Annotated in this window: 53 protein-coding genes, 1 tRNA gene and 2 pseudogenes (1 of these 56 running past the window's edge); 27 read left to right on the top strand and 29 right to left on the bottom strand. The window is 68.7% G+C overall.

Going from position 1 to position 57671, the window contains the following annotated elements; translation table 11 throughout:
• The 3 genes in view from gcvH to secA2 are tightly spaced (at most 20 nt apart) and all read right to left on the bottom strand, a layout consistent with a single transcriptional unit that may run on beyond the window.
• A protein-coding gene (gene gcvH, locus ACFUEJ_RS14070; RefSeq protein ID WP_055475392.1) for a glycine cleavage system protein GcvH crosses the window boundary here: on the bottom strand, positions 1–404 show its 5' portion. It extends 1 nt beyond the left edge of the window; 404 of the gene's 405 nt are visible here — the first part of the coding sequence; its start codon is at positions 402–404; the stop codon is cut by the window's left edge — 2 of its three bases fall inside, at positions 1–2.
• A 20-nt stretch (positions 405–424) separates the two neighbouring features.
• Positions 425–1054: a CDP-alcohol phosphatidyltransferase family protein gene (locus ACFUEJ_RS14065; protein WP_055475391.1), complete on the bottom strand. Its 630-nt coding sequence runs from the start codon at positions 1052–1054 to the stop codon at positions 425–427.
• Complete coding sequence (gene secA2, locus ACFUEJ_RS14060; RefSeq protein WP_159370940.1) at positions 1051–3447, bottom strand: accessory Sec system translocase SecA2; 2397 nt, start codon at positions 3445–3447, stop codon at positions 1051–1053. Before secA2 ends, ACFUEJ_RS14065 begins: the two co-directional genes overlap by 4 nt.
• A gap of 152 nt (positions 3448–3599) precedes the next feature.
• On the opposite strand from secA2, the gene ACFUEJ_RS14055 reads away from it, so the two are divergent.
• Positions 3600–5144 carry a hypothetical protein gene (locus tag ACFUEJ_RS14055; protein ID WP_159370941.1) on the top strand — a complete coding sequence of 515 codons (1545 nt, stop codon included), beginning with the start codon at positions 3600–3602 and terminating at the stop codon, positions 5142–5144.
• 20 nt (positions 5145–5164) lie between these two features.
• On the opposite strand, the gene ACFUEJ_RS14050 is transcribed toward ACFUEJ_RS14055, so the two are convergent.
• On the bottom strand, positions 5165–6379 hold the full coding sequence (locus tag ACFUEJ_RS14050; protein ID WP_159370942.1) for a hypothetical protein: 1215 nt from the start codon (positions 6377–6379) through the stop codon (positions 5165–5167).
• Between the two features lie 88 nt (positions 6380–6467).
• Here ACFUEJ_RS14050 and ACFUEJ_RS14045 point away from each other — a divergent pair, with 88 nt between their 5' ends.
• Genes ACFUEJ_RS14045 through ACFUEJ_RS14030 form a run of 4 tightly spaced genes read left to right on the top strand, consistent with a single transcriptional unit; the run spans position 6468 to position 8999 of the window.
• Positions 6468–6884, top strand: coding sequence for an META domain-containing protein (locus ACFUEJ_RS14045; RefSeq protein WP_159371926.1), 417 nt, complete (start codon positions 6468–6470; stop codon positions 6882–6884).
• Positions 6881–7861, top strand: coding sequence for a malate dehydrogenase (locus tag ACFUEJ_RS14040; protein ID WP_388030038.1), 981 nt, complete (start codon positions 6881–6883; stop codon positions 7859–7861). The genes ACFUEJ_RS14045 and ACFUEJ_RS14040 overlap by 4 nt, the downstream gene beginning before the upstream one ends.
• A gap of 11 nt (positions 7862–7872) precedes the next feature.
• Positions 7873–8703, top strand: coding sequence for a polyphosphate kinase 2 (ppk2, locus tag ACFUEJ_RS14035; RefSeq protein ID WP_288815237.1), 831 nt, complete (start codon positions 7873–7875; stop codon positions 8701–8703).
• Positions 8703–8999: a DUF503 domain-containing protein gene (locus ACFUEJ_RS14030; protein ID WP_388030035.1), complete on the top strand. Its 297-nt coding sequence runs from the start codon at positions 8703–8705 to the stop codon at positions 8997–8999. Before ppk2 ends, ACFUEJ_RS14030 begins: the two co-directional genes overlap by 1 nt.
• Here the strand turns inward: ACFUEJ_RS14030 and ACFUEJ_RS14025 are convergent.
• Both ACFUEJ_RS14025 and ACFUEJ_RS14020 read right to left on the bottom strand, forming a co-directional pair.
• On the bottom strand, positions 8980–9567 hold the full coding sequence (locus ACFUEJ_RS14025; protein ID WP_388030032.1) for a mismatch-specific DNA-glycosylase: 588 nt from the start codon (positions 9565–9567) through the stop codon (positions 8980–8982). The genes ACFUEJ_RS14030 and ACFUEJ_RS14025 overlap by 20 nt on opposite strands.
• A gap of 40 nt (positions 9568–9607) precedes the next feature.
• Positions 9608–9976, bottom strand: coding sequence for a VOC family protein (locus ACFUEJ_RS14020; protein ID WP_068972447.1), 369 nt, complete (start codon positions 9974–9976; stop codon positions 9608–9610).
• Positions 9977–10088: 112 nt separating this feature from the next.
• On the opposite strand from ACFUEJ_RS14020, the gene ACFUEJ_RS14015 reads away from it, so the two are divergent.
• The 10 genes from ACFUEJ_RS14015 (at position 10089) to ACFUEJ_RS13970 (ending at position 22705) form a co-directional block, all read left to right on the top strand.
• Positions 10089–13289 carry a BTAD domain-containing putative transcriptional regulator gene (locus ACFUEJ_RS14015; RefSeq protein ID WP_388030028.1) on the top strand — a complete coding sequence of 1067 codons (3201 nt, stop codon included), beginning with the start codon at positions 10089–10091 and terminating at the stop codon, positions 13287–13289.
• 121 nt (positions 13290–13410) lie between these two features.
• Positions 13411–14838, top strand: coding sequence for an FAD-binding oxidoreductase (locus tag ACFUEJ_RS14010; protein WP_388030025.1), 1428 nt, complete (start codon positions 13411–13413; stop codon positions 14836–14838).
• Between the two features lie 57 nt (positions 14839–14895).
• Positions 14896–15309 (top strand): hypothetical protein, encoded by a 414-nt coding sequence (locus tag ACFUEJ_RS14005; protein ID WP_226513445.1) that lies wholly within the window; start codon positions 14896–14898, stop codon positions 15307–15309.
• A gap of 117 nt (positions 15310–15426) precedes the next feature.
• A complete protein-coding gene (locus ACFUEJ_RS14000; protein ID WP_388030022.1) occupies positions 15427–17055 on the top strand; it encodes an FAD-dependent monooxygenase in 1629 nt (542 codons plus the stop codon).
• A gap of 89 nt (positions 17056–17144) precedes the next feature.
• On the top strand, positions 17145–18452 hold the full coding sequence (locus ACFUEJ_RS13995; RefSeq protein ID WP_388030020.1) for a polysaccharide pyruvyl transferase family protein: 1308 nt from the start codon (positions 17145–17147) through the stop codon (positions 18450–18452).
• A 153-nt stretch (positions 18453–18605) separates the two neighbouring features.
• Positions 18606–19724 (top strand): serine hydrolase domain-containing protein, encoded by a 1119-nt coding sequence (locus ACFUEJ_RS13990; RefSeq protein WP_388030018.1) that lies wholly within the window; start codon positions 18606–18608, stop codon positions 19722–19724.
• Between the two features lie 28 nt (positions 19725–19752).
• Entirely contained in the window at positions 19753–20238 is a 486-nt protein-coding gene (locus ACFUEJ_RS13985; RefSeq protein ID WP_388030015.1) for a PPOX class F420-dependent oxidoreductase, read from the top strand.
• A gap of 31 nt (positions 20239–20269) precedes the next feature.
• Positions 20270–21265 carry an ATP-binding cassette domain-containing protein gene (locus ACFUEJ_RS13980; RefSeq protein ID WP_388030012.1) on the top strand — a complete coding sequence of 332 codons (996 nt, stop codon included), beginning with the start codon at positions 20270–20272 and terminating at the stop codon, positions 21263–21265.
• The gene (locus ACFUEJ_RS13975; RefSeq protein ID WP_388030009.1) at positions 21262–22065 is read left to right on the top strand and encodes an ABC transporter permease; all 804 of its coding nucleotides are present in this window, start codon (positions 21262–21264) and stop codon (positions 22063–22065) included. The genes ACFUEJ_RS13980 and ACFUEJ_RS13975 overlap by 4 nt, the downstream gene beginning before the upstream one ends.
• 10 nt (positions 22066–22075) lie before the next feature.
• Positions 22076–22705, top strand: coding sequence for a GyrI-like domain-containing protein (locus tag ACFUEJ_RS13970; RefSeq protein ID WP_388030007.1), 630 nt, complete (start codon positions 22076–22078; stop codon positions 22703–22705).
• A 29-nt stretch (positions 22706–22734) separates the two neighbouring features.
• Here the strand turns inward: ACFUEJ_RS13970 and ACFUEJ_RS13965 are convergent, their stop codons facing one another.
• Positions 22735–23766: an LLM class flavin-dependent oxidoreductase gene (locus ACFUEJ_RS13965; protein ID WP_388030004.1), complete on the bottom strand. Its 1032-nt coding sequence runs from the start codon at positions 23764–23766 to the stop codon at positions 22735–22737.
• 132 nt (positions 23767–23898) lie between these two features.
• Between ACFUEJ_RS13965 and poxB the strand changes: the two genes are divergently transcribed.
• Entirely contained in the window at positions 23899–25635 is a 1737-nt protein-coding gene (poxB, locus tag ACFUEJ_RS13960; RefSeq protein ID WP_388030001.1) for a ubiquinone-dependent pyruvate dehydrogenase, read from the top strand.
• Here the strand turns inward: poxB and ACFUEJ_RS13955 are convergent.
• Positions 25632–26282, bottom strand: coding sequence for an MBL fold metallo-hydrolase (locus ACFUEJ_RS13955; protein WP_068972188.1), 651 nt, complete (start codon positions 26280–26282; stop codon positions 25632–25634). The genes poxB and ACFUEJ_RS13955 overlap by 4 nt on opposite strands.
• A 140-nt stretch (positions 26283–26422) precedes the next feature.
• Between ACFUEJ_RS13955 and ACFUEJ_RS13950 the strand changes: the two are divergent.
• A pseudogene (locus ACFUEJ_RS13950) lies at positions 26423–27681 on the top strand (oxygenase MpaB family protein).
• A gap of 63 nt (positions 27682–27744) precedes the next feature.
• Complete coding sequence (locus ACFUEJ_RS13945) at positions 27745–28797, top strand: fused (3R)-hydroxyacyl-ACP dehydratase subunits HadA/HadB (RefSeq protein ID WP_068972187.1); 1053 nt, start codon at positions 27745–27747, stop codon at positions 28795–28797.
• 9 nt (positions 28798–28806) lie between these two features.
• On the opposite strand, the pseudogene ACFUEJ_RS13940 reads toward ACFUEJ_RS13945, so the two are convergent.
• Positions 28807–29282 (bottom strand): annotated as a pseudogene (locus tag ACFUEJ_RS13940) (phage tail protein).
• Between the two features lie 80 nt (positions 29283–29362).
• Positions 29363–29788, bottom strand: a complete 426-nt coding sequence (locus tag ACFUEJ_RS13935) for a nitroreductase family deazaflavin-dependent oxidoreductase (RefSeq protein WP_086536526.1) — start codon at positions 29786–29788, stop codon at positions 29363–29365.
• 108 nt (positions 29789–29896) lie between these two features.
• Between ACFUEJ_RS13935 and ACFUEJ_RS13930 the strand changes: the two genes are divergently transcribed.
• On the top strand, positions 29897–30400 hold the full coding sequence (locus ACFUEJ_RS13930) for a methylated-DNA--[protein]-cysteine S-methyltransferase (protein ID WP_338855335.1): 504 nt from the start codon (positions 29897–29899) through the stop codon (positions 30398–30400).
• Positions 30401–30546: 146 nt separating this feature from the next.
• Here ACFUEJ_RS13930 and ACFUEJ_RS13925 read toward each other — a convergent pair whose 3' ends face one another.
• Positions 30547–31461: an alpha/beta fold hydrolase gene (locus ACFUEJ_RS13925; RefSeq protein ID WP_159370957.1), complete on the bottom strand. Its 915-nt coding sequence runs from the start codon at positions 31459–31461 to the stop codon at positions 30547–30549.
• 270 nt (positions 31462–31731) lie between these two features.
• Between ACFUEJ_RS13925 and ACFUEJ_RS13920 the strand changes: the two genes are divergently transcribed.
• The 8 genes from ACFUEJ_RS13920 (at position 31732) to ACFUEJ_RS13885 (ending at position 38892) form a co-directional block, all read left to right on the top strand.
• The gene (locus tag ACFUEJ_RS13920; protein ID WP_065629821.1) at positions 31732–32304 is read left to right on the top strand and encodes a recombinase family protein; all 573 of its coding nucleotides are present in this window, start codon (positions 31732–31734) and stop codon (positions 32302–32304) included.
• Entirely contained in the window at positions 32301–32603 is a 303-nt protein-coding gene (locus ACFUEJ_RS13915; RefSeq protein ID WP_065629820.1) for a hypothetical protein, read from the top strand. The genes ACFUEJ_RS13920 and ACFUEJ_RS13915 overlap by 4 nt, the downstream gene beginning before the upstream one ends.
• A gap of 289 nt (positions 32604–32892) precedes the next feature.
• The gene (locus ACFUEJ_RS13910) at positions 32893–33291 is read left to right on the top strand and encodes a chorismate mutase family protein (protein WP_065629819.1); all 399 of its coding nucleotides are present in this window, start codon (positions 32893–32895) and stop codon (positions 33289–33291) included.
• A gap of 1 nt (position 33292) precedes the next feature.
• Positions 33293–35434, top strand: coding sequence for an aminodeoxychorismate synthase component I (pabB, locus tag ACFUEJ_RS13905; protein WP_159370959.1), 2142 nt, complete (start codon positions 33293–33295; stop codon positions 35432–35434).
• Positions 35431–36312: a prephenate dehydrogenase dimerization domain-containing protein gene (locus ACFUEJ_RS13900; protein ID WP_137810035.1), complete on the top strand. Its 882-nt coding sequence runs from the start codon at positions 35431–35433 to the stop codon at positions 36310–36312. Before pabB ends, ACFUEJ_RS13900 begins: the two co-directional genes overlap by 4 nt.
• A complete protein-coding gene (locus tag ACFUEJ_RS13895) occupies positions 36309–37250 on the top strand; it encodes a diiron oxygenase (protein ID WP_068972169.1) in 942 nt (313 codons plus the stop codon). The genes ACFUEJ_RS13900 and ACFUEJ_RS13895 overlap by 4 nt, the downstream gene beginning before the upstream one ends.
• A 42-nt stretch (positions 37251–37292) precedes the next feature.
• Positions 37293–37766: a GNAT family N-acetyltransferase gene (locus ACFUEJ_RS13890; RefSeq protein WP_083229477.1), complete on the top strand. Its 474-nt coding sequence runs from the start codon at positions 37293–37295 to the stop codon at positions 37764–37766.
• 37 nt (positions 37767–37803) lie between these two features.
• On the top strand, positions 37804–38892 hold the full coding sequence (locus ACFUEJ_RS13885; protein ID WP_068972167.1) for an ATP-binding protein: 1089 nt from the start codon (positions 37804–37806) through the stop codon (positions 38890–38892).
• 57 nt (positions 38893–38949) lie between these two features.
• Here the strand turns inward: ACFUEJ_RS13885 and ACFUEJ_RS13880 are convergent.
• From ACFUEJ_RS13880 to ACFUEJ_RS13795, 18 genes are all read right to left on the bottom strand, one after another.
• Positions 38950–39023, bottom strand: a tRNA-Pro gene (locus tag ACFUEJ_RS13880).
• A 150-nt stretch (positions 39024–39173) separates the two neighbouring features.
• Positions 39174–39437, bottom strand: coding sequence for a GlsB/YeaQ/YmgE family stress response membrane protein (locus ACFUEJ_RS13875; RefSeq protein ID WP_065629874.1), 264 nt, complete (start codon positions 39435–39437; stop codon positions 39174–39176).
• Positions 39438–39563: 126 nt separating this feature from the next.
• Positions 39564–41003 carry a ribosome biogenesis GTPase Der gene (gene der, locus ACFUEJ_RS13870; RefSeq protein WP_058253160.1) on the bottom strand — a complete coding sequence of 480 codons (1440 nt, stop codon included), beginning with the start codon at positions 41001–41003 and terminating at the stop codon, positions 39564–39566.
• Positions 41000–41713: a (d)CMP kinase gene (gene cmk, locus ACFUEJ_RS13865; protein ID WP_058253159.1), complete on the bottom strand. Its 714-nt coding sequence runs from the start codon at positions 41711–41713 to the stop codon at positions 41000–41002. Before cmk ends, der begins: the two co-directional genes overlap by 4 nt.
• Positions 41710–42642: a pseudouridine synthase gene (locus tag ACFUEJ_RS13860; protein WP_280359745.1), complete on the bottom strand. Its 933-nt coding sequence runs from the start codon at positions 42640–42642 to the stop codon at positions 41710–41712. The genes cmk and ACFUEJ_RS13860 overlap by 4 nt, the downstream gene beginning before the upstream one ends.
• 6 nt (positions 42643–42648) lie before the next feature.
• Complete coding sequence (scpB, locus tag ACFUEJ_RS13855) at positions 42649–43407, bottom strand: SMC-Scp complex subunit ScpB (protein WP_388029991.1); 759 nt, start codon at positions 43405–43407, stop codon at positions 42649–42651.
• On the bottom strand, positions 43404–44330 hold the full coding sequence (locus ACFUEJ_RS13850) for a ScpA family protein (RefSeq protein ID WP_083207271.1): 927 nt from the start codon (positions 44328–44330) through the stop codon (positions 43404–43406). The genes scpB and ACFUEJ_RS13850 overlap by 4 nt, the downstream gene beginning before the upstream one ends.
• Positions 44327–45295 (bottom strand): ParA family protein, encoded by a 969-nt coding sequence (locus ACFUEJ_RS13845; protein ID WP_388029988.1) that lies wholly within the window; start codon positions 45293–45295, stop codon positions 44327–44329. Before ACFUEJ_RS13845 ends, ACFUEJ_RS13850 begins: the two co-directional genes overlap by 4 nt.
• Before the next feature lie 133 nt (positions 45296–45428).
• Complete coding sequence (xerD, locus tag ACFUEJ_RS13840) at positions 45429–46349, bottom strand: site-specific tyrosine recombinase XerD (RefSeq protein WP_068972164.1); 921 nt, start codon at positions 46347–46349, stop codon at positions 45429–45431.
• Positions 46346–46981, bottom strand: coding sequence for an NUDIX hydrolase (locus ACFUEJ_RS13835; RefSeq protein ID WP_058253154.1), 636 nt, complete (start codon positions 46979–46981; stop codon positions 46346–46348). Before ACFUEJ_RS13835 ends, xerD begins: the two co-directional genes overlap by 4 nt.
• Positions 46982–46986: 5 nt before the next feature.
• Positions 46987–48786, bottom strand: coding sequence for a CTP synthase (locus ACFUEJ_RS13830; protein WP_083229474.1), 1800 nt, complete (start codon positions 48784–48786; stop codon positions 46987–46989).
• Positions 48787–48928: 142 nt separating this feature from the next.
• Positions 48929–49864, bottom strand: coding sequence for a copper transporter (locus ACFUEJ_RS13825; RefSeq protein WP_065629797.1), 936 nt, complete (start codon positions 49862–49864; stop codon positions 48929–48931).
• Positions 49865–49867: 3 nt separating this feature from the next.
• Positions 49868–51055: a putative cytokinetic ring protein SteA gene (steA, locus tag ACFUEJ_RS13820; protein WP_058253215.1), complete on the bottom strand. Its 1188-nt coding sequence runs from the start codon at positions 51053–51055 to the stop codon at positions 49868–49870.
• Between the two features lie 102 nt (positions 51056–51157).
• Entirely contained in the window at positions 51158–52912 is a 1755-nt protein-coding gene (gene recN, locus ACFUEJ_RS13815) for a DNA repair protein RecN (RefSeq protein WP_068972161.1), read from the bottom strand.
• Positions 52913–52914: 2 nt separating this feature from the next.
• On the bottom strand, positions 52915–53934 hold the full coding sequence (locus ACFUEJ_RS13810; protein ID WP_137810048.1) for an NAD kinase: 1020 nt from the start codon (positions 53932–53934) through the stop codon (positions 52915–52917).
• A 71-nt stretch (positions 53935–54005) separates the two neighbouring features.
• Positions 54006–54893, bottom strand: a complete 888-nt coding sequence (locus tag ACFUEJ_RS13805; protein ID WP_068972182.1) for a TlyA family RNA methyltransferase — start codon at positions 54891–54893, stop codon at positions 54006–54008.
• A gap of 52 nt (positions 54894–54945) precedes the next feature.
• Positions 54946–55236 (bottom strand): hypothetical protein, encoded by a 291-nt coding sequence (locus ACFUEJ_RS13800; RefSeq protein ID WP_068972159.1) that lies wholly within the window; start codon positions 55234–55236, stop codon positions 54946–54948.
• An 11-nt stretch (positions 55237–55247) separates the two neighbouring features.
• Complete coding sequence (locus ACFUEJ_RS13795) at positions 55248–57464, bottom strand: HAD-IIA family hydrolase (protein ID WP_277244338.1); 2217 nt, start codon at positions 57462–57464, stop codon at positions 55248–55250.
• Positions 57465–57671: the final 207 nt, after the last annotated feature.

Here is a 57671-nt window from a genome sequence, read left to right as displayed (position 1 = left end):
CACCCCTCGATGACGGCGCGGTACCCCGCGGCGTCGAGTACCTCACCCAGGTGTTCGTCGAGGGTCGCCTCGTCTGCCGCCTCGATCTCGACCAGCCACCCCTCGCCGTACGGGTCCGAATTGACCAGTTCCGGCGAGGCGTCGAGGGCGTCGTTCACCGCCGACACCGTGCCTGCGAGCGGCCCGAAGATGTCCGAGACGCTCTTCGTCGACTCGACCTCGGCGAACGACTCGCCGACGGTCACCTCCGCACCGCTCTCGGGTAGCTGGACGAACACCACGTCGCCGAGAGCGTCCTGGGCGTAGTCGGTGATCCCGACGCGCACCGTCGTCGGCCCGAGTCGCTCGATCCACTCGTGCTCCGCGGTGTAGCGCAAGGTCTCTGGCACTTTGCTGTCGGTCACGCGAACCCCTTTCGTCCTCGTCAGACTCTACTGTCTGCCGAGTCGCCTGCCGGGTGACGCGGCGGCATGAGCCGCATCACCAGGATCGTCTGATACCAGTACAGGACGAAGGACCACAGATACAGTCCGACGCCCCAGATCATGAAAGCCCAACCGATCGGGTACGCGATGGTCCCCACGATCGAATCGAGCTGTCCGGCAAGAAGCCACGGGAATGCGCTCATCAGCGCGAAGGTCCCCGCCTTGCCGATGTAGAGCACCGGGAGCGCCAGCACGCCCCGCGATCGCAACAGTGGAGCGGACGCGAACAGCAGGACGTCGCGCGCGATGATCACACCGATCAGCCACCACGGCAGGAACTCCCGGATGCCGAACGCGATCGGGATGATCACGATGTAGAGCCGGTCGGCGGCCGGGTCGAGCAGCGCACCGATCTTCGACGACTGGTCGAGGAGTCGCGCGATCTTGCCGTCGGCCCAATCGGAGAAGCCCGAGAACATGAGGACGGCGAAGGCCCAGCCGTCCGCCTTCTCGACGAGAAGCAGCCACACGAACACCGGGATGAGTGCGAGCCGAAGCACGCTCAGCGCGTTCGGGACCGTGACGATCCGGTCCGGAGCCGGCGTGGTCGCCGCCTCCGGCTCGGTCACCGGAAGATCCCGATGATGCCCTGCAAGGTTTTCGCTCCGCCCGAGGAGAACAGGTTGTCGTGGACCATGTAGGTCCAGGTGGTCGTCGACCGGTGCAGATCCGCCGACCCGAGGTCGACGCCGTCGGGGGTGATGTCGGCCTCCCGGAACGTCTCGCGCGCCTTCGCGAGTGCCGTACCGGGCAGATCGGCGAACTCGGCGAGGATCAGCCGGTGGAACTCGTCCAGCGGGCTCTCCTTGCCCAGCGACCGGAGGTGGATGCTGGCGCGGACGTCGGAGACGAAGGCGAGATGGTCGGCCCAGGCGCGGTCGAGATGGTAGAGCACGATCTCGCGCGCGGCCTGTGACAACACCTCGCGAGGCACGGGCACGACGGCGGGGGTGGCCTCGTGATCGGTCGCGGCATTCTCGGTGTCGGCCTTCTCGGCGTCGGCCTCGTCGGTGGTGGTCTCCACCGTCGTCGTGCTCCCGGTCAACTGCGCGTAGCGGTCCGGTTCCAGATCCGCCAGCTCTTCGAGCGCGGCGTCGGTGGTCAGGATCTGCATACGACGTTCGACGATGATGTCCCGCTGCTGATTGACCAGCTTGTTGTAACGCCAGGTATTCGCGTGCAGTTCGAGCATCACGCCCTCAGCGATCCGCTGGGCCTGCTCGATGAGGTCGACGCCCTTGCTGCCCATCGAACCGTCTTCGTTGGGCGACACGGGATCTCGCTTGAACGCGAGGTTCTTGGTGACGACCGGGTCCTCGAGGCTGGAGAAGAACACCGACGTACCGGGATCGCCCTGACGGCCCGCGCGTCCACGCAGCTGACTGTCGAGGCGTTCGGTGTCGTGGCGGCCCGTTCCGACGACGCACAACCCGCCGAGTTCGATGACCTCGTCGTGGGCGTCCGTGTCGTCCTTCGAACCGCCCAGGCGGATGTCGGTCCCCCGTCCGGCCATCTGGGTGGACACGGTGACGGCGCCCCGGGCGCCGGCCTCGGCGATGATCTTCGCCTCTTCGGCGTCGTTCTTCGCGTTGAGCACGACCGACGACACCCCGGCCTTGTCGAGGAAGTACGCGAGCTCCTCGGACTCGGCCACGTCGTGGGTACCGATGAGGACGGGTTGTCCGGTCTCGTGGATCTCCTTGACGTAGGCGACGATCGCCTCGACCTTGTTTGCCTTGGTGTCGTAGACCCGGTCGGGCAGGTCGGTCCGGACGTTGGGGGTGTTCGGCGGGATCTGCGAGACGCGCAGTTCGTAGAACTGGCGGAACTGCTCGCCGGCGGCGAGCGCGGTGCCGGTCATGCCGCAGACCTTCGGGTAGCGGCCGATCAGGGCCTGCACCGTGATGGTGTCGATGACCTCACCCGAATCGGTCTGGGTCAGCCCTTCCTTGAGCTCGACCGCGGCCTGGACCCCGTCGGGCCAGCGCTGGAGCTGCGCGACGCGGCCGCGCGAGGCGTTGATGAGGTGCACGCCGCCGTCGCGGACGATGTAGTGGATGTCGCGTTCGAGGAGATAGTGGGCGTGCATGGCGATGCTGACGTGTACGAGCGTCGTGCCGACGTGTTCCTCGCTGTAGAGGTCGATGCCGCCGAGTTCTTCCTCGACGAACACCGCACCCTCGTCGGTCAGGGTGACGTTGCGGCCCTCCGCGTCGACCTCGTAGTGCTTGTTCTTCATCCGCGACACGACGTCGTGGATCGCCGCGTCCGGCACCTCGGTCTCGGTCGAACCGGCGAGCACCAGCGGCACGAGCGCCTCGTCGACGAGCACCGAATCCGCCTCGTCGATGATGGCCACGTCGGGTGTCGGTGAGACGAGGTCCGCTTCGGACAGGGCGAGCTGATCGCGCAGGACGTCGAAGCCGATCTCGTTGACCGAACCGTAGGTGACGTCACCGGTGTAGGCGCGTCGCCGTTCCTCGCGGCTCGAGTTCTCCGAGACCGCGTGGACGGTGATGCCGAAGGCGTCGAACAGCGGCTTCATCCACTCCGCGTCGCGGGTCGCCAGATAGTCGTTGACCGAGATCACGTGCACCTGATGTCCCTGCAGCACATGGCCGATCGCGGCGATGGCGCCGGCGAGCGTCTTGCCCTCACCGGTGGCCATCTCGACGATGTCGCCCTCCAGGAGTCGGAGGGCGCCCTGCAACTGGACGTCGAACGGCCGCAGGTCGATGGTGCGGTCGGCGGCTTCCCGGACCAGGGCGAGGAACTTCGCGCGGTCCGCGGGCTTCTCGGCGATGTCGAGTTTCTCGGCCTCCGCGCCGAACGCGTCGTCGGCGAGTTCGGCGGCCCAGTCGGTGTGGGCTTCGGCATCCTTGATCACACCCAACGACTTCGACTGGTTGCGAGTCGACTGGGCGCCCAGAAGGCGCCACATGCTGTTGCTCAGCTTTCCCACCGAAACATTTCTCCTGATCGTTCCCGGTTCCGTCGCGACCCACCCCCTCCGGGCGGTCAGGTCAGCAACAACGGTACGCGGCCGCTGGTCGACCGAGGACGCCGACATTATGATCAGTCCACCCGATTCGGCTCGAGGACTAAGGACGGCCCATGACCAGGACTCGCCGGACCAGGGTTCGACTCCGCCTCCTGCGCGCGACGATCGCCGGGTCGCTCATCGCGGTCGGGGTCGGCCTCGGCGCATTCAACGACTGGTGGGTCGCGCTGTTCTTCGGGATCCCCCTGGTCTTCGCCGGCATCGCGGTCAGTCCCCGCGCTTCCCGGGTGTCGGAACTGCCGGAGTTCCGGCGCGCCACGTCGCCGGACGCACCGCAGGTCGAGGTGGAGGCACTCACCCGCAGCAGCCTCACCGCCGACGACTCGCAACCGACCATGGTCACCGCGACGATCAACCCACCGAACGACACCGCGTACCGGGCGCGCTGGATCACCTCGATGACCAAGGGGAATTTCCAGTCGCTGACCGACACCCCGTTCACGACACTGCCGCCGGACGCTCTCCCGCCCCGCGACCAGCCCAAGACCCCCGAATTCGACGACCAGCCCGGCCGCTGGGCGCTCGTCTATCCCGCGGTGACCCTGCTCGTGGTCGGCGCCTTGCTGTTCGGTGTCGCCGGCGGGTGGCACGTCGAGGGGCCGTCGCTCTCCGGGTTCGATTCCGCGATCGATTCCGACGACGGCCCGGACGGCGACGACGACGGTCCGACTCTCGCCGACCGACATCGCCGGATGATGGACGCGATCGTCGAATACCAGGGTGCGCAGGGCTTGCGGAACATCCTGCGTCTCACCTACAGCCTGGACTCCGATTCCGATCAGGCGATCGTCGTCGACCCCTCGACCGGCCGTTCCACGAGCATCAACGTGAGCGACGACTACTCAAGCGAGTCGACGGTGCCCGATTTCAAGCGCAACCTCGAATTCGACGCCGCGACCATCGACGCGGAGGTGCTGGGCTCCACGGTCGGGCCGATGGAGTCCTCGGTGCGTACGTATGCACCCGAGGCCGAGGTCGAGACCGTGACGATCGAGCGCCCGGATCCCGGTGAGCCGGTGCTGATCACCGGGAAGATCGATGGCGGCGACGACATCACGCGCGACTTCGAGGTCCAGGCACGTCCGGACGGCACCGTCGCCGAGTTCTTCGACCCGGCCGATTTCCAGAAATCCTTTCAACTGGCGCGCGACCTGCTGATCGCGGCGCGCGTTCCGCTGAACGCGCCCGTCATCGAGGAAGTGATCATCCAGGGAATCGCGGACGGGGTTCATCCGATCAGCGCGAGCGAGATCCAGAATTCGGGCGGGGTCCTGGTCAGATACCGCATCGGCGACCGCGGCGGCGAGGTCTCCGTGGCGCCAGGGCATTTCCCCCTCGCGAGCATCTCGTCCGGCCGGTATCAATCCGACGGGTTCCGCTTCGACAGCATCTCCGCCGAGGTGTTCGATCGGGTTCGCACCGACCTGATGGAGCGCGCGTCTGTCCCGGAGTACGACCGGGACGCCGTGGCCGCCGAAGTCGAACGCAACTACATCGACGAGGCTCGGCAGTTCGTCATCCGGATGGACATCGCGCACACGGATGACGCCGAGGGTCTGTACACACTGGACGGACGCTTCATCCGACTGGGCGCCTGACGATCGCGGCGCCCAGTCGGTCACACCTTCGGCGTCCCCGCCTCCAGCGCCCTCCGCGTGACGGCCTGCAGTTCGGCCACCGCCGCTTCGGGCGGGTGCAGCACCCCGCGATCGGTCATCGTGGTGACGATGTCGCGGACGCGGCCGTAGTACGTCGCCTGTTCGGCCGGCGTGCTGCTGGCGGCGGCGTGGTTGTAGAGCTTGAGCGCGCGATCGAGGTCGTCCTGATCGGTCTGCTCCAGGTAGCTCGCACCCACCCGCCGGCCGTTCTTCTCGCAGGCGATCCAGGCCCGCCGCAGTCTGGCGACGGACTGCTGGTAGGCGTCGGCGCGCGAGCGGTTGCCCGGGTAGTCGTCGGTCCGCAGAGCCATCGCCTCGTCGAGCGCGAGATGGAAGGTCTGCGTCTGTTCGACCGTCACGTCGGTCACGGCCGGATACCTCAGCAGCATGGCGGGATCGAGTTCGTAGGTTCCGTAGGCGCCGAGGACCTCGTCGTGGCGACGCGCCGCTTCCTCCCACAACCGTTGCGCCGCTTCGTCAGAGCCCGCGTCGGCGATCCGGGGCCCGCCGGATGCGGGTCGGGTCAGGTCGACCGGTTCGTCCGGCGGGGCGCTCGCCGCTGCCGCCCGTGACCCGGCCGGCGTCGGGGCGCCCTTCTTCTTCGTGGCGATGCGTTCGGGCGCGTGCCGGCGGAGTCGGGCCAGGATCTCCGCGACCGCCGGGTCTCCTTCGACGACGGCGACCCGCCAGAACTCCGTCTCGGGCGTGTCGTCGGACTCGTCCGGGGAGCTGGGTGGTGTCCGGTCGGCGGGAACGGGCTCACCGTCCCGGCTCGCGAAGGTGAGTTTCAGATATTTCTGTCCGACGACCGTCAGGTGACGCGCACGCTCGCCGGCCATCTCCGAAGTCGCGTCCGCCGGCCCGCCCACGGCCACCGTGACGAGCGAGTCGAGCGGGTAGCTGACGAGTGTGCGGTCCTCGTTCCCGAAGTAGACCGTGTCGTCGTCGACGGTCAGCAGGACCGCGCCTCGTTCACCGAGCCGGCCGAAGGCCGCCCCGAGCAACGACGCCGCGATCGCGCCACCGACCACCGCCGCCGTGATGAGACCGTCGACCCCGGCGATGTTGAGCGCGACGAGTGCGACCATCCCGGCGACCATGAGGACCCAGGCGGCGGTGGCCGAACGATGGTGGCGGCCGGTCAGGTACTCGGTCCGACACGTCACCGGGACCATGGATCCCCCACATTCGTCATATCCATCCCCGGTCCGGTCGGCTACCGTTGTGCACGTGAGTTCCGGCGAACACCGCATCAGCTTACGCATGACCCTGCTGCTTAGCGCACTGATCGTGGCGCTCGGCACGACGATCGTCGGTGTCGGGTCCGCTGCGGCCGCGCCACCGGCTCCCGCCTTCGTGGGCAAGACCTACACCTCGACCGCGGTGACCGGTGAACAGATCCCCGGCGGTGGACCGCTGGAGGTCAGTTTCCCGGCCGCCAATCGGATCGCGCTGTCGGCCGGTTGCAACCGGCACATCGGGGATCTCCGCGTCGACGACTCACTGTTGCGTCTCGGCTCCCTCGCCTCGACGATGATGGCCTGCCCCGGTCCGCACGCCGGCGCCGACGCCTGGGTGACCGCGTTCACCAAGGAACCGTTGACCTGGTATTCGGTGGGCCACGCGCTCGTCCTCGTCGGCCCCGCGGCGCAGGTCCTGCTCACCGAGAAGCCCTCGTGAACCGCCGACCGGTCACCGTGACCGTGACGGGTGCCGCCGGCAGCATCGGATACGCCAGCGTCTTCCGCATCGCCGCCGGCGCGATGCTCGGTCACGACCAACCGGTTGCTCTCCGACTCCTCGAACTCCCGCAGGCGATCTCCGGCGCAGTCGGCACCGCGATGGAACTCGACGACGGCGCGTTCCCGCTGCTCACGTCGGTCGATGTGCTCGACGACCCCCGTAAGGCGTTCGACGGCGCGAGCTTCGGTCTGCTCATCGGGGCCCGTCCGCGCACCAAGGGCATGGAGCGCGCCGACCTGCTGGCCGCCAACTCCGACATCTTCGCCGCCCAGGGCTCGGTCATCAACGACGTTGCCGCCGATGACATCCGGGTGATCGTCGTCGGCAACCCCGCCAACACCAACGCCGCGGTCGCCGCCGCCAACGCTCCCGAGGTCCCGGCCGACCGGTTCACCGCCCTGACCCGCCTCGACCACAATCGCGCCATCGCCCAGTTGGCCCGACGCACCGGCGCGGGCGTCGACGAGATCAGCCGGGTCACCGTGTGGGGCAATCACTCCGCCACCCAGTACCCCGACATCTTCCATGCCCGGGTCGGCAGCCGTAGTGGGTCGGACATCGCCGCGGACCGCGAGTGGCTCGTCGACGACTTCATCCCGACCGTCGCCCGACGCGGCACCGCGATCATCGAGGCCCGCGGACAGTCGTCGGCGGCCTCGGCCGCGAACGCCACCATCGACCACGTCCATGACTGGGTTCTCGGTACACCGCCGGACGACTGGACGTCGGTGGCGCTGCCGTCGCCGGGTGTCTACGGCGTGCCCGAGGGACTGGTCTGCTCGTTCCCGGTCCGCTCGGTCGACGGCCGATGGCAGATCGTGGAAGGACTCGACATCAACGACTTCTCCCGTGCGCGGATCGACGCGTCGGTCGCCGAACTGCAATCCGAGCGCGAGGCCGTCGGCACCCCGTAGTCTTTCTGTCCATGTCGAAGAAGGACAAGCCGAAAAAGGCCAAGATCGCCAACGAGGTCTATGAAGCGGAGCTGTTCCGGTTGCAGACCGAACTCGTGAAGCTCCAGGAGTGGGTCCGCGAGAGCGGCGTTCGCGTGGTGGTCATCTTCGAAGGACGCGACGCCGCCGGCAAGGGCGGGACGATCAAACGCATCACCGAGTACCTCAGCCCGCGGATCGCGCGGGTCGCCGCGCTTCCGGCGCCGACGGATCGCGAACGCGGACAGTGGTATTACCAGCGTTACGTCGCGCATCTGCCCGCGCCCGGCGAGATCGTCCTGTTCGACCGGTCCTGGTACAACCGCGCCGGCGTGGAGAAGGTCATGGGTTTCTGCACCCCCGAGGAGCACTCGCGGTTCCTGCGGCAGACCCCGATCTTCGAGCAGATGCTCATCGACGACGGCATCCTGCTGCGCAAGTACTGGTTCTCGGTGTCCGACGACGAACAGCTCAAGCGGTTCCGGTCACGCATGAACGACCCTGTGCGGCAATGGAAGCTGAGCCCGATGGATCTCGAGTCGGTGTACCGGTGGGAGGACTACTCGCGCGCCAAGGACGAGATGATGGTCCACACCGACACCGCGCTGAGTCCCTGGTACGTCGTCGAATCCGACGTGAAGAAGCATGCTCGCCTGAACATGATCTCGCATCTGCTGTCGACCATCGAGTACGCCGAGGTCCCCCGCCCCCGCGTGTCCCTGCCCAAGCATCCGATCGAGTCGGGCAACTATCACCGCCCGCCGCGCTCGCTGTCCAAGTACGTACCCGACCACGTGGCGACGCTGATCCGCACCGACCACTGATGTGGATCGGGTTCTGCGAGTTCGACTATCTGCTCGGTGACGTGCACTCGCTGAAACAGAAGCGGTCCGCGGTGCGACCGATCGTCGCCGACCTGCGCAAGCGGTACACGGTCTCGGCTGCCGAGGTCGGACACCTCGACGTCCATCGGCGAACCGTCATCGGGGTCAGTGCGGTGGCCGCCGACCGCGGACATGTCGTCGACGTGCTCGACGCCGTCGAACGTTCTGCGGCAGCCCATCCCGAAGTCGAGTTGCTATCCGTGCGACGCCGGGTCGTCAGCTCTGAGGACTTCTGAGGTCGTCGACGACCCCGGCGGCAACCGCGGCCCGGCGGTAGGCGGCTGCGAGGGACTCGACCGTCTCGTGCGCGTTCAGTCCGCTCGGGTTGGGGACCACCCAGAGTTCGGCCCCGTCCCACGTCTCGTCCTGCCGCCCCGGCACGGCATCGCGGCGCCCGAACGCGCTGCGATACGCGGTGATCCCGGCGACCGCGACAACCCGTGGGCGGATCTCACGAACCCGTTCGCGCAGGCGGCGTCCCCCCTCGCGGAACTCGTCGACGGTCAGTTCGGCGGCGGTCGCGGTGGCGCGTGGCACGACGTTGGTGATCCCCACGCCGCGGTCGAGCAGCATCGTCCGGTCGGCGTCGGACATGCCCTTCGATGCGTCGATCACGTGGTCGACGATGCCGGCCCGGGCGAGCGCCGGGTAGAACCGATTGCCGGGCCGGGCGAAATGCGCACCGGTGGCCGCGGTCCACAGGCCGGGGTTGATGCCGACGAACAGCAGCTTGCAGCCCTCGCCCACGAGGTCGTCGACGGTGCGGTCTCGGTAGGCGAGCAGGTCGGCCCGGGTGAATCCCATCAGGCACACCGGGTATCCGGCCGGGCGATGCGGGAACGCGTCAGGATGCCGTCTCCGCACCGTGTCGGGCCGACACGCAGAACTGGTTGCCGTCGGGGTCGGCGAGCGTCACCCACACGAAGCCGGGCATCTCACGATCGGCGATCCGGCTCGCGCCCGCCGCCACGAGTCGATCCACCTCCGTCTCGAGATCGTCGGTGGTCAGGTCCAGATGGATGCGGTTCTTGCCGGGTGTGGGGTCCTCGACCTGCTGGAACGCGAACAGCGGCCCGCCCTCCCCGACCGCGACGACGACGAAGTAACCGTCGTTGTCCTCGACGATGCGGCCGCCGAGCTGCTCGGCCCACCACGTCGCCAGGGGCGCGGGCGCGAGTGCGTCGACGGTGATCATGCCCAGTGCGAGACTCATGCCTGCCAAGCTACTCCCGGCCACCGACATCCCCGGGCGGTCGCGGGCAGATCGTCGGCACGTTCGCCGCTAGCCGCCCGGAAGGACCCGATCACCACTTACACTCACGCTGATGCTCGAAATCTCCTACACGGTCTTGGGCGGCCTCGGGGCTCAGATCGGTTCCGACCCCGTCGAACTCGGCACGCGCAAGCAGCGGGCGACACTCGCCCAGCTGATTCTCGCCGAGGGTGTTCCGGTGCGCGCCGACAATCTGATCGAGGGCATCTGGGGCGATTCGCCTCCGGAGCGCGCCGAGGTGTCGCTCCAGTCCTACATCTCGGGCCTGCGCAAAGTCCTCGAGCCGCATCGAAAGCCTCGGACTCCCTCCACGGTCCTGCTCACCCACGGGACGGGGTACAGCCTCCCGACGGCCGCCGACAACGTCGATGTGCGCCGGCTGACCGCCCGGGTCGGCGATGCTCGTGCATTGATGCAACAGGGCGACGCGGCGGGTGCCGCGCCGCTGCTGCACCAGGTGCTCGCCGACTATCGTCCCCTGCTCCCCGAGTTCGAGGGCCTCGCCTTCCGGGACGAGGCCGCCGATCACCTCGACCGCATGCTGCAGGCGGCGCGGGAGATGTCCTTCGAGGCCCGCATGGCCGACGGCGACCACCGCCTGCTCGTCACCGAACTGGAGACCGAGGTCGAACGCGCGCCGCTCGACGAGGGCTTGTGGGTGCTGTTCGCCACCGCCCTCTACCGACTCGGCCGTCAGTCCGACGCACTCGGGGCGATCGCCACCGCCCGCCGGACCCTCGCCGAGGAGATCGGCGTCGACCCGGGACCCCGTCTCCGCACCCTCGAACGCGACATCCTCGACCACGCTCCGCATCTCGACGCCCCGGCCGCCACCGCCGCGGGCAAGGTGACGCTTGCGCCGGACGTCCCGGCACCGGGCCCGCGGACGTCGGCGCAGGCGACAACGGACGAATCGGTCGACGACGCCGACCTCGACGACGCCCCGTCGGTGGTCGGCCGGACCGACGAACTCGCCGCATTGCATCGGGCGGTGCTCGCCTCGATGACAGGACACGGCGGCGTGGTCGTGGTCGAGGGCGAGCCGGGCGCGGGCAAGACCGCGCTCATCGACGAAGCCGGCCGTCGGGCCGCGGGCGCCGCCGATCTCCGGGTGCTGTGGGGGCGCTGCGTCGACGACCCGGCCGCACCCTCGATGTGGCCGTGGGTGCAGATCCTCGGTGCGGTCCTCCCCCGGCTCGATCCCGCTGATCGGGAACGACTCCTCGACAGTTCACTCGGCCGGATGGTGACCGAGGGCGTCAACGTGATCCCGCCGCCCCGGCAGATGCCGGACGCGGCCGCTCGATTCCAGTTCTACGACCAGGCCGCCGATCTCCTCGAGGGGGTGGCCGCGACGTCGAAGCTGATCATCGTGCTCGACGATCTGCAGTGGGCCGACGGTGCGTCGCTGGAGTTGTTCGCGCACATGGCCGCACGACGCACCGCCGGGGTCACGTTCTTCGCCTCGTTGCGTTCGCCGTCGAACCGGCCCGTCGTCGCCACCACCCTGGCGACGCTGGCCCGGTTGCCGGAGCATCGCCGAATCCATGTCGGCCCGCTCGGCGGCGACGACATCTCCGAGCTCATCCGGCGCGAGACCCGGCAGTGGCCGGAGGTCGCCACCGTGTCGTCGATCCAGCGACGCACCGGAGGCAACGCCTTCTTCGTGCGCGAGCTCGCCCGCATCCTGGCCGACCGCGGGTCCATCGCGGGCAGCGCCGTCCCGTCCGGCATCCGTGATGTGGTGCGCCAGCGACTGGTCGGCATGTCCGCGGCGACGACCGAACTGCTCGAACTCGCGTCCCTCATCGGGACCCGCGTGGACCTGGTCTTGCTGGCGACCGCCGCGAAGCGCCCGGTGGACGAGGCGCTCGACCTCCTCGAACCCGCGGGCGAGGCGGGTGTCATCGATCTCGGACCGGACGACCCGTTCGGATTCGGCTTCAGTCACGACATCATCCGGGAGGCGATCGCGGACGGCATCTCGGCCATGCGGGCCCGGCGACTGCATCTCGCGGTCGCCGACGCCCTCGCCGGCAACTCCTCGCCGCATGCCGTGGCGAGAGTCGCGCGGCATCTGTGGTCCGCCGGGCCGCTGGCCGACCGCGAGCGCACCACGACCGCCCTCCTCGCGGCGGGGAACATCGCCCTGCGCACCTACGATTTCGACGGGGCCCGCCGGCATCTCGGGGATGCGGCGACACTCGCCCGCGCGACCGGCGACCAGCAGGCGGAGCTCGTCGCGATCACCACCCAACTGGCCGGAGACGTCGCGGCGCACGGGTACTTCGCCGCCGATCCCGAGCTGCAGGACCGCGCCCGTGTACTCGCCTCCGCCCTCGGCGACGCCCGGCTCCTCGCCACCCTCGACTACGCCCGCTGTGCGGCCCACATCCAGATCGCGGATACACACACCGGGCACCGCCTCGCGGAGGATCTGCGTCGGCGCGCCGAGAGATCCGACGACCCGGTCGTCACCCATCTGGGCATGCACGCCGCCGGCATCGACGAGTTCACACGCGGCAATTTCGGTGCGGCGCATCGCATCTTGGAGGACTATGCGCCGATCGACGTCGTCGTCGACGGTCTCCGCGACGATCAGCTCGCGATGGCCCGCGGCTTCCGGGCCTGGGCGGCGACCGTGCATCGCGGTGTCGACGCCGGCCGGGACCTCTTCGCCGCGATGGCCGATGCCCATCCCGATCCACGGTCCCGGCTCGCCATGGCCATCTTCGCCGTCGGCGCGGCGTCGATGCTCGGCGACACGAGGTGGGTTCTGGACGCGGGCCCGGCCATCACGTCCGACGGCGTCGGACCCCTCGCCTACCTCCGTCGCGGCGGAGAACGCATGTACTGGTGGGCGCGCGCCCTCACCGGCGACCTCGACGACGCCCTGGAGCACATCGACCGACTGGGTGCCGACGAGGTCGGTATGGAGGATCACCCGCGGACGGGTGAGGGCTACTGGCTGGGTCTGCACGCCGAGGTCCTCGTCGTCGCCGGCAAGCTCACCGACGCCGCCACACTGCTCGACCGGGCCGACGACTTCGCCGACCGCACCGGTGAACGTTATGCCGACGCCCACCGCCTCCTCGTCCGCGCACGTTACGAGTACGCCAACGGGCGTCCGGCGTCCGTGGTCGGCGCCACGCTGGCGACCGCGCGCGACACCGCCCGCGCGCAGGAGGCGGACGGGTTGATCCGACGGATCGACTCACTGGCCACGACCTGGGGTCTGACGTCCCCGACCTGAGTCGCCAAGTCCGCCTCAAGTCGCCTTCAAGCGCCGTCGGCGACCCTGGTCAGGACTCCGGCGTCGTCCGGAGCCCGACGAATTCCGCCGGATCGTACCGGCCGCGACCGAGGACCTGCCGATGCCCGCAACACCCGCCTCCTCCCTGCCCGAGCACGCCGAGCGCCTCACCGTCCGGACCCGTACCTCGGTCCTCGCGCAACTACGCGACCGGATCGCAGGCGACGTCTTCGGCCCCGGCGATGCCGGCTACCTCGACGCGCGATCCGGCTTCAACCGGCTCGACGTGCACCGCCCGGCCGTGATCGCCGCGCCCGACAATCATTTCGACGTGGTCGAGGCGGTCCGCTTCGCCGTCGAGGAAGATCTACGCGTCGCCGTCCAGGCGACCGGTCACGGCACGGGGAGACCGGCCGACGGCGGACTGCTGATCAACACCTCCCGGCTCTCGTCGGTGAGCGTCGACCCCGTCACCCGGACCGCCCGGGTCGGCGCCGGCGCCCCATGGCGAACGGTCGTCGACGCGGCGGCGCCGTACGGTCTCGCGCCACTGATGGGCTCGGCCGGCGGGGTCGGGGCGGTCGGTTACACGCTCGGGGGCGGTTTCGGCTGGCTCGGTCGACGCCACGGCCTCTCGTCGGACCGCGTGCTCTCGTTCGACCTGGTGACTCCGGACGGGACACCGATCCGGGTCACCGATACCAGTTTCCCGCACCTCTTCTGGGCGTTGCGCGGCGCCGGCGCCGGCGGTCTCGGTGTCGTGACGTCCATGGAGATCGCGCTCGTCGAGGTGTCGACCGTGTACGCCGGCAATCTCTTCTATCCGGCCGCCGACGCCGAGGAGATCATCCGCCGGTTCCGCGACTGGGCGCCCGCCCAGTCCGAGGAGCTGACGTCGGCCGTCGCGATTCTCAACCTCCCGCCCACGGACGACGTCCCGGCGCCGCTCCGCGGCCGGAGCTTCGCCGTCGTGCGCGGCTGCTGGTCCGGGGATCTCGACGCCGGTCGCGCGGTCGTCGACGAATGGCGCGAGTGGCGGACGCCGGTCGTCGACATGTGGGGTGCGCTGCCGTTCGCGGCGATCGACGCCGTCAGCATGGACCCGACCGAGCCGATGCCGGTGATGGTCACCACCGAATGGTTCGACGATCTCCCCGACGAGGCCGTCGACATCGTCGCCGCGCGGGTCCGGCCGGCCCCGGCGTCGGCGCCGCTCATCGTGTGCGGCGAGATCCGCCACGCCGGTGGAGCGATCGCTCGCAGCGCGGACAACGCGCCCAACGATCGGGCGCGACAGGGCCGGTTCCTACTCGAACTCGTTGCGGCGGTGGCTGATCCGCACGTCGCATTGGCCGTCGAGTCGACGTTGCGGGTGACCCGCGCCGAGCTCGAGCCCTACGTGACCGGCGCCGCCTACCTCAACTTCACCTCGGGCTCCGAACGCGTCGCCCGGGCCGCGGACGCGTTCAGCGCGGACAACCGTCGCCGGCTCGACGAGATCAAGGCCGCCCTCGACCCGGCGAATCGCTTCTGTCACGGCGACCTGTGATCGGCCGATCGGACAGCGCACTTGCCCCGGGTGGCCGGATGTGGACTGATGGTCGGCATGTCTGAACCGTCCGGACCCCGGCACGATCGCACCCCAAACGACCGGCCCCTGCTCGTCGTGGACGCCGCCAACGTCGTGGGTTCGGTGCCCGACGGGTGGTGGCGCGATCGCCGCGGAGCCACCGAACGGTTGCGGACGCGTCTCGAGTCCGTCGCCGTCGGCGGACTCGAAGGACTGCCGGGGCCACTCGAGGTGGTGCTGGTCGTCGAGGGTCGGGCCCGCGGTGTCGTGGCGAGCGAACAGGTCCGAATCGTCGACGCGCCGGGTTCGGGGGACGACACGATCGTCGGCGTCGTCGCGGATTCGGATCCTCGTCGCGAGCGCATCGTGGTCACCGCCGACCGTGAATTGCGGGCCAGAGTCGCGCAACTCGGCGCCCAGACGATCGGCCCCGCCGCCATCCCGAGATGACCGGGGCCGGAATCGAGCGTCGTCTTGACGTCCGATTTCTCCGTTCTGGTGGCGGTGGGATGGCACCCGCCCGATAATCCTCAGAGTGTCGGCGACTGCCGACAACGGGAGGATTCCATGACCGAAGTCGATGTCCTGATCGCCGGCGCCGGCCCCATCGGCTTGACCGCCGCCATCGAGCTGCGCAGGCGCGGAGTTCGCGTGCGGATCGTCGATCCGCTCCTCGAACCCCCGCAGTACGCCAAGGCGGTCGGCATCCAACCGCGGACGCTCGAGGTCTTCGAGAGCATGGGCGTCGTGGGACAGGTGCTCGACGCCGGGCTCGAGATGCGCGGACAACTCGTCTACGTCAACGGAAGTCAGGTCTCGCGGGTCGATCTGTCGACGCCACCCGACGTGCCTTACCGATTCCACCTGCTCCCCCAGTACGCGACCGAGCGCATCCTCCGTGAGCGCCTGACCGATCTGGGTACCGAGATCGACCGGGGCACCGCCGTGTCCGCGTTCGACCAGGACGCGGACGGGGTGACCGTGACCCTGACGGGTCCGGACGGGGACACCACCATCCGTGCGGGCTATCTGCTCGGCGCGGACGGCGCCCACAGCGTGGTGCGCAAGGGACTCGGACTGTCCTTCGAAGGGGCCGCCTTCACCGAGCAGTACATGCTCGGCGACGTCGTGGCGGACTGGTCGATGCCCCAGGGGTACGCGATCCGCTCGATGCACCAGACCGCGGACGGCACGACCGACGACCAACTGGTGTGCATCCCCCTTCCCGGCCGCGGCCGCTACCGGATGTCGATGCTCGTCCCCGACGAACTCGCGGTCGCACCGACCACCGGCGGAGACGGTGTGGCGCACGGTTTCGAGGGAACCCGGGCGCCGGAACTGTCCCACATCCAGGCCGTGGTCGACCGCCTCGCACCGGAACCCGCGACGGTGTCGAACCTGCGCTGGTCCTCGGTGTTCCGGATCAGTCACCGCATCGTCGATTCCTACGGTCGTGGACGCGTGTTCGTCGCCGGCGACGCCGCCCACATCCACCCGCCCACGGGTGCGCAGGGGATGAACACCGGCGTGCAGGATGCACACAACCTCGCCTGGAAGCTCGCCCTCGCCGTCGCGGGTGTCGGCTCCGACGGGCTGCTCGACAGCTACGACCTCGAACGTCGGCCCGTCGGCGAGGAGGTCGTGGGACGCACGGTCCGGGACGCCCGCGAAGGCATCGGCACCGATTCCAACGACTTGGACTTCATCATGCGGCGCGAGGGCCAATTGCTGATCTCCTACGCCGACAGTCCGCTCGTCGCCGGGTCGGCGGTACCCACGGCGCCGGCCGCGCCACGTGCCGGTGAACGCGCACCGGATGCCGCCGGCCTAAGCCGCGATTCCGTCAATTTCCCGCTGCGACTGTTCGACGTGATCGGCGGCGTCGACCATTCGCTCGTCCTGTACGCCGACCCCACCGCCGGCGCCGACGAGGTCGCGGTGCTCGAATCACTCGCCGACGAGATGTCGGCGAAAGCGCACGGCCACATCGACATTCATGTGATCGCCGCGCCGACCGCGCAGGTCGGCAGCACCGAACTACCGCTGCTCCGGGACACCGACGGCCGCTTCGCCGACGGCTACCGCCCCGACGGTTCGACGGTGTTCGTCATCCGGCCCGACGGGTATGTCGGGTACCGCGGGCCGACCACCGACGGCAAGGCCGCGCTGCGTCATCTCGAGGGCACCTTCGGGTAGCGGCGGCACCTCGAACCGGCGCGCGGCCATGTCTCTCGATCTCTGTCCGACCGGGGCCACCGGCCGCGCACGCCGTAACCTTGGGGATCGTGACCAGCAGACCGGCACCCAACCGCCCCCTGTTCCGGGCCGCGGGCGTGCTCGCCGACCGCATCGGCACCTCGGTCCGGCAGCGCTCCGCCGAGTCGCGCCTCGGCCGCGCGATGGGTGCCGGCGAGGTGATCTACCTGGTGGCGCCGGCCGGCCACCCGAACTACGGCGACGAACTGATCGCGAGAACCTGGTTGCGGCACCTGACCCGGGTGCGTCCGAATGCCACGATCGTGCTGGACTGCCACAGCCCGGGCACGGCGACGACGCTGCTGCGCGATGCCCACCCGAACATGCTCGTCGTCGACACCCTGTGGCAACTGACCACTTACGCCGCGGAGGTCGAAGAACCGGCGCCCTGGGAGTGGGTCGGCGCCGCCGCCCTCGACTCCGGTCTGGCGCCGCGACTGACCGCCGGGATCGACCTCCTGGAGTCGGCGACCACCATCCACCTCCTGGGCGGCGGCTACCTCAATACCGTGTGGCCACACCATGTCTCGTTGTTCGTCGCAGCTGCTGCGGTGGCCCGGCGCTCCGGGGCGCGCCTCGCCGCGACGGGTCAGGGACTCGTTCCCGCGCTGCAGGGCGCCGCGTGGGCGGCGTTGACCGAGGCGTTCGCCGCATTCGACGTCGTGGACGTGCGCGACACCGCGTCGTACGACGTGCTCGACGGCGTCGTCGGCGCACGGCATTCCGGCGACGACGCGTGGCTGGCCCTGCACCGACCGCGACCTCCGCTGTACCGCGAGATGGATGCACCGGTCGAGAACGGCGTCGTCCTGTGCCTGCAGTCCGATCTCACCGAGCGGTTCACCGGACCGCGGGCGACCGGCGTCGAAGCCCTGGCCGACTTCGTGCGGGCGACGCTCGACGCCTGGGACGTGCCCGGTTCGGCGGTCACCGTCGTCGAGGGAATTCCGGGGCACGACAACGAGGTTCCCTACCGGCTCGGCGCGCGTCTGGCCGGAGCCACCGTGCTCACCTTCCGCGACGTCTGGAACGACGGGCTGCCCGCCGGACACGGCAGCACCTGGATCAGCACCCGGTTCCACCCGCATCTGATGGCCGCGGCCGCCGGCGATCCCGGGATCGCGGTGGTGGCGATGCCGGGTTACTACACCACCAAACATCGATCACTGGTCGAGGCCGGCTCGGACTGGACCGTGGTGGATTCCGGTACGTCCGTCCCGGAGCGGCCGCACGGGCGGGGTTTCGACCCGGCGGCGCGGGAGCGGGCCGTCGCCGCGAAGCTCGCCACGGCCGTCGACATCTACCCGGTCTCGCCGGCGCTGGCGCACCGCATCTGACACACCCGCCCCGGACGTTGTCCCATTTGCGCCAATTCGCCTCGGTGCGCCGACCTGCCGTTAGAGTGACCACATGAGCCGAAACCCCGTGCGCGCCACGGCCCTCCTCCGCATGGTGACGATCGGTGCAGCGGCCGTACTCGGCCTCGCCGCATGCTCACCCTCGGAGACGGCATCCGGTGCGGGATCGTCGAGTGCAGCGCCCGGCTCGGGTCAGACGACCTCGGTGCCGGCCGACACGCGGCGGCGTTCCAGAAGGCGATCGACGACACCCGGGCCGCCGGGAATCTCCCCGGCGTCATCGCCCGGGTCATCTCACCGGCCGGAACCTGGACGGGGACATCCGGGGTCCGGGCGGCCGGCGGGGACGATCCCATCCAGACGGCCGATCACACCCGCATCGGCTCGCTCACCAAGACGATGACCGCCACCCTGCTGCTGCAGCTTGTCCAAGAGGGCCGCGTCTCGCTCGACGACCGCATCGACAGGTTCGTCCCGGACGCCCCCAACGGCAGCGCGACGCTGCGCCAGGTCGCCGACATGACCAGCGGCATCCCGTCGTACACCGCGTCCGAGTCCTTCGACCGGAAGTTCTTCGCCGACCCCGAATCCGTCTGGACGCCCACCGAACTGGTGGACACCGCGAAGGCGCTGCCACCGAGCTTTCCGCCGGGGCAGGGCTGGGAGTACTCCAACACGAATTACGTCCTGCTGGGCCTGGTCATCGAGAAGGTGCTGGCGAAACCCATCGGCGAGGTGTTCGCCGACCGGATCTTCACCCCCTTGGGCATGGACGAGTCCTCGTGGCCCGGCGGGTCGGTCGAGATCCCCGATCCACATCTCGACGGCCTCACCGATCAGGGTCAGCCCGACGGGCAGACGGTCGACTCGACGCGCTGGAATCCGTCCTTCGCGTCCACCGCCGGTGCCGTCATCTCGACCGTCGACGACCTCCAGACCTGGGGTGAGGCCCTGTTCACCGGGCAGGGCGTCCTGAATCCGCCGACCCAGCAACTGCGCCGGGATTCGATTCTCACCTCGCCGCCGCCGAACACCGCCACCTCCGGATACGGCATCGGTATCGGCAACCGCGACGGATGGTGGGGTCACGACGGTGACTTCCCCGGCTACAACACCTCGTTGTTCCACAACTACGATTCGGACACGACGATCATCATCGTGATCAACACCGACGACGCGATGACGGTCGACGGCAAGTCGACGACCCCCGTCAGCGCCGTCCAGGCCGGCCTCATCGCCGCGCTGCCCTGAGACCCCGGTCCCGGCGTAAGGTCGGCGCATGGCCAGAACAGTCGCGAAAGCCGATGGTGTCGACCGTGCCGAACTGCTGGAGTTCATCCGGCCGCGCCACCACATGATCCTCAATACCGTCCGTTCCAACGGCAGCCCGCAGATGTCGCCGGTCACCGGTGGGGTCGACGAGCAGGGCCGCATCGTCATCTCGACCTATCCCGGCCGGGCGAAGGCGGCGAACCTCCGGCACACGCCGGTGGCCAGTGTCGTGGTGCTCTCCGACGACTTCAACGGCGCCTGGGTCCAGGTCGACGGTGATGCCGAGGACCTCGACATGCCCGAGGCCGAGGACGCGCTCGTCGACTACTTCCGCAGCATCTCCGGTGAGCACCCCGATTGGGACGAGTACCGAGCAGCGATGCGAACACAGGGCAAGTCGCTGATCCGCATCACGCCGACGAGGTGGGGTCCGGTGGCCACCGGCGGATTCCCCGCCGAGGTCGCGGCCCGGCTCGACGCGCAGGACCGATGAGCGCACCGGCCCGCCGGACGGACCCGATCGGTTGACCACCGGCGCCGACATCGAGATCCGCGGGTTGACGAAAAGCTATGGCGGACATCGCGTTCTCGACGGCATCGATCTCGAGATACCCGCCGGCAGCGTGACCGCGCTGCTGGGGCCGAACGGTTCCGGGAAGACCACGACCGTCGGCATCGCGTCGACCCTGTTCCCCGCCGACTCGGGGACGGTGACGATCGGCGGATACGACACGGTCGCGCAGACGCGTGCGGTGCGCGCGATGATCGGTGTCACCGGCCAGTCGGTCGCGGTCGACGAGTTGTTCAGCGGGCGGGACAATCTGGTGCTCATGGCCGACCTACGACGCCTGGGCCGACGCAACGGACAGGCCCGCGCCCAGGAGTTGATCGAGCAGTTCGATCTGGTCGCGGCCGCCGACCGCGCGGTGTCGACCTACTCCGGCGGCATGCGTCGGCGCCTCGATCTCGCCATGACTCTGGTGTCCATTCCGCGAGTGATCTTCCTCGACGAACCGACCACGGGTCTCGACCCCAGGAGTCGACGGATGCTGTGGGAGACCATCTCCCGGCTCGCCGCCGAAGGCGTCACGATCTTCCTCACCACGCAGTACCTCGAGGAGGCCGACCAGCTCGCCGACCGCATCGCCGTCCTGGACCACGGCCACATCGTGGCCGAGGGCACCGCCGCCGAATTGAAGAGCCGGGTGCACGACTCCGAGGTGCGCCTGACCTTCGCCCACCGCGACTCCTTCGACAAGGCGGCCTCGCTTCTGCCGGATGCGCGTCCGGTTCCCGAAGCACGACGCCTCGACATCGCGACCGACGACACCGTCACCACTGTCCGGACCACCTTGAACCATCTGGAGGCCGCCGGCGTCACGGTCACCGACGTCGGTGTCCATGCCCCGACCCTCGACGATGTGTTCTTCGCGCTCACCGGCAATCCCGCTTCCGCCGCCGATGCCGAGATCGCCGAACCCGCCGCCAGCGACCCCGATCCGTCCGGAGCAGCCTCATGACGACCCTGGCACACACGGTGTCGGATTCGCGGGTCATGGTCCGCCGCAACGTTCGGCGGCTCATCAAGTTCCCCGTGCTCACCGTGATGCTGGTCGGCATCCCGGTGGTCTTCCTGCTGCTGTTCGTCTTCGTGTTCGGGGGTCAGCTCGGCGCCGGGATGACCACGCAGTCCGGCGACAGCGGGCGCGCCGCCTACCTCGACTATGTGGTGCCCGGAATCGTGCTGGTCACCGTAGCGTCGGCGGTCCAGGGCACCGCCATCGTCGTTGCCATGGACATGACCTCGGGGATCATCAACCGCTTCCGCACCATGGACATCGCCCGCTCCGCAGTGCTCACCGGCCACGTGCTCGCCAGCCTCCTGCAGGCGCTGTTCAGCATCGTCGTGGTGCTGGCCGTCGCCGTCGCGATCGGATTCCGGCCGTCGGCCGGTCCGCTCAACTGGCTGGGCGCGCTCGGCGTGACTTTCGTGTTCTCCGTCGCGCTGATCTGGCTGTCGGTCTACCTCGGGCTGGCGGCCAAGAGCGTCGAGACCGCCAGCAACACACCGATGTTCCTCACGATCCTGCCGTTCCTCAGCACGGGTTTCGTACCGGCCGAATCCCTACCTACCGGGTTGAGGCAGTTCGCCGAGTATCAGCCCTTCACCCCCGTCATCGAGGTCCTGCGCGGAACCCTCACCGACGCCCCGGTCCCCACCGCGAGCGTTGTCGCGTCGCTCGCCTGGAGTCTCGCCATCGGCGGGGCCGCATACTTTCTCGCGCTCCGAACCTATGAGCGGCGACGCGTTCCCGGATAGTGTCGACGGCGTGCCCGAGAAGGTGGACTTCAAGAAGACGCTGGACTCGTACAAGGCGCGGCGCGGCCAGTTCCGCATTCTCGACGTTCCGGCCATGCGCTACCTGATGATCGACGGATCGGGCGATCCCAACTCGACACCACAGTTCGCGGCGTCGATCGAGACGCTGTATCCGGTTGCGTACAAGCTGAAGTTCGCGAGCAGCCGAGAACTCGGCCGTGACTACGTCGTCCCGCCACTCGAGGGGCTCTGGTGGGCCGACGACATGAGCACCTTCACCGGCGCCCGCGACAAGGGCCGTTGGAGTTGGACGCTCATGCTGATGATCCCCGACTGGATCGACGCCGCCCTGCTCGACGCCGCTGTTCTCGAGGCCGGCGCGAAGAAGCCGCCGCCGCGTCTCGCCGATCTACGCACGGAGTCGTTGGACGAGGGGTCGTGTGTTCAGACGCTGCACCACGGGCCCTTCGACGACGAGGGTCCGGTGCTGGCCGAGATGCACGATCGGTTCATACCCGACAACGGCTTACGCATGTCGGGCCGTCACCATGAGATCTACTTCAGCGACTTCCGCCGAGTAGCTCCCGAGAAACTTCGGACCCTGCTGCGTCAACCGGTCGAGTCCACCATCGTCCCGTAGCGAAAGATGGCTAGAAGCAGGGTTTCTCGCTACGGAGTCCCGGTGGCCGGCGTCCATCCGAGTACCGGTCCGAGCTGCCCGGCGAGATCACCCACGATCTGCAGGTAGTCCGGCTCGTCGAAGGAAAACGGCAACGCGAAGGCCACCTCGGTGGCGCGTTGGAATCCCGCGTGCTCATACAGTCTCTCGGCGAGTTCATCGGACGGTCCGACGAGATCCGGCGAGAACAGGAGGCCCCGCGGGCCCTGCGGGGTGAGCGTGCGCTCGAACCGACTGTCGGCATACGCCCGGTACTTGCGGATCTGGTCCGCGGTCGCGGAATCCGTGGGGATCACCACGAGCCCTTGGGACACGCGCGCACGGTCGGGATCGACGTGATGGGCACGGTAGGCGTCGATGTGTTCGGCCTGGATGGTCGCGAAGTCGCGCGACTCCGTGCCCTCGGTGGTGACCACCGAGGAGGTCAGATAGTTGATGCCCTGTCGGCCCGCCCAGATCGCCGAGCTCGATCCACCTCCGTACCAGACCCGATCGGCGAGACCCGGCGAATGCGGTTGCACCCGTCGGGAGAACGTCTCTATCCCGACGGTCCCCTCGAAGTCGCTGACCGGTTCGCCCCGCAGGTTGTCCAGGAGCCTCACCACCCGGTCCTTCGAGAAGTTCTCGAGCGCATGGGTTTCGGGGTACAGCGCGGTCTTGAAGTCGTCGTAGCGCATCGGCACACCGACGGAGACCCCCGGGTTGAGCCGTCCCCCGCTGAGGATGTCGACCGTCGCCAGGTCTTCGGCCAGCCGCAGCGGATTCTCCAGACCGAGCGGGATCACCGCGGTACCGAGCTCGATCCGGCTGGTGCGCACCGCTGCGGCCGCCAGCAGGGCCACCGGCGAGGAGATGCCGTACTGCAGGTGCCGGTTGCGCACCCACACGCTGTCGAAGCCGAGTTGCTCGGCCAGCTCGATCATCCGGAGCGTCTCGAGGTGACCGGGGCGCGGGTCGTCACCGTCGAAGCGTCCGATCGTCAGAAATCCGAGCTTCTGGAGGGGTTCACCGCGTCGTGGCATGCGATCGATTCTCACACCGTCTGGCAGCGGAGACATGTCGACGAATCAGGGTGGGTCGAATTCTCCGGAGGTCACACCGGCGCGCGCCGCGTCTATAGTCGGGGCACACCGCCGCCGACCGAACGGATCGCCATGCCGCCCACTGTCGCGGAGAGGATCGTCGAGCAACTCGAGCGCGCCGGAGTCCGGCACGTCCACGGGTTGCCCGGTGATTCACTCAACGGTTTCACCGATGCCCTGCGGAGAAACGACACCATCTCATGGCGACATGTGCGACACGAGGAGTCGGCGGCGTTCGCCGCGTCCGCCGAAGCCGCGCTCACCGGTGAACTCGCGGTGTGCGTGGGAAGTTGCGGGCCCGGCAACCTGCACCTGATCAACGGACTGTTCGACGCACACCGCAGTCGTGTCCCGGTCCTCGCGATCGCCGCGCACATCCCGGCGACGGAGATCGGCACCGGCTACTTCCAGGAGACCCACCCCGAGCAGCTGTTCCGGGAATGCAGCGCCTTCTGCGAGATGGTCGGCACGCCCGACCAGATGCCGCGCCTGCTCGACATCGCCCTGCGCACCGCGGTCGAGAAACAGGACGTCGCGGTCCTCGTCATCCCGGGTGAGACCTTCCTGGCGCCGTGCCCGAAACGGCGCGCCGGCGCCCCCATCCGCCGTATCCCCCGCGTCACCCGGCCCACCGATGCCGAGATCGACCGCGCCGCAGACACTCTCAACGCCTCCGAGCGCGTGACGATTCTCGCCGGGGCGGGGGTGCAGGGGTCTCACGACGAGGTCGTCGAGCTCGCCCGTGCCCTGCAGGCCCCCGTCGTGCACGCGTTGCGGGGCAAGGAATTCATCGAGTACGACAACCCCTACGACGTGGGAATGACCGGGCTGCTCGGCTTCTCGTCCGGATACCGGGCGATCGAGAAGTGCGACACACTGCTCATGCTGGGCACCGACTTCCCCTATGAACAGTTCTATCCGTCGAAGGCGACCATCATCCAGGTCGACATCCGTGGCGAGCAGATCGGTCGACGCTGCCCCGTCGACCTGCCACTCGTCGGCGATGTCGGCGACACCGCCCGCGCGCTCCTGCCGAAGATCTCCACCGGCCGCGACTCCGAACACCTGTCGACCTCGTTGGCCCACTACGCCACGGCACGGCGCCGCCTCGACGACCTCGCCGACAACGACCGCAACCGGGCACCGATCCACCCGCAGTACCTGACTCGCCTGATCAGCGAGAAAGCCGACCGCGACGCGGTGTTCATCCCCGACGTCGGCTCACCGGTGGTGTGGGCGGCGCGCTACCTCGAGATGAACGGGGCCCGTCGCCTGATCGGCTCGTTCACCCACGGCTCGATGGCCAATGCCGTGTCCCAGGCGATCGGCGCACAGACCGCCTTCCCGGACCGCCAGATCGTTGCGCTCGCCGGCGACGGCGGGCTCGCGATGCTGCTCGGCGAGCTGCTGACCATCACGCAGAACAACCTGCCGGTGAAGATCGTCGTCTTCGACAACTCGTCGCTGAACTTCGTCGAGGTCGAGATGAAGGCGGCCGGATTCGTCAACTACGGAACCGATCTGGAGAATCCGGACTTCGCCGCGCTGGCGGAGTCGCTCGGTATCCACGGTCGGCGCGTCGAGCGGCCGGACGACCTGGCCGGTGCGGTCGACGAGTTCCTCGCCCACGACGGTCCGGCGCTACTCGATGTCGTCACCGCTCGCCAGGAGCTGTCCATCCCGCCGACGATCACCGCCGCCCAGGCCAAGGGCTTCACGCTCTACGCGCTCCGCACCGTACTGTCCGGACGCGGCGACGAACTGGTCGACCTCGCCGAGACCAATCTCTTCCGGCGGCTGTTCGACTAGGCGTTTCGGTCCGCAGCCACCCGCAGGCCGAGAATCGCTTCGGTGACACCGGCTGTCCAGGTGGACGTGTCGACACGGTGAACGGCCGACTCCCCCGCATACGCGCTCGATATGACGACGTCCGGGGCAAGAGTGGCCAGCAGTTCGAGGCTCCCCGCGAGCTGGACGGGGTCACTGATGCCCGGGAGATACCCGGCGGTCCACCGCCCCGACTCGCTTCGATAGAGGGTGTCCCCGGTGAACAGGTAGCGGTCGCCGTCGGCGCCGTGCACCAGGTAGCTCGTGCTACCCGGGGAATGGCCGGGTGTCGGGATCGCCTCGACCCCGTTGCCGTCCGTGTGCCGGTCCGCGAGCCCCACCCCGATCCGCGCGTAGCGGCCGATCCGGTCCGCTTCGGCGGCAGGAGCGTGCAGTGTCGTCCCGAATCGTTCGTTAATCGCGGCCAGCAGCGGCCCGGCCTCATCCTGATGCGACAGATATTGCTCGTCGATCCCGCCCAGGCGGTAGAGCTCATCGAACTCGGAATCCGACGCAACCGAGTAGAAGAGGACATTTCGAGTCGACCTCCACAGGTAGGCATGCGTGGTCAGTCCCGGAAACGGGTTGTCGGAGCTGGTCTCCCACAGGTCGGCGAATACGCGGCGCATCGATACCTCCTCGGGTTGGTTGAATCTCCCACCACGGTGCAACTTCGAGTTCACTTGAAGTCAAGACGCCGTTGCCGACTGGTCAGCAGAGCACCGCGGGTGATACACATCTAGGAATCCGTCTCACGTCAGGAGTCCCCGTGTCCACCTCGCTGCCACCCGATACTCCTGCCTTTCCGGCGGCGGTCGCCTATGAGTCCGCGATGACCAACCAGCGTCTGCGAGGCGTGCGGGCGCTGGTACGGCAGTTCACCCGCAAAGACCTCTTCCCGGAGCCGGAAAACCTACGCACCTTCGCCGAGGACATGTTCCGCACCGACCCCGTGGCCGAACGTTTCGTCGACGAGGTCTACGGCACGTTGGGCGGTGAGGCGGCCCGGGCCCTGCTCGATCAGGCACTCACCGACGGCCTGGACAGCATCGACGATCCCCCGCCGGCACTGGTCGACCTGTTCGAGGAATTCGAGACGGTGCCCGACTGGGTCGACCCCGAGCTGATCGCGGAGGGCGAGGCCATCTGGCGCCGGTGGGGTACCGGCCTGTTCAGCGTTGCCGGGGGATCACCCTGGAGATGTACACCGAGGCCGCGGTCGCGAAACCGCTCTCGCTGGCCGGGGGCTATGCGGGCGACAACGCTCTGCGCCGGTTCCTGGAGACCTCGCGTTTCTGGATCGACGTCTCGCAACCCGACGCGTTGCTCACGCCGGGGTCGCAGGGTCGTGCGACGGCGATGCGGGTACGCATCATGCACGTGTGGGTCCGGCGCACCGTCGCCGAACACCCGGAATGGGACCGCCAACGCTGGGGCGAGCCGATCAGTCAGTCCTACCAACTACTGACCCTGCTGGGCGGCAGCGTGGTGCCCGCGATGGCGCTGTGGCTGACCGGAGTACAGACGACACCCCGCGAGATCCGCGTCCTGCTGCACTATCAGCGCTACCTCGGCCACCTACTCGGGGTGCGCACGCAGTGGTATCCGGAAACGATCGCCGACTCGTTGCGATTGCTGGCCTTCGTCACGTCCACCCGCACCTACGACGCCGGGGCCGACGGCGCAGAGCTCATCGAGTCGTTCCCGGCCGCGTTCGCGAAGAGCGGGTCGACCGGCTTGCAGCGGTTGCGCGGCACATACAACGCGGCGATGTACGCGGCGTACTCGAGCATCTACATGCTGCCCACGACGCGGCTGCGCTACCGGATGCCCAGTCCGGTTCCGGGGATGCTCGTCATCGTGCTCCGACTACCGGTGGTGATCGTCGTCGAAACCACCCGTCGACTCTCACCTCGATTCCGTCGACTTCACGAGAAGTGGATGTGCCGCCATCGGGAGAACTGGCACGACTGGCAGACCTCGGGTCGCCCGGCCGAGTACGCCCACGGGAAAGGTCTCCGGCGTTGACCGCGGTGTCGGAGAGTTACTCCGGAGTTGGACTCGAATGCGCACACCGTTAGCGTGTTCGGGGTGACGCACACCCCGACGGCCACCGCCACGACCACCGACGATCCCTCCGGGATCGGATCCCGCGTCGGCCACTACTACGTGCTCGACGGCTCGTATCAGGTCGGCCGCGAGAAGGTGCGTGAGTACGCACGCGCGGTCCAGGACTACCACGGCGCCCACTGGGAGCCCGAAGCCGCAGCCGCCCTTGGCTATTCCGGTCTCGTCGCGCCGCTCACCTTCACCTCCATCCCGGCGATGGCGGCGAACCGGGAGCTGTTCGAGAAGGTCATCGTCGGCTACGACACCTACGTCCAGACCGAGCAGGTCTTCGAGCAGCACCGCCCGATCGTCGCCGGCGACGAACTGACGACGGACGTGGAGCTGACGAGTGTCCGTCGGATCGCGGGCAAAGACCTGATCACCGTGACCAACACCATGACCGATGCCTTGGGCGAGCGTGTGCACACCATGCACACGACGGTCGTCGGGGTCACCGCCGACGAGGTCGACCCCGAGTTGAGCAGTGCGGTCCGCAAGGTGATGATGCACGACGTCAACATCTTCAGCCACGACGAGGCAGCGGAACGATACGTGCGGACGGTCCGTCCCGACGCTGACGTCCGCACCGCTGACGACAGCGGGCGCACCTCGGGCGCACGGAACTTCGACGAGCTGAACGTCGGCGACGAACTGCCTCTGCACACGATCGGGTTGTCGCGCGGCGATCTGGTCAACTACGGCGGTGTCGCGGGCGACGCGAACCCCATCCATTGGGACGAGACGAGCGCAAAACTGGCCGGCCTGCCTGATGTCATCGCGCACGGCATGCTGACCATGGGGCTCGGGGCCGCTTTCGTGTCGTCGTGGTCGGGCGACCCGGGTGCCGTCACCCGCTACGCGGTGCGCCTGTCCCAGCCCGCTGTCGTGTCCGGCGCCGAGGGCGGCGAGATCGAGTACAGCGGGCGGATCAAGTCGCTCGATCCGGCGACCCGGACGGGCGTCGTGATCGTGGTGGCCAAGTCGGGCGGCCGCAAGATCTTCGGTCTCGCCACACTGAATATCCGCTTCTCGTGACCCCGGGGGTCAGTACTCCCCTGTGATGACGAAGTACGACCCGCGGATCACGCCGGCGAGTTTCGATTTCTGACGCGCGAACTTGAACTTCGACTCCAACTCGGCCGGGACGTCCATGCCGTCCGAGAGCTTGAACCCGACGGCACGCTTCCCACCGGGATCGATGCTGGACATGACGTTCACCGCGAGGCGGACTCGTAGAACACGTACGACATGTGCAGCCTTCCGTCGTCCGGGCCCACCTCGAAGTCGCTGACCTCGAGCGCGGGCGAGGCGATGGTGATGTCGCGCTCGTCGGCCAGGATCGCGGTCACCCGGTCGAGGATTTCGGGCGCGTCCGACGCCGGGACGACGGTGAAGTCGTGCCCGTACTTCGTCTTGTAGTACCGGGCCTCGTTTGCCCGGAGTCCCGCCAGCGCCTCCGCAACCGGTGAACTCTCGAGTCCCGCGGTGGAGACCTGCTTGAGGTCGATCACGTCACCCATGACTCTCCCTCCGGCAGGTTGCCTCAGACAGCGTAAAGCCCCCGACCGCGGTCGGGGGCTTTATCGATGCAGCGCGACGCTCACTCGAGGACGAACACCGGGATCTGCCGATCGGTCTTCGTCTGGTACTCGGCGTAGGGCGGGAAGGCGGCGACGGCCAGCTCCCACCAGTGATCGCGCTCCTCGCCGTCACTCAGCTCGCGCGCGGTCAATTCCTTCACCTCGGTACCGTCCTGCGCGGTGACCTGGGGGTTCGCCTTCACGTTGTGGTACCACGCCGGATGCTCGGGCGCGCCGCCCTTCGAGGCGACCATGAGGTACTTGCCGTTCTCTTCCACGCGCATCAGCGGGACGTAGCGCTTCTTGCCCGACTTCGCGCCGGTCGTGGTGAACAGGACGATCGGACGGTCCATCACGGTCACACCGTCGGTCGTGCCCTGCTCCAGGATCTTCTCGGTCTGCTCGCGGACCCAGCCTTCAGGACTCAACTCTGCGTTAGCACTCATGGTGGGCGGAACACCACAGCTCGGCCGGGTATTCCCCGCAGCGCCGTCTGTGTCGTGACTCTCCGATACTGTGTGGCCGGACCTGACCTCGACCGTGAGATCTCACCGATGACCACACCATGCCGTGCTCTCGTACCGACGCCGGTCGGCACCGTGGCCGTCGACAGCAATGGATCGGCCGTCGTGCGCGTGGCCTGGCGAGTGACCACCGACGTACCGACTGATGACGAGACCATCGATCCCGTTCTCGCAGAGGCGATTCGACAGATCCGCGCCTATTTCGCCGGTGACCTGACCGAGTTCGACCTGCCTGTCGATCTCGATCGGATGTCGGACGCCGCCCGGGCGGTCCTGTCGACGCTGCACCGGACGGTCGCCCACGGCGACACGGTCACCTACGGCGAACTCGCGGCGATGAGCGGCACGCGGGTCTCTGCGCGCAGCGTCGGCACGATCATGGGGATCAATCCCCTGCCGTTGATCATCCCGTGTCATCGCGTCGTCGCCGGCGACGGACTCGGCGGCTACTCGGGCGGCGCGGACGGTCAGGGTCTGGCGACCAAACGCTGGCTGCTCGAGTTCGAGGGCGCACTCCCGCCGACGCTGTTCTGATCAGGAGCCCAGCCGACTATGCCGACCCTGAGATCGATGTCGCATGCGACATCAATCCGTCTACGCGACCTCGATCGAAGTCGCATCAGCGGACCGATGTCGCACGCGACGTGAGTTCGTGATCCGGCACCCTCGAGCGTCGAGCGTCATGTGCGCGACGCCCCGGACAGATGTTCGACGACCAGCGACTGCAGCCTCGGAGCATCCGAGCCGAGCCACAACGACAGGTGCGTTCCCTCGTCGACGGCTTCGAGGCGAGCATCGGGCAGCGTCTGCGCGGCATGGACACTCTGATCGAACGGGACGTCGGCGTCGGTTCGGGAGTGTATCGCCAGCACGGGTGCGGTCACCTCCGCGAGCGGTAGGTCGAGTTCGCGAAATTGGTCGAAGTCATTGTCGAAACCAGCTTTTCGCGACCCCGACACGGTGTCGAACAGATCGATCGCCAGCGTGCGCTGGTCGTCATCGGCGATGATCTCCGCGGTGAGCGCCCTGATCTGTACACGCGACAGGTCTCCCTCACCGGACAGGAGTGTCGAGATGGCCGTGGACGGCGCCTTCGACGCGACCGTGGTCGCCAGCCACTGACCGAAACGACTGAAGAGAAGCTTCTCCTCGGACAGTTCGAGTCGTCCACGCAGGCTGCTCCGCGGATCGAAGCGGGTGCTGACCGCGGCGACCGCGACGATCGCGGACACCCGCTCGGGTACGGAAGCCGCCAACGAGTAGGCGACGGGCCCGCCACCGGACCAGCACATCAGCCCGAAACGATCGATCCCCACCGAGTCCAGCACCGCCCTGACCAGTTCCGCCTGCGCGGCCGGACGTCGTGTGTCGCCGCCCAGGGGCGTACCCAGGTAGCCCGGTCGAGAGACCGCGATGACGCGATGCGCCCCGGCCAGGAAGCGCGTCATCAGGACCCCCTGGTCGCAGCCACCCGGGGACCCGTGCACGAACACCAGCGGCGGCCCGGACCCGACGTCGACATATTCGACCGGCCCGGTCGGCGTCTCGACGAGGCGCGGTTCCGTCGAGTGACTGTCCGAGTGAGCGAGCCCCATGGATGTACCTCCTCCGACGACCGTGGTGCGACGGTAACGCCGGCGCAGCGCCCGCGCGGCACAACGCGGTGAAACGGTGCGAACGGGTGAACCCCGAACGCGGCCGCACCTGAGTCATCCCGCCTATTTCGAGACACTTTTTGCGATTATCAAGACTCTTATCCGTCGATTGCGGGATCGTCTCGAAACACCGGCGCGTCTTTTGAGTCTGTCTCGATACTTCTGAGATACGCTGTCGCGGTGACAGCAGACGCAACACAGCCGTCGGGGATGGCCCTCGGTTACGCACGCGACTCCCCCGGTGCCCACGCGCTCGCGCCCCAGATCGACGCGCTCACCGATGCCGGGGTGGACCCCGCGCGGATCTACACCGATGCGACCGATCGCTCCGCGCCCGCGGGTCAGCGGCCCGGGATGGCCGCCCTCCTCGACTACGCGCGAGCCGGCGACACCACGGTGGTCGTCGGCATCGACCGCCTCGGCCGGAACGTTCGCGAGGTCATGGAGGTCGCGAACCAGATGGCCGGGCGCCGCATCGGACTGCGCTCGCTCCGCGAGGGAATCGACACCGCCGACCCGGCCGGAGCGATGATCGTCGCGGTGCTGGCGTCGCTGGCCGAACTCGACGACGACGCGCCGAGACGGTCGGACCGTTCCACGCCGAGAACCCTGCGTGGGTCCACGTCGGCGATCGGCCGGCCGCGGGCGCTCGATGCCGATCAGGTGGTGCGCGCCGAACAGATGCGCGCGCAGGGGGTTTCCGTACCCAGGATCGCGCAAGAGCTCGGGGTGAGCCGCGCGACCCTGTATCGCACCCTGGCCGAGAGGCGTTCGGTCCGTTGAAGAATCCCGACTCCGACCTCCCCGAACTCGACATCGTCACCGAGTACGGCGTCGTCACGCGCCTGCCCACCTCGTTCCCGATCTTCGACGCCGAACTCGACGAGCACCTCGATCCGGACCTGTTCCAGCAAGGTTTCGTCGATGCCGCGGCCGATCTCGGTGCGCTTCCCGCGCCGTGGGCGCGACAACTGGCGTCGTCGACGCTCGCGTGTCCGCCGGACCCCGACGACGAGGAACCGAGCTACACACGCGGCTATCGCGCCGCCCTCTACGGACACCTCCGGCACGCCGGAAAGTAAGCGCCGCAAAGGGTCTCGGCAACGAAGCCCGGAAGGTCGGACTTGCCGCATTCGAACCGCCGCCCCGGCAACGGATCTCGTGCGCTGACGTACTGGTCGTTGGCGAATCGTGATCACCTGGTGACGTCAACGCCCCTCGCGACATGCACGCTCGGTGCGACCATGGACCGAGTCGGGGATGCGGTTCGCGAACGCGGGCCGGGCGCAATGCCGCACGGGGGCAGGCGCCGCATGTCGGGCGGGTCAAGTCGGCGGGCCGCACTTTCGGACACTGCTAGGTGGTCGCGCCATGACCCGATCGACGAACATCAACAGCCGTGCGCCGGGTGGAGACGACCCCACCGCACGCGAACTGGAAGCCCTGCGAACGGAATTGGACGGGATCGACGACCGTCTGCTCGAAGACGTGCGGGCCCGGATCGAGGTCTGCACACGCATCGCGGAACTCAAACGACGGCACGCCATCCCGGTGATGCAGCCGCGCCGGGTCGGCGCTGTACACGAACACGCCCACCGGTTCGCCATCGATCACGATCTGTCCACCGATTTCCTGCATGCCCTCTACGACCTCATGATCTCGGAGACCTGTCGGGTCGAGGATCTGATCGTCGGGACCGAGACGTCGCAGCGAGCGGGGCCGGATCGTGACCCCGCCCGACACCCGTCCGCCGTCGCGAGCGCGGACTGAGGTGGACCCGGTGCGCACACTGCTGATCGACAACTACGACTCGTTCACGTACAACCTGTACGCGTTGTTGACCCAGGTCAACCGCCGGGAGCCGGTCGTCGTCGCCAACGATGTGCCCTGGACGTCGGTGGACCTGACAGCTTTCGACAACGTCGTGGTCTCCCCCGGCCCGGGCCGTCCGGACTACCCCCGCGACTTCGGGATCAGCGCACGGGCGCTGACCGACAGCGGACTACCCGTGCTCGGGGTGTGCCTGGGCCACCAGGGCCTGTGCCATGTGTTCGGCAGCCCGGTGGTACGGGCCCCCGAACCGCGGCACGGACGACTCAGCGCCGTCCACCACGACGGCCGCGGCTTGTTCGCGGGACTGCCCTCCCCGTTCCGGGCGGTCAGGTATCACTCGCTGGCGGTGGTGGATGTCCCCGACGAGTTGGAGGAGCAGGCGTGGTCCGACGACGGCGTCCTGATGGCGGTGCGCCACCGGGTGTTGCCGATGTGGGGGGTGCAGTTCCATCCGGAGTCGATCTGCAGCGAGTACGGCCGGGAGCTGTTGGCCAACTTCGCGGCGGCCACACGGGTGCGAGCGCACCGCGGGGTCTCGGTCGGGGCGAGTCGGGCGTCGGCGACGACGGAGCGCCCGGCCAGTGAGGCGTCGACGAGTGAATCGGCGGGGAGTGAACCGACGGGGAATCGGCACGAGGAATACCGGGTCCGATCGGTTCGGGTGGACCACGTGGTGGACCCGAACAGCGTCTATGAACGACTGTTCGCCGGTGGCCCGAACAGCTATTGGCTCGACCGGTCGGCGGCCGAGGAGACCGACGGTCGCTACTCCGTCATGGGAGACTGCTCGGGCCCCCACGCCGAGTATGTGACCTACCGGGTCCCGGAAATGACTGTGCGAGTCGAACATTCGGACGGTACAGCGGAGGAGGTCCGCAGCACCTTCTTCGACTACCTCGACGCCCAGCTGCGGGCGCGTGCGGTGGCTGCGCAACCTGAGCTGCCGTTCGCGTTCTGTCTGGGGTACGTCGGCTATCTCGGCTACGAGCTCAAAGCGGACACCGGCGGCCAGCTGGCGCATGCCTCCGAGCAGGCCGACGCGGCGCTCGTGTTCGCCGACCGCGCGGTGGTGATCGACCACGGACACGGGTGTGCGTATGTGCTCGCACTAGAAGCAGTCGAGAGCCCGGATCCCGATGTCGCGACGTGGTTGGACGAGACGGCGTCGACCATTCGGGAGATGCGAACCGCCACACCCGCTCCGGCGACGACTCCCCCGCTGGTCCCGGCGCCCCACGAGGTGCCGATCGTGTTCCGCCACAACCGCCAGACGTACCTGAGGCTCATCGAGGACTGTCTGGCGGAGATCCGGTCCGGGGAGTCGTACGAGGTGTGTCTGACGAACTCGGCGACCGTGCACCGCAGCCTCGACCCCGTGTCCGGGTATTCGTGTCTGCGGGAGATCAGCCCGATGCCCTACAACGCCCTGCTGCAGTTCGCCGGGATGTCGGTGCTCAGCGCGTCGCCGGAACGGTTCTTGAAGATCGGTGCCGACGGGACGGTCGAGTCGAAGCCGATCAAGGGGACACGGCCGCGGTCGGCCGATCCCACCGAGGACCACCACTTGCGATCCGCGCTACGGGCGAGCGAGAAGGACCGGTCGGAGAACCTGATGATCGTGGACCTCGTCCGCAACGACCTGTCGCGTGTCTGCGTCCCGGGGTCGGTGCATGTGCCGTCACTGTTCGACATCGAGACCTACGCACCCGTGCATCAAATGGTGTCGACCGTGCGGGGGACGCTGCGGAACGGGGTGTCGGCGGTCGACTGTGTGCGGGCGGCCTTTCCCGGCGGTTCGATGACCGGCGCACCGAAGATCCGCACGATGGAGATCATCGACAAACTCGAGGCGGGTCCGCGGGGCGTGTACTCGGGGGCGATCGGCTTCTTCTCGCTCACCGGAACCGCTGACCTGTCGATCGTGATCCGCACGATGGTGGCGACCGGTTCCGAGGTGACCTTCGGCGTCGGCGGTGCGATCGTCGCGCTGTCGCATCCGGACGAGGAGTTCGAGGAGACGATGGTCAAGGCCCTGACCATGCGACGCTGCCTGTCCGTCGCCGAGGAGAGCGACTCGTGACCGAATCGGCCGGCCCCGGTGCGCGGTCGGTGGTCGTGGCCGGCGGAGCAGGGGCGGTGGGATCCATGTTCGCGGACCGGTGGCGCAGCGGCGGCGACCTCGTACACATCCTGGACGCCACCTCCGGCGACGACATCCGTGCCCCCGGCCCAGAGGCGACCGCGCGGGTGCGCGCGGCGGACATCGTGGTCCTCGCGGTGCCGGAGAATGTCGCCGTCGCCTCGCTGGGGACGGTGCGATCACTGATGCGCCCGACCGCGATGCTGGTGGAGACGCTGTCGGTGAAGACCCGGTTCGCGGCGGCCGTCGGCGGACTGGACGAGAGCCGTTGCGCCACAACGGGCCCGGCCGTCGGCGTGAACCCGATGTTCGCCCCGTCCCTCGGTCTGCCCGGCCGCGCGATTGCGGTGGTCGTCCATCGCGACGGACCCGGCGTGGACCGCCTGATCGACGACCTGGCGAGGTGGGGCGCTCGCGTGCAGGTCACCACCGCCGATCGGCACGACCGCCTGTGCGCCGCGGTGCAGGCCCTCACCCATGCGACCATCCTGTCGTTCGGGGTCGCGCTCGCCGATCTCGGCGTCGAGGCCGACGAGGCGGCGACACTGGCCACCCCGCCGTTCATGACGATGTCGGCGATGCTGGCGCGCGTCGCCGGTGGGACACCGGAGGTGTACCGGGACGTGCAGTCGTCGAACCCGTGCGCGTCGACGGCCCGGGATGCGTTGGCGCGTGCGGTGTCCCGGGTCTCCGCCACCTGCGACAGCGACACCGACGAGTTCACGGCGCTGCTCGCCCGGGCCGGAGCGCCGCTGGGCGATCGCGGCAGCGAGTATGCCGGGCTGTGCGCGCAACTGTTCGCCGGGTTGGCGTCGTGACCGGCACGCTGCCCGACCACGACGCCGCCGACCCGGTGGAGACGGCGGTGATCCGTGGGCTGGTGCGCAGCTGGTCGCGGCGGGCCACGGTGCGCCGCACCGAGCCCGAACTCGACGGCCCGACCATGGACGATCTCTACGACGACGATTGCGTCGACTATCCCGAGACACTGCTCCCCTTCGCCGGACATCCGGGATGGAACGGGCTCGACGAGGACCGCCGGTCCCGGGTCCGGGCGTGGGGGTGGATCGCATACAACAAGAACGTCGTCGACATCGAACAAGACGTGGTCACACCCGGTTTCGGCTTGCTGTTCCGGGATGCCTTCGGCACTGGGTTCTCCGACGCCGGGAGGGCGGCGGTCGTCCAGTCGATGGTCGACGAGGAGTACCACACGCTGATGCATCTGAACGCTTCCGCGCTGACCCGCCGCCGGCGTGCCTGGACGCTCCCGGATGCCACACTGCCCGAGTCGTTGATGGTGCGCCGCCATCGGGCTGCGCTCGCACGTGCGGAGTCGGCACGAGCCGCGGCGCTCACGACCCTGGCATACGCGACGGTCGCCGAGACCTCCATCGGGGACTACCTCACGTTGATCGCCGAGGATCGGACGATCCAACCGGTTCACCAAGCCACCGTCGCCCTGCATCGCCGCGACGAGCGCGCGCACGGCTCGGTCGCCGGCGAGATGATCGCGATGGTCCACGACCGGCTCGGCCCGGACGACCGGCTCGTCCTGGCGCATGCGCTGCGCGACGGCGTCGACGCGTTCACGGCGACCGACAGCGCCGCCTGGTCGGCCATCCTCGCCGCCGAGCGGATCCCGGACGGCGCCACGATGCTGCGCGAGTCCGCAGAGGATCCCGATAGACGACGAGTCCTGCAGGATTGCAGTGCGGTCGACCGGCTACTCGCCCGGTTCGGCGCCCTGGGTTGACCTGCGCCGGTGATCGTCGGGTGGGCGGCTACGGTGGTGACCGTGAACGAGCCCGACAGCCCGCGAGTGGCGACACCGGCCGACGCGGCGACCATGGCCGAACTGCTCGACGCCTTCAACCGCGAGTACGGCGAACCGTCTCCCGGACCGGCCGCCCTGGCCGATCGACTGACCGATTTACTCTCGCGCAGTTCGACTTTCGCGATCGTGGCCGGCGACCCGATCACCTCGCTGGGCCTGGTGACCATCCGGACAAACGTCTGGGTCGACGGCGGCATCGCCCTGCTCGACGAGATGTACACCACGCCCGCCCAACGCAGCCGCGGACTCGGTGGTGCCGTCCTCACCGCCGCGGTTGCCGAGGCGGCGCGACGGGGCGCCGGGGAATTCGAGATCGAGGTCGACGAACCCGACGTCGACGCGCACCGCTTCTATGCCCGGCACGAATTCCCGCTGCGCGACCCCGAGACCGGCGATCGGGCGTTCGTTCTCCGCAAGGAGCTGACCGCTCCGTAATCCGATGGAATCCCGCCCGTGCCAGTAAGGTACGGGCGTGGTTCAGCTGACAGTGGGAAGCCATCGCGACAACGCGACGACCGACGTCCTCCTCACCGCGGAGAAGTTCAATCGGCACACCTTCTGGTGCGGCCAGAGCGGCTCCGGGAAGACCTACGCGCTCGGGGTGGTTCTCGAACAGCTGCTGCTCCGGACCCGACTCCCGTTGCTGATCCTCGATCCGAACGCGGATTTCACCCGGTTGCCCGAGACACGGGGTACCGCGGACCCCGCCGCCGCGGATGCGATCGCGGCATCCGACATCCGGGTCCTGCATTCGACGCGACGTGACGGACCGCAATTGCGGACGCGATTCCTGACCCTGCCCCTGGCCGCGAAGGCCGCGGTCCTGCAGCTGGATCCGATCGCCGACGCCGACGAGTACAACGTCCTGCTGCACGCCGACGCCACACTCACCGAAACATCGGACCAGACCACCTACCTCGACGCGCTACGCAGTTCCGCCGACCCCGGACATCAGCGGCTGGCCAAGCGTATCGAGAATCTGCAGGTCCTCGACTGGGCACTCTGGGCGCGGGGTGACCTCGCGGCGACCGACGTCATCGACGAGCGACCCCAGGCGACCGTGCTCGACCTGGGTGGGTTCGCCCACCCAGCGGAACCGAAGGTCGCCGCCCTCAGTGTGCTCGAACACCTCTGGGCCCACCGCGACGAGCGGCGCCCGATACTCATCGTGATCGACGAGGCCCACAACATCTGCCCACCGCAGGCCACCAGCGCGGTCGAGCAGGCGCTGATCGACCGGGTCGTGCAGATCGCCGCCGAGGGCCGCAAATTCGGCCTCTGGCTGCTGCTGTCAACCCAGCGGCCGACCAAGATCCACCCCAATGTCCTGTCCCAGTGCGACAACCTGTGCCTGATGCGGATGAACGCCCCACGCGATCTCGCCGAGCTGGCCGACACCTTCGGCTTCGTACCCGAACACCTCCTGGCGGAGTCGCCCGGGTTCCGCCAGGGTGAGGCACTCCTCGCCGGTGGGTTCATCACCGCGCCCACGTACACGCAGATGGGTGCCCGGATCACCGAGGAAGGCGGCGCCGACGTCGCGGTGCCGCTGGTCGTGTGAGCGGTCGATGGTTCCGAGAACAAAACCCCGGTGAGCGACGCTCACCGGGGTTTTCTGTCGGGCTGACAGGATTTGAACCTGCGACCACTTGACCCCCAGTCAAGTGCGCTACCAAACTGCGCCACAGCCCGTTGCTCCCTGGAGAAGCGGAGCGATGTAAAGCCTAGCCGACGAGCACGGTTCCGAACCAATCGCCTGGTCAGGCCTCATTTCGGGCCGGTGGCCAGATGTAGTGCGTCGTTGCTTCTGCCGCCACGAAGCGCTACATCTGACACCGGCTGCTAGACGGTCGAACGCTTCTTGAAGAAGATCCACCCGGCGGTCACCAGAACGGCACCCACGAGGGAGCCGATGATGCCACTCGGGCGGAGCTCGAGGCCGTCGCCCGAGAGCAGGCTGATGAGCAGTCCGCCGACGAAGGAGCCGACGATGCCGGCCACCAGGGCGAGACCCCAGTCGACGGTGCGCAGGTTCTTGCCGCCGAGGAGGATCTGCGCCAGGGCGCCGATGACCATGCCGAAAACGATGATTGCCAGGATGAGCACGAGACGCAGTATCTCACAGCAGGTGTCGTGCGCCACCGGCACGCGACACATCCACCGGAGATGGGCAGGTCCGCCACCTGCGCGGTGGCGGACCTGCCCAACGGTGGTGGAGTCGCCGGACGGTGATCAGCGTTTGCGGCGCTGCTCCCGCTTGTCGCGGACGCGGACGTTGATCCGGACGGGCGAACCGTCGAAGTTGAATTCCTCGCGCAAGCGCCGCTCCAGGAACCGGCGATAGCCCGCCTCGAGGAAGCCGGTGGTGAACAGCACGAAGGTCGGCGGCCGCACCGAGGCCTGGGTCGCGAACATCACGCGCGGCTGCCGGCCACCGCGCAGCGGCGGCGGATTGGCGGCGATGACGTCCTTGAGCCAGTTGTTCAGCGGGCCGGTCGAGATGCGCTTGTCCCATGAGTCGAGCGCGGATTCCAGTGCGGGGACCAACTTCTGGACGGCCCGGCCGGTCGACGCCGAGATGTTCACCCGACGCGCCCATGGCACGCGGGCCAGCTCGCGGTCGATCTCCTTGTCCAGCTGGTACCGGCGGTCCTCGTCGACGAGATCCCATTTGTTGAACGCGATCACGAGGGCGCGGCCGCTCTCGATGATGAGCGACAGCACCCGCAGATCCTGTTCGGTGATCGGTTCCGACGCGTCGATCAGCAGGATCGCCACCTCGGCCGCGTCGAGCGCCGACCGCGTCCGCAACGACGCGTAGTACTCGTGGCCGCTCGCGGTCCGCACCTTGCGGCGCAGACCGGCGGTGTCGACGAAGTTCCAGGTCTTGCCGCCCAGTTCGACGAGTTCGTCGACCGGATCCACGGTTGTCCCGGCGACATTGTCGACCACCGACCGCTCGGTGCCGGTGAGCTTGTTCAGCAGCGAACTCTTGCCGACGTTCGGCTTGCCCACCAGGGCGACGCGACGCGGGCCACCGAGAGTCGGTGCCTCCCGCGGGGTCTCGGGCAGCTTGTCCAGGATGATGTCGAGCAGATCACCGGCGCCGCGGCCGTGTGCGGCCGACACCGGATACGGCTCACCGAGTCCCAGCGACCACAGCGATGCGGTGTCGGACTCGAGTCGCTCGCTGTCGACCTTGTTGGCACACAGGATGACCGGGGTCTTCGAGCGTCGCAGGACCCGTGCGACAGCCTCGTCGGTCGCGGTCGCGCCGACCGTGGCGTCGACGACGACGACGATCGCGTCGGCGGTGCGCATCGCCAGCTCGGCCTGCGCGGCGACGGCCTGCTGCAGGCCCTTCGCGTCGGGTTCCCAACCACCGGTGTCGACGACGGTGAACCGCCGGCCCGACCACGACGCCGCGTACGACACCCGGTCCCGGGTGACGCCGGGGATGTCCTCGACCACGGCTTCACGACGCCCCAGGATGCGGTTGACGAGCGTCGACTTGCCGACGTTCGGCCGCCCGACGATCGCGACCACCGGCATGTGTTCGACACCGGACGCGTCGTCGGCTCCCCCGACATCGGTCAGTTGCCAGTCGGATTCGTCCGACCAGGTGCCGTCGCCGGGTAGCGCCGCGAGGTCGTTCGAGTAGTCGTCACTCACCGTTCCACTGCTCCGATCCGGGTCGCGACGAGGCCGCTCAGTTCCGCGAGCACCTCGTCGAGGGTCTTGTCGCTGGTGTCGACGACGGTCGCGTCGTCGGCCGCGCGCAACGGCGAGACCTTGCGTGTCGAGTCGAGATGGTCGCGGCGGTTCACGCTCGCCAGCACCGCGTCGTAGTCGCTGTCGCGACCGCCGGCGAGATTCTGCTTGTGCCGGCGCTCGGCCCGCGCCTCGGGTGTCGCGGTGAGGAAGATCTTGACGTCGGCGTCGGGGAACACCACGGTCCCGATGTCGCGCCCCTCCACGACCACGAACCGGCCCTGCGCATTCTGCTGTTGCAGCGCAACCAGTTTGGTGCGCACCTCGGGTACCGCCGAGACCGCGGAGACGGCGCTGGTGACGTGGTCGGTGCGGATCGGCCCGGAGACGTCGCGCCCGTCGAGGAAGACCTTGGCGCCGTCCCCATCGGGGACCAACTCGATGGCGACGTCGGCGACCACGCGGGCGATTCCGGCCGGATCATCCAGCGCGACACCGGCATCGAGAACGGCGAGAGTCACTGCGCGGTACATCGCGCCGGTGTCGAGATAGCTGGCGCCGACCTCGGCGGCCAGGAGTTTGGACACCGAGGACTTGCCCGTACCGGCCGGACCGTCGATCGCCACGACATGCGTGGTCCCGCCGGCGGACTCCGAAGCTCCGTCGCTCACAGGCCGACCGCCCTGTACAGTCCACCGACCTCGTCGTTGCCGAGGACGCGCAGGCTGCCCGGGCGCTGCTCACCCAACGCGACCGAACCGACATGGGTGCGAACCAGTTTGACGACAGGGAAGCCGACCTCGTCCATCATGCGCCGCACCACGCGGTTGCGACCCTCGTGGAGGGTGATCCGCACCAGCGACTGGCCCTCGTGGACCTCGATCACGGTGAACTTGTCGACCGTCACCGGGCCGTCGTCGAGTTCGACGCCCTCGCGCATGCGACGTCCGATCCCGCGGGGCACCTCGCCCTTGAGCGTGGCGAGGTAGGTCTTGGGCACCTCGAAGGACGGGTGCATCAACCGGTGCGCGAGTTCACCGTCGTTGGTCAGCAGCAGCAGACCCTCGGTGTCGGCGTCGAGGCGGCCGACGTGGAACAGACGCTGACCGGCCATGACCCGCTCGGCGACCACATCACCGACGCAGGGACGGCCCTGGTCGTCGGACATCGTCGACTGCCAGCCCTTGGGTTTGTTGAAGGCGAGGTACTGCCGGGTCTCGTCCATGATCACGCGGGCACCGTCGACGCGGATGATCGCGGTGTCCGGGTCGATGCGCAGCCCCTGCTCGGTGACGATCTCCCCGTCGACCTCGACACGACCCGCCGCGATCAGTTCCTCGGCGCCGCGGCGCGAGGCCACCCCCGCCTGGGCGAGCACCTTCTGCAGGCGGACGCCGTCTTCGACGTAGTTGGCGCCGGCACCCTCGCCGTGCTCAGGCGTCTGGTGCCGCGCCGGTCGGGCGTTGTTCAGCCGGATCCGGCCCACTTCGGCGTTCGGCTTCGACGACCCCTTGCGGTGGGTCTTCTTGGTTCGCGGCTGTTGTGCGGGCGCGCCCTTGCGGCGTTTTCCCGGTGAGCCATCTCGGCCAGCGGATGCCATGTTCTCTCAGTCCTGTGAGTAGGTGGTGGTGCCACCGTCGATGATCAGTTCATTCGAGTCTGACGGTTGGGTGGACAGTTTGGCGAATCGGGGATCCGAGAGCAGCTCCTCGTCGAGGTCGTCGATCAGGTCGACGTCCGGCAGCAGGGGCGCCAGATCGGGCAGTTCCGACAGTGACGCCAGCCCGAGCCGTTCCAGGAAGAGTTCGGTGGTGGCATAGGTCGTCGCGTTCGTGGTCGGTTCGCTGCCGACCTCGTTGATCAGTCCGCGAGCGACGAGGGTGCGGATCACGCCGTCGACGTTGACGCCGCGGATGGCGCTCACCCGTGCCCGGGTGACCGGTTGCCGGTAGGCGATGACCGCCAGCGTCTCGAGCGCCGCCCGCGTGAGCTTCGACCGCGCGCCGTCGAGCAGCAGCCGCTCCACGTAGGGGGCGTACTCCGCCCGGGTGTAGTAACGCCAGCCGTCGCCGGCGAAGCGCAGATCGATGCCGCTGCCCGACGCCGTGAGCTCCGACGACATGGCGTTGAGTGTCTCCCGGACCCGCGTGCGGTCCTGGTCGACGGCGTTCGCGAGTTCTTCGGTGGTGACCGGGGTGTCCACGACGAGCAGCACCGCCTCCAGGGCGGAACGGAGTCGCGCGTCGTCGAGGTACTCCCCTTCGCCCTGCAGAGTGGTCTGCTCGGGTTCGGCCGGTCCCGGGTCCTCTCCCTCGGCTACGCCGGTCGGGTCGTGGTGGTCGACCTCAGGAGCGTGATCAGTCATCCGTAGTCCTCTGCCTTGTCGATGCGCAGGTCGTCGGCACCGCGCTCCCCCGTCCACATCACCGCGAGATCGCCGAGTGCCTCGGGTTGTTCGAAGGTGATGGCCTGCTCCCGGAACAACTCGAGCAGGCCGAGGAAGCTACCGACGATCTCCAGCACGTTCTCGCAGTCCGCGGTCAGCTCGCCGAAGGTCAGCCATGTGCCCGGTACCGCACTGAGGAGAGATGCCATCCGACGTGCCTGGCCCGGAACCGACACCTTCTGGACGTCGTGCAGATGGTCGAGGCCGACGGTGGGCACCGGACGCGGCGTCAGCCCCGCCGCGGCGACCTGCGCGAAGCCGTTGGCGTCGACACCGAGGGTGACCTCCGGCAGCAGATCCTCGAAGCGCTTCTCGAGCGACACCGCGCGTGGGTAGCGCTGCAGGGCGGCGGCCTCGAGTTCGCCGAACAGGGCGGCGACCTGCTTGTAGGCGCGGTACTGCAGCAACCGCGCGAACAACAGGTCCCGGGCTTCGAGGAGTGCGAGGTCCTCCGGATCATCGACCTCGCCGGAGGGCAGCAGGCGAGCCGCCTTGAGATCCAGCAGCGTCGCCGCGACGACGAGGAATTCGGTCGTCTGGTCGAGCCCCATCTCCGGGCCGAGTGCGCGGGTGTAGGCGATGAAGTCGTCGGTCACCTCGTGCAGCGCCACCTCGGTCACATCGAGGCGGTGCTGCGAGATCAGGTTCAGCAGCAGGTCGAACGGACCCTCGAAGTTGCGCAGCTTGACCCGGAAACCGGACTCCTCGGCACCGACCTCGGACGACGCTTCCGCCGCGCTCGAAGCATCTTCGGGCACAACCGAATCGGACGCGCCGGGTTCGGATACGGCGGTTTCGGACACGGCGGGTTCGGGGACTGCCTGGTCGGTGCCGGTCGTCATGCGGGCGTGACGTTGCGGGCGATCACCTCGCGTGCGAGCGCCCGGTACGCCTTCGCGCCGGCCGACCGCGGCGCCCACGATGTGATCGGTTCCCCGGCGACGCTGGTCTCCGGGAACCGGACGGTGCGGGCGATGACGGTGTCGTAGACCGCGTCGCCGAACACCTCGACGACGCGGGCCATCACCTCACGGGAGTGCAGTGTGCGGGCGTCGAACATGGTGACCAGGATGCCGCCGAGGTCCAGGCGCGGGTTGAGCCGGTCGCGCACCTTGTTGATCGTGTCGGTGAGCAGAGCCAGCCCGCGCAGGCTGAAGTACTCGCACTCCATCGGGATGAGCACGGTGTCGGCGCAGGCCAGCGCGTTGACAGTGAGCAGACCCAGCGACGGCTGGCAGTCGATGAGGACGACGTCGTAGCGGTCGAGCACGGGATGCAGTGCCCGGCCGAGCGACTGCTCGCGACCCACCTCGGTCACCAGCTGGATCTCCGCGGCCGACAGGTCGATGTTGCTGGGCAGCAGGTCGAGACCGTCGACGCGGGTCCGCATCAGGACCTCGTCGGTGGCCACCTGCGGCGGTACGAGGAGGTTGTAGACGGTCTGTTCCAGCTCGTGATGCGGCACACCGAGTCCCGCGGACAGCGCACCCTGCGGGTCGAGGTCGACGAGCAGGACCCGACGACCGTATTCGGCAAGCGCAGCACCGAGATTGATGGTCGACGTCGTCTTGCCGACGCCGCCCTTCTGATTGCAGACCGCGATCACCGTGGCGGGTCCGTGACGGTCCAGCGGAGCGGGCTCGGGTACGTCGCGATACGGCCGCCCGGTGGGGCCGATCTCGTCGGCATCGTGCTCGGCCTCGTCGGTGTCGTTTCCGGGCGACACCTGGATGCTGTACTGATCTCCCGGACGGGCGCCAGACCCTCCCGGACGGGCGCCAGACAGGGGTGCGCTCGGAGTGGTCACGTGTCCGCCGCTCCCTTCGCTGTTCGATGCCGCTTCTCGGTAGTTCAGTTGTCCGTCCACGGCCGAGCCTCGTATCAGCCTAGGACATCTCCCCGGTCATCCCGGCGTCGGCGCGCCCGGGGGATCCGCGGGGTCAACGCGCCCTCGGATGGGCGACGGCATAGACCTCCCGCATCGTGTTGACCGTCACGAGCGTGTACACCTGCGTGGTGGTGACCGAGGCGTGGCCCAGGAGTTCCTGCACGACGCGGACGTCGGCGCCGCCGTCGAGCAGATGGGTCGCGAAGCTGTGCCGGAGGGTGTGCGGCGAGACCGCCTTGTCGAGGCCGGCGCGCTCGGCCGCGGTGACGAGCACCTGCCAGGCGCTCTGCCGCGAGAGCCGCCCGCCGCGCGCGTTCAGGAACACCGCGGGCGTCGCCCGTGACACCAGCGCGGGTCGCCCGCGGACGAGGTACGCCTCGAGTGCCTGGACGGCGGGCCCGCCGAGCGGCACGAGACGCTCTTTGCCGCCCTTGCCCCGGAGGCGAACCGCGCGCATGTCGTCGAGATCGAGATCGTCGAGATCGAGGGAGGTGGCCTCGGAGATCCGCGCCCCGCAGCTGTAGAGGAACTCCAGCAGCGCGCGGTCCCGCAACCCGCGCGGATGGTCCTCGACGCCGGCCGAATCGAGAATGGCGAGCACCTCGTCGACCGGCAGGGATTTCGGCAGGCGCCGCGCCGCGCGCGGGGGCCGCACATCGTGCGCGACGTCGGTCGGCACGATCCCCTCATCCACCGCGAACTTGTGAAAACGCCTGGTGGCGACCAGGGTTCGCGCGATCGAACTGTCGGCGAGCGGAGCGAACCCCGCCTCGGCGTCACCGCGACGGAGTTCGACGAGGAACTCGCGGATGTCCTCTTTGGTCACGGCGTCGAGTGACGGGATCCCCCGCCGGTCGAGATACCCGCGATACCTCTCGAGATCGCGCCGGTAGGACGACACCGTGTTGGCCGCCGCACCCCGCTCCACCGTCAGGTGATCGAGGTAGCGCGCGATGTCGGCGGCCAGGGTCACGACCGGCGGCCCCGATCGTCGGCACGTCGGTTCCGTAACGCGGTCGGCTCGTCCGGCCACGGGGCGTCGACGCCGCGGAGGCCGGCCGTCGACCCGCCGGCTGCGGCCGCGGCCAGGATGCCGGCCACGCTCGTCGCGTTGACGATCTCCCCCGACAACACCTTCGCGACGGCGTCGTCGAGCGGCACCCACTCGATCGACATGTCGGCTTCCTCGTCGACGCGTTCGGCCGCGTCGAGATGGTGCAGCCCCTCGGCGAGATACAACCGCAGCGCCTCGTCGGTGAAGCCGGGTGACAGCGCGAGGTCGACCAGGACATGCCATGAGTCGGCGGCGAGGTCGGCCTCTTCGGCCAGCTCGCGCTGTGCGGCGGCCAGGGGTTCTTCGTCGGCCTGATCGAGCAACCCGGCGGGCAACTCGAGCAGACGTCGGCCGATGGGGTGACGGTACTGCCGCACCATCGCCACCCGGCCGGCATCGTCGCGCGCCAGGATCGCGACGGCCCCGAAATGTTCGACGACCTCACGCTCGGCGACGCGCCCGCCCGGCATCTCGACGTCGTCGACCCGGAGGGTGATGATCGCGCCGTCGTAGACGGTGCGGCTGTCCTTGACCTCGAAGTCGTGGCCCAACGCGGTCAGTCCCTGCCGGCAGGGTCGTCGAGGACTGCCTCGCCCAGCCCGGCGACCGGTTCCACCGTGACCGCGTTGACGGCGGCCACCGCGTCCGCGGGAGCGTCGTTCGACTCGTAGTCGTCGCCGAGGTCGACCGGAAGACGTTCGGCCGCCTTGTACTTCAGGGCCGCCTCGATGAACGAACGGAACAGCGGATGCGGGCGGGTCGGCCGGCTCTTGAGCTCCGGGTGTGCTTGCGTGGCAACCAGATACGGGTGCACCGACTTGGGGTACTCGACGAATTCGACGAGGTGCCCATCGGGCGAGGTACCCGAGAACACGAGCCCGGAGTCGGCGATCTTGTCGCGGTAGGCGTTGTTGACCTCGAAGCGATGACGGTGACGTTCGGACACCTCCCGCGTCCCGTAGGCCTCGGCGACGACGGACCCGGCCTTCAGCACGGCGTCGTAGGCACCGAGTCGCATGGTGCCGCCCAGGTCGGCGTCGCCGGCCACGGCGTCGGCCTGATCGGCCATCGTCGAGATCACCGGGTGCGGGGTTTCTGGGTCGAACTCGGTCGAGCTGGCCTCGTCGAGGCCGACCGAGCGCGCCGCCTCGATGACCACACATTGCAGCCCGAGGCACAAGCCCAGCAGCGGGATCCCGCGCCGCCGTGCGTACGAGATGGCACCGACCTTGCCCTCGATACCGCGGATGCCGAAGCCGCCGGGGATCAGGATCGCGTCGACGTCGCCGAGGGCGGCCTGCGCGCCGGCCGGGGTGGCGCACTCATCCGAGGGCACCCACTTGATCTCGGTACGCGCCTTCCAGGCGAAGCCACCGGCGCGGATGGCCTCGGTCACCGACAGGTAGGCGTCGGGGAGATCGACGTACTTGCCGACCAGCGCGACGCGGACGGTTTCGCGCGGCTCGTGCACGCGGCGCAGGAGCTCGCCCCACACCGTCCAGTCGACGTCGCGGAACGGCAGACCCAGCTTGCGGACCACGTAGGCGTCGAGGTGCTCGCTGTGGAGCACCTTCGGGATGTCGTAGATCGACGGGGCGTCGGGGGTGGAGATCACGCCGTCGAGTTCGACGTCGCACATGAGCGCGATCTTCTTCTTGAGCCCTTCGGGCACGTCGCGGTCGCAGCGCAGGATCAGCGCGTCGGGCTGGATGCCGACGTTGCGCAGCGCGGCGACCGAGTGCTGGGTCGGCTTGGTCTTGAGTTCCCCCGACGGCGCGAGGTAGGGCACGAGCGAGACGTGCAGGAAGAAGACATTGTCGCGGCCGACGTCGTGGCGCACCTGTCGCGCGGCCTCGATGAACGGCAGCGACTCGATGTCGCCGACCGTGCCACCGATCTCGGTGATGACCACATCGGGCACTTCACCGCCGGCGTCGGGTTCGGCCATGGCCAGCACGCGCGACTTGAGCTCGTCGGTGATGTGCGGGATGACCTGAACGGTTTCACCGAGGTACTCGCCGCGGCGTTCCTTGGCGATGACCGACGAATACACCTGTCCGGTGGTCACATTCGCCGACTGCGAGAGATTGCGGTCGAGGAAACGCTCGTAATGTCCGACGTCGAGATCGGTCTCGGCGCCGTCCTCGGTCACGAACACCTCACCGTGCTGGAACGGATTCATGGTGCCCGGATCGACGTTCAGATACGGATCGAGCTTCTGCATGGTGACCCGCAGGCCCCGCGAGGTGAGAAGCTGACCCAGGCTGGAGGCCGTCAGGCCCTTGCCCAGCGAAGAGGCGACGCCACCGGTCACAAAGATGTGCTTGGTGTCGTGTACATGGCGAAGTGGTCGCAAAAGAAGTGTCTCCCGTCGGCCGAATCGGGGCCGATGCCCTGATTACCTACGGGACTCCAGGGTAACACCACCGACGCCCGACGCCGCACCGCCACACCGTCGACGGGTGTGGCGGTGCTCGCGTGCGGTGGCGGACTCGATCTCAGGCGGCCGGTCGTCCGTCGGCACCGACGGTGATCGCGGTCGCGCCCGGGCCGGTGCCGTAGGAGCCGGTCGTCCCGTCGGCCTCGGCGGCCAGGGCGAGGATCGTCGTGATGAGACCCGTCGGCTGGTCGATGTTGTCGACGGTCGAGACCGCGTTGGCCAGCGACGGATCCGAGCGGACGATGGCGATCGGCGACCCGCCCGCCGCGGAGCCGGTGCGTCCGACCAGTACCCCGCCGACCCCGCGTGCCGACAGCGTGGCGGCCAGGCGGCCGACCAGCGTGCCCTGCGCACCGGAGTCCGGACCGAACTCGTCACCGGTCACCACCACCACCAGATCGGTCGGGGTGATCGCGTTGTCGGCGTAGTCGATGAACCCACCGTCGCGCAGTGTCGCCAGCCCGGTCCGACGGTCCCCGGACGACGCCGGTCGCGCTGTCTCGTTCGACAGCACGAGGGCCCCGAGCAGGTCCCCGACCCGGCCCCCGGAATCGGTCAGTTCCGCGCGCAGCATCGTGCCCGGCGGAATGGTCTGGTCGACGATCGTCCGCAGTTCCTCGGACTTGCCGTCGGTGAGCAGTGCGTCGGTCAAACCGATCTGTCCGCCGAATCGGGCACCGGCACCCGAGATCGATTCTTTGACCGCATCGACATCGGCATCCGCCGCGTTCGGTGCGGTGACCACCAGCACGGACTGCCCCTTGAGCTTGTTCGCGATCAGCCGGGGTGTGATGGCGAGGTCGAAGCTGTTGGAGGCGTTGAGCTTTGCGTTGAGATCGTCGCGCTCGCTCTCCAGGTCGCCGATGCGGTCACGACTCGTGCCGGTCATCGAGTTGACGCGGTCCCCGACGAATCCCGAACCCAGGAACAGTCCCAGGGCGAGCGCGAGGAAGACCGCGACCAGCGAGATCGCATGCTGTCGTAGCGAGATCATCGGCTACCGGTTCCAGACCTCTCGAGCCCAGTCGAGCAGCGCATTCCACTGCACGACGATCCAGTCGGTGATGTCGGTGCCCGCGTTCGACAGCAGCACGGCGGCGATGACGGCGACGAGTGCCGCGAGCACGACACACGCGATCGCGGCACCGGACACCCGACTGCGGTAGAGCGTGGCGACCGCCTTCGCGTCGACGAGCTTCTGGCCCACCTTCAGTCGGGTCAGGAACATCGACGGATTGCTCTCCCGGCGCGACCGGTCGAAGAAGTCGTCGAGCGATCCCGGGTAGCCGACGGTGACGATCAGGTCGGCGCCGTGGTAGTCGGTGAGCAGCAACGCGAGGTCGCCGGCCGACCCGGCGGCCGGGAACGTGGTGGCCCCGATGCCGAGGTCCTGAATGCGTTCGAGCCCGGTCGCATGTCCGTCGGTGTCGGCCGGAAGCACCAGCTGTGCACCGGATTTCAGCGTCGGAGTCTTCATGGTCTCGGGATCGCCGACGATGATCGACGGCTTGTACCCGGCCTTCATCAGCGTGTCCGCACCGGCTCCGACGCCCACCATGACGGGCTGGTATTCCTTGATGAACGGCTTCAGCGAGCGGAGGTCGGCTGCACGGTCGGCACCTTCGCCGACGATGACGACGTGACGGCCTGCGACGTCGACGTCGATCTCCGGCACACCGACCCCGTCGATCAGCAGCGGCGACTCGCTGCGGATGAACTCGATCGTGTTGCCCGAGAACGCCTCGAGATGGTCGACGAGGCCCGCCTTGGCACCGATCATGATGTCGGCGATGTCGCGCTCCTCGAGCTCGGTACCGAGGGCGAGTCGCCGTTCGCCGACGAGGAGCCGGTCGTTGTGGACCCGCACCTTGGCACCGTCCTTGACCCGCTTGAAGATCTCCGGACCCACATCGTCGAGCAGCACGATGCCGGAGGCCACCAGGACCTCGGGTCCGAGGTTGGGGTAGCGGCCGGTGATCGACCGCGAGGCGTTGACCACGGCCACGACGTTGGCCTCGACGAGCGCGTCGGCGGTCACCCGGTCGAGGTCGACCTCGTCGAGGATGGCGATGTCGCCCGGCCCGACGCGGTTGAGCAGCCGTTTCGTGTTCTTGTCGATTCTGGCGATACCGGTCACGCCAGGCAGTTCTTCGGTGTTACGCGCGAGCAGTGCAGGCATCTTCATGACGGCCATGATCGGCCGAAGGCACGCCTCAGCCGGGGAGGCGCGCCGTAACAACAGCAACTTTTGTCACACACGTACCATGTGTTTCACCGTCCGCGGTGCTCAGTCGGCGGCGCGCTCCGCCTCCGCGGTGGCCAGCAATTCCTCGGCGTGGGCGCGCCCGGTGTCGGACTCCCCCAGGCCCGCGAGCATGCGGGCCAACTCCGCCACTCGCTCGCTCCGATCGAGCGTGCGCACACTGCTGGTGACGAGCGCCCCCTTCTTGCTCTTGCCGATGACCAGGTGGTTGTCGGCGAACGCCGCGACCTGAGGGAGGTGGGTCACCACGATCACCTGGTGTGCTCGTGCCAGCCTCGACAACCGCTTCCCGATCTCCACGGCCGCGCGACCACCGACCCCGGCGTCGACCTCGTCGAAGACCATCACCGATCCCGAGGTGGGTGCGGCGAGGACGACTTCGAGGGCGAGCATGACCCGCGAGAGTTCGCCGCCCGACGCCGATTTCGCGATGGGCAGCGGCGTGGCGCCGGGATGGGCGAGAAGTGCGAACTCGACCTTGTCCGCTCCGTCGGCGCCGGCGTGGGCGGCGGTGCCCGCGACGCTGACGGCCAGCCGGTCGTCGGGCGTCGCCGCATCCGGGCTGACCGCGACCGCCAGCGCCGAGTCCCCCATGGCCAGTCCCTTGAGCTCGCGAGACACCTTGTCGGCCATCGACTTCGCGGCCTTCGACCGCAGCGTGTGCAACTTGTCCGCCGCGGCCTGCACCTTGTCCCGGGCCGCCGTCGCGGCGACCTCGAGCTCCTCGATGGAGGCCCGTGGGTCCTCGATCTCCGCGAGCCTGGCCTCGGCCTTGTGGCGCCAGTCGATCACTCCGTCGACATCCGGCGCGTACTTGCGGACGAGCGTCTTCAGCTCGGCCTGACGGGCGAGCAACTTGTCGAGCTCCTCGGCGTCGGCGGGTAGGCCCGACGTGAAGGCGGTCAGTTCGGCGCCGACATCGGTGATGACGGTGAGCGCCTCGGCGACGCGCGGGACGAGATCACGCAGCGTGTCGTCGGCCGCGGTCTCCAGCAGCGTGCGCACTGTTCCGAGTCCTTCGATGACCGACGATCCCGAATCCCCGGCGACGATGGCGTGCGCCTGGTCGGCGGCACCACGGATGGACTCCAGGTCGGAGAGCCGACGGATCGTCGCGGTCAGCTCCTCGTCCTCGCCGGGCACCGGATCGACCGCGGCGATCTCGTCGATGCCGAACCGCAGCCGGTCGGCTTCCTGCGCGAGTTCCCGGTAGTTGGAGCGCCGGGCGTCGAGTTCGTCGAGGACCTCGACCCAGGCCGTTCGTGCCTTCCGGTATGAGTCCAGCGCCGCAGCCGCCTTCGGGCCGGCGAACGTGTCGAGTGCCGCGCGCTGGTGTTCGGGGCGGAGGAGCCGCAACTGGTCGTTCTGGCCGTGGATGGCCAGGACCGCCGTGGTGAGTTGGCCCATGACGCCCACCGGAACGGACCGGCCGCCCAGATGGGCGCGGGATCGTCCGTCGGCGCTGACCGACCGGACCGCGATGACGGTGTCGTCGTCGTCGAGTTCGGCTCCGGTGGAGTCCAGGATGTCGGCGACGACCGGATCCCGGTGCGCTCCGCCGTTGTTCGCGAGCCGGAACCGGCCCTCGACGACTGCCTTGGGGCTGCCGGTCCGGACGCGCGTCGCGTCGGCACGGGCACCGGACAGCAGGTGCAGGCTGGTGACGATCATCGTCTTGCCCGCTCCGGTCTCGCCGGTGAGCACCGTGAATCCCGGATGGAAGCGCGCCTGCGCCTCCTCGATGACACCGAGACCGGAGATCGAGATCTCTTCGAGCACGACTATGCCTGCCTCCCTCGCCATCCCGTGACCGGGAGGGCGAACTTGGTGACCAGTCGGTCGGCGAAGGGGTCGGAATCGATCCGGATCCAACGCACCGACCGTTCGCTGCGCACCACCTCGACCCGCGCTCCCGCGGGCACGTCGAGTGCGCGTCGGCCGTCGCACAGCGCCAGCGCGGACCGCCCGTTCTTGTCCACCTCCACCGCGATCCGCGATCGCGGACTCGTCACCATCGGCCGGGCGAACAGGGCGTGGGCGTTGTTCGGCACGACCAGGATGGCCTCGAGGTCGGGCCACATCACCGGCCCGCCGGCGGAGAACGCGTAGGCCGTCGACCCGGTCGGTGACGACACCAGCACTCCGTCGGCGCCGAAGGCCGAGACCGGCCGGCCGTCGACCTCGGTCACGAGCTCGAGGACACCGTTGTTGCTCGTGTTCAGGACCGCGACCTCGTTGAGCGCCCAGCTGCACGCGGTCGGCGGATCCGGGTCGGCCGGGTCCACGATGGCGATGTCGAGGGTCATCCGCGGTTCGATGCGGTAGTCCCGGGCGATCAGCTGGATCATGACCTCGTCGACGCGATGCGCCTCGGCCTCGGCGAGGAAGCCGATGTGTCCGAGATTGATACCCAGGACCGGGACCTCGGCGGGATAGGCCAGCTCGGCGGCCCGGAGGAAGGTGCCGTCCCCGCCCAGGACGATGACGAGTTCGCAGCCCTCTGCCGTCGCGGACTCGGCCGTCGTGACCTCGACGACCGCGCCGAGCGACCGCAGGTATTCGGGGTCGACCGGTACGTTGCGGGGACGGGGCGACTCGCCCTCGTTGTTCCGGTACAGCACATCGTGATCGGGGGCGTCGCGGTCGAGGGTGTCGTGGTCGACCACGCGCAGCGCGACGTCGGCGGCCGCGCAGTGGCGCGCGATCGCCTCGATGGTCTCGAGCACGTTCTCGCGTCCGGTGTGGGCGACCACCAAGAACTCGCGGGCACCGGTGTGGTCCGGTGCCGGATCGTCGGTCACTGGTGATCCCCTCCATCGAAGTGCGGTCTGGGACAAGTGCGGTGTCGGTACGGAGACGCGGGCCCAGCGGGTCAGCGCGGTCCCGCGGCGACCGCCTGTTCGATCATGGCCCGTAGTTCGTCCGGGGACCCGAGGGGGCGATCCGCGTCGGTCGAGTCCGCCCGGTCGACCCTATCGCTCCACCCCGACTCCTCGCCCGTCCGGTCGGCGAGCTCGTTGTGCAACCACAGGAAGTACTCGACGTTCCCCGACGGCCCGGGCAGCGGGCTCGCCACCACACCGCGCGTCCGCAGTCCGTGCGCGGCGGCCTCGGTCGCGACTCCGAGTACCGCCTCGGCGCGTAGCGCGGGATCGCGGACCACGCCGCCCGATCCGACCCGGTCCTTGCCGACCTCGAACTGCGGTTTGACCATCGGCAGCAGGTCGGCGCCCGGCGCGCAACAACGGGCCAGCGCGGGCAGCACCAGGCCCAACGAGATGAACGACAGGTCGGCGACCACGACGTCGACCGGGCCGCCGATGGACCCGGGCTCGAGGTGCCGGACGTTCGTCCGGTCATGGACCACGACGCGCTCGTCGTTCTGCAACCGCCAGATGAGTTGTCCGTATCCGACGTCCGCGGCGACCACCTCGCGGGCCCCGCGGCGCAGCAGCACATCGGTGAATCCCCCGGTCGATGCGCCGGCGTCGAGGCACCGACGCCCCTCCACCGTCAGGCCACCCGGCTCGAACGCCTCGAGCGCACCGAGGAGCTTGTGCGCGCCTCGTGACGCCCAGTCGTCTCGCGGACCCTCGTCGACGACGATCGGGGTGTCCCGGGTGACCCCGGTGGCCGCCTTCGACGCGATGGTCCCGTTGACCCGGACCGACCCGGCATCGACGAGCTCACGCGCCTGTTCGCGCGATCGGGCGAGACCTCGGCGGACGAGTTCGGCATCGAGTCGTGCTCTGGCGACCATGGTCAGAACCGCTCCCTCGTGGACGACTCCGGTTTCCGCACCGAGGCCGGTCTCATCGTCGGTCCACGGCGTCGAGGGCCGCGGTGAGCGAGTCATGGGCCTGCTCGAGAAGCGCCGCCTGACGTTCGAGCGCCGCCAGCGAGAAGGCGTCACCCGCCGATTCACGGATCTCGTCGACCTGCGCGAGCATCTCGGTGACCTCGGCCTCCACGTCGGGCAGCTCCCCGACCCCATCGGCGGTGCCGAATGCGTCGACGACGGGGTCGAACTGCCGACGCGGCATCGCTCCCGGCGTGGGCCGGGACGGACCTGGGTCAGCCGAGGAGGCAGTCGGGTGAGTCATCGTGGACCACGCTAGCCGACGACTGTGACACCGAGGGATTCGAGCTTGGTCCTCGCGGCTCCCTCCGCGATCACCCGCAAGTCGTCCGGATCCGCGGACCCGGCATCGACTGCGGCCCAGGTGGCGGCGGCGAGCGCGGGCACCAGTCCCGCCTCCGCGCCGGAACCGGCGACCCGCACGGTCGGACCCTCGACGGTGATGTCCCAACCGGGCTGGTCGGACACCCGCACGGCGTCGATGTCGACGAAAAGGCCGGCGAGGTCGTCGAGAACGTAGGTGGGTCGCTGCTCCGGGGGCGCCGACAGCAGATCGTCGACCGTGCTCACACCGGTCAGTACCAGGGCGCTCTCGATACCGACGGCATGGCCGCCCTCGATGTCGGTGTCCAACCGGTCCCCGACGACGAGCGGAGCGCTCGCCCGAGCACGCGCGATCGCGTCGGCCATCAACGGCGCGGCGGGCTTGCCCGCCACCAGGGGCTCCTTGCCCGTCGCGTTACGCAGCGCGGCGACCATCGAACCGTTCCCCACGAGCAGGCCCCGCTCGGACGGCAGGGTGGCGTCGATGTTCGTCGCGATCCACAGCGCGCCGGCCCGGATCGCGAGCGCCGCCTCCGACAGTTGCGCCCAACCGGTGTCCGGCGAGTGGCCCTGGATCACCGCGGCCGGTCGGTCGTCGGCACTACGCGTCACCCCGACACCGACTTCGCGGACTTCTTGCGCGAGTCCGTCGGTACCGATCACCAGTGCACGCGAACCCGGCTCGAGATGTTCGGACAGCAGCCGCGCGCCCGACTGTGCACTCGTGACGACGAGGTCGTCGGTCGCCTCGAACCCCAGCTCACGCAGGTGCGCGGCCACCTCGGACGGCCGCCGGCTCGCGTTGTTGGTCACGAAGAACCGCGGGATGTTCAGCCGGGCGAGGGCATCGAGCGCATTCGGCAGCGCGTGATGCCCGGCGAACACGGTGCCGTCCAGGTCGAGGAGTAGTGCGTCGTGACGATCGACAAGGGTCACGGAATCGGACGGCGATGTGATGGCGGGTTCGGCCGCAGACTCGGTTCCCGACGACTCGTCCAGGGTGGCGAGGGGATTGGGCACCCCTTCCACGATGGTCGACTCGGCGATCACGTCATCGCCGGCATCTCCCTCTTCCTCGGCAACGGCGGACACCGCCACCGAATCCGAGGTCTGCGACAGGTCGGCCGTACCCGGAACGGCCTCGATGGAGTCCTTCTCGATGGTGTCGTTCTCGATGGCACCGGACGCAGCAGGCGAATCGATTGCGGTTGTGACATCGGGCGCAGGCGCCGAGGCGGGCGGGATCGGGTCCGCATCGGAGTCGATGTCCCTATCGACAGCCGGCACCGACAGCGGGCTGTCGAGCTCGCCTGGCGCAACGCCGTTCACTCCCACACTCTCGGACGGCTGGTCGTCGTTGGCCAGCTCGGTCAGCCGGAACTCGGCATCGGTGACGTCGTCGACGTCGGCGGCCGCCGCGTTCATGAACCAGGTGATCGCGTCGTCGCGACGGCCGGCAGCTTCCAGGGCAGACGCATATGCGTAGAAGAGACGGGCCGGTCCGGTACCGAGCTGGCCGGGCTTGAGGTTCTCGGCCTGCAGGGTGACGACGGCTTTCTCCGGTTCACCGAGGTCCATGCGGGCACCGGCTTCGACGATCCGCATCTCGGTGGCATCGTCGCCGGTCAGTGACCGTCCCTCGTCACCGCGCGCGATCTCGACGGCACGTTCGGGGCGCCCGAGTCCGCGTTCGCAGTCGGCGATGAGCGGCAACAGGGCCGGGTTGCCGGTGATGCGCTTGGCTGCGCGGAGTTCGGTCGCCGACTCCTGCCACTCGCCCGCGTTGTAGGCAGCGATGCCGACGGTCTCGCGAACGACGCCGACCCGGGAAGCGCGAGCGCGAGCGGCACGTGCATGTTCCAGCGCCTGGACGGGATCCTCGAGCAGGATGCGCGACACCATCACCAGGTGCCGCGCGACGATCTCGGCGTTGGCCTTGTCGAGCGTCAGCAGATCACGGCGCACCTCGGGATCGAGATCCGACGCCGCGATGTCCTCGGGTAGCGGTGGCCCGGGCTGCCGGCTGCCGCGATCAGATCCGCGGTCACGCCCCGGACGATCATTCCGGCCACCTCGACCGCCATCCCGCTGTCCACGTGTGTCCCGCTGGCCGCGCCCGTCGCGGCGCGGACGATCACGATCACTCATAGCCGCCAATCTATGCCCTCGAACCTTGCTGAGTTGTGCCGCCCGGCGATGACGCATCAGGCGACCGACGAACGAGAAAGACCCCGTATCCGACGAAAGAAATCATCGAATACGGGGCCTTTCTGAAATTGTGTTCGGCGGTGTCCTACTCTCCCACACTGATTAGGGTGCAGTACCATTGGCGCTGGAGGGCTTAGCTTCCGGGTT

Source organism: Gordonia sp. NPDC057258 (genome assembly GCF_042668985.1).
Taxonomy (GTDB): domain Bacteria; phylum Actinomycetota; class Actinomycetes; order Mycobacteriales; family Mycobacteriaceae; genus Gordonia; species Gordonia hongkongensis.
Note: the sequence above shows the minus strand (reverse complement) of the source record. Positions and strands in the feature narration are given on the sequence as shown.

Excerpts from the sequence above, each read along its gene's own strand:
- ACFUEJ_RS14055 (WP_159370941.1), top strand. The coding sequence starts at position 3,600 with ATGACCAGGACTCGCCGGACCAGGGTTCGACTCCGCCTCCTGCGCGCG.
- ACFUEJ_RS14050 (WP_159370942.1), bottom strand. The coding sequence starts at position 6,379 with ATGGTCCCGGTGACGTGTCGGACCGAGTACCTGACCGGCCGCCACCAT.
- ACFUEJ_RS14045 (WP_159371926.1), top strand. The coding sequence starts at position 6,468 with ATGACCCTGCTGCTTAGCGCACTGATCGTGGCGCTCGGCACGACGATC.
- ppk2 (WP_288815237.1), top strand. The coding sequence starts at position 7,873 with ATGTCGAAGAAGGACAAGCCGAAAAAGGCCAAGATCGCCAACGAGGTC.
- ACFUEJ_RS14030 (WP_388030035.1), top strand. The coding sequence starts at position 8,703 with ATGTGGATCGGGTTCTGCGAGTTCGACTATCTGCTCGGTGACGTGCAC.
- ACFUEJ_RS14025 (WP_388030032.1), bottom strand. The coding sequence starts at position 9,567 with ATGGGATTCACCCGGGCCGACCTGCTCGCCTACCGAGACCGCACCGTC.
- ACFUEJ_RS14020 (WP_068972447.1), bottom strand. The coding sequence starts at position 9,976 with ATGAGTCTCGCACTGGGCATGATCACCGTCGACGCACTCGCGCCCGCG.
- ACFUEJ_RS14015 (WP_388030028.1), top strand. The coding sequence starts at position 10,089 with ATGCTCGAAATCTCCTACACGGTCTTGGGCGGCCTCGGGGCTCAGATC.
- ACFUEJ_RS14010 (WP_388030025.1), top strand. The coding sequence starts at position 13,411 with ATGCCCGCAACACCCGCCTCCTCCCTGCCCGAGCACGCCGAGCGCCTC.
- ACFUEJ_RS14005 (WP_226513445.1), top strand. The coding sequence starts at position 14,896 with ATGTCTGAACCGTCCGGACCCCGGCACGATCGCACCCCAAACGACCGG.
- ACFUEJ_RS14000 (WP_388030022.1), top strand. The coding sequence starts at position 15,427 with ATGACCGAAGTCGATGTCCTGATCGCCGGCGCCGGCCCCATCGGCTTG.
- ACFUEJ_RS13990 (WP_388030018.1), top strand. The coding sequence starts at position 18,606 with ATGCTCACCCTCGGAGACGGCATCCGGTGCGGGATCGTCGAGTGCAGC.
- ACFUEJ_RS13985 (WP_388030015.1), top strand. The coding sequence starts at position 19,753 with ATGGCCAGAACAGTCGCGAAAGCCGATGGTGTCGACCGTGCCGAACTG.
- ACFUEJ_RS13975 (WP_388030009.1), top strand. The coding sequence starts at position 21,262 with ATGACGACCCTGGCACACACGGTGTCGGATTCGCGGGTCATGGTCCGC.
- ACFUEJ_RS13965 (WP_388030004.1), bottom strand. The coding sequence starts at position 23,766 with ATGCCACGACGCGGTGAACCCCTCCAGAAGCTCGGATTTCTGACGATC.
- poxB (WP_388030001.1), top strand. The coding sequence starts at position 23,899 with ATGCCGCCCACTGTCGCGGAGAGGATCGTCGAGCAACTCGAGCGCGCC.
- ACFUEJ_RS13955 (WP_068972188.1), bottom strand. The coding sequence starts at position 26,282 with ATGCGCCGCGTATTCGCCGACCTGTGGGAGACCAGCTCCGACAACCCG.
- ACFUEJ_RS13935 (WP_086536526.1), bottom strand. The coding sequence starts at position 29,788 with ATGAGTGCTAACGCAGAGTTGAGTCCTGAAGGCTGGGTCCGCGAGCAG.
- ACFUEJ_RS13930 (WP_338855335.1), top strand. The coding sequence starts at position 29,897 with ATGACCACACCATGCCGTGCTCTCGTACCGACGCCGGTCGGCACCGTG.
- ACFUEJ_RS13925 (WP_159370957.1), bottom strand. The coding sequence starts at position 31,461 with ATGGGGCTCGCTCACTCGGACAGTCACTCGACGGAACCGCGCCTCGTC.
- ACFUEJ_RS13920 (WP_065629821.1), top strand. The coding sequence starts at position 31,732 with ATGGCCCTCGGTTACGCACGCGACTCCCCCGGTGCCCACGCGCTCGCG.
- ACFUEJ_RS13910 (WP_065629819.1), top strand. The coding sequence starts at position 32,893 with ATGACCCGATCGACGAACATCAACAGCCGTGCGCCGGGTGGAGACGAC.
- ACFUEJ_RS13860 (WP_280359745.1), bottom strand. The coding sequence starts at position 42,642 with ATGGCATCCGCTGGCCGAGATGGCTCACCGGGAAAACGCCGCAAGGGC.
- scpB (WP_388029991.1), bottom strand. The coding sequence starts at position 43,407 with ATGACTGATCACGCTCCTGAGGTCGACCACCACGACCCGACCGGCGTA.
- ACFUEJ_RS13850 (WP_083207271.1), bottom strand. The coding sequence starts at position 44,330 with ATGACGACCGGCACCGACCAGGCAGTCCCCGAACCCGCCGTGTCCGAA.
- ACFUEJ_RS13825 (WP_065629797.1), bottom strand. The coding sequence starts at position 49,864 with ATGATCTCGCTACGACAGCATGCGATCTCGCTGGTCGCGGTCTTCCTC.
- steA (WP_058253215.1), bottom strand. The coding sequence starts at position 51,055 with ATGAAGATGCCTGCACTGCTCGCGCGTAACACCGAAGAACTGCCTGGC.
- ACFUEJ_RS13805 (WP_068972182.1), bottom strand. The coding sequence starts at position 54,893 with ATGGTCGCCAGAGCACGACTCGATGCCGAACTCGTCCGCCGAGGTCTC.
- ACFUEJ_RS13800 (WP_068972159.1), bottom strand. The coding sequence starts at position 55,236 with ATGACTCACCCGACTGCCTCCTCGGCTGACCCAGGTCCGTCCCGGCCC.
- ACFUEJ_RS13795 (WP_277244338.1), bottom strand. The coding sequence starts at position 57,464 with ATGAGTGATCGTGATCGTCCGCGCCGCGACGGGCGCGGCCAGCGGGAC.